Genomic DNA, 57,671 nt, shown 5'->3' with positions numbered 1-57,671 from the left:
GGCATGAAAATAGAAGAAAAATTGGCGCTTGGCTATATTATGGTCAATGTGATTACGAAAGAGCTCGATCTTGATCTTCCGAAGCAGCTTCGGGAAAAAGGCTACGGCGTGACGAATTGGGTGGCCGGCGGTCTTGAAGGCGACCGCACAGCTCTTCAGATTCTGACGCCGAGAAGATATGAACTCCAGTTGTATGATACGATTAAAACATTAGATTCAAAAGCATTTATTATTGCGTATGAACCAAAAACAATCCACGGCGGCTTCTGGGTCAAAGCGGTGAAGAAGAGGAGAATTAAAGAATAATGGCAAAGCCGAAGAAGAAAAAGTTTGAAGTGACAGAGCAGCAAACGATTGATGCGGTCCTTCAGCAAATGAAAGAAGAAGGATATCTGCCTGTACGGCGGATGGAAGAGCCTGTTTTTATGGAAAAGAAGGAAAATGGGTCAATTCAGATCGTTCCGTGCGGGAAAAAAATCGTATTTGAAGGGAAATTGATCTAAAACACGAACATTAGTAGAATGAATTTTTGTATCGTTCGATAATATCGTTGACATTATCCATGTCCGTTGTTAAGATAAACATGAAATCAAAACACGACCTCATATAATCTTGGGAATATGGCCCATAAGTTTCTACCCGGCAACCGTAAATTGCCGGACTATGCAGGAAAGTGATCGATAAAACTGACATGGATATATCGCAGAAGCGAACGACTGACGATACATGTACCATGCCCGGTTTGTATTGCTTCCTCATAAGTGCAATGCAGAGCGGGTATTTTTTATTTTCTGAAAACAAAAGCAGTAGAAGGTGGGGAACAGAATGCAGCCGCTAGTAGGAATCATCATGGGAAGCACTTCCGACTGGGAGACAATGAAAAACGCATGCGACATACTTGACGAACTTAATGTTCCGTACGAAAAAAAGGTCGTTTCCGCTCATCGGACGCCTGATTTGATGTTTGAATACGCTGAAACTGCCAGAGATAGAGGCATCAAGGTGATTATTGCCGGTGCCGGAGGGGCGGCACATCTGCCAGGGATGACGGCGGCGAAAACCACACTGCCGGTCATCGGAGTTCCGGTTCAGTCAAAGGCGCTGAACGGAATGGATTCGCTTCTTTCCATCGTCCAAATGCCTGGGGGCGTGCCTGTTGCGACAACAGCCATCGGCAAAGCGGGCGCTGTGAACGCAGGCCTGTTAGCGGCGCAAATTTTGTCAGCTTTTGACGAAAATCTTGCCCATCAGCTGGAAGAGAGAAGAGAAAATATAAAACAGACGGTGTTAGAAAGCAGTGATCAGCTTGTCTAAACAAATCATCAATCCGGGAGCTGTAATCGGCATTATCGGCGGCGGGCAGCTTGGAAAAATGATGGCTGTGTCCGCCAAACAAATGGGGTATAAAGTCGCAGTCGTTGATCCGGTGAAAGATTCGCCTTGCGGGCAGGTTGCGGATGTCGAAATTACCGCTCATTATAATGACCGTAAAGCGATTCGAAAATTGGCAGAAATCAGCGATATCATCACGTATGAGTTTGAAAACATCGACTATGATGCGCTGCATTGGCTAAAAGATCATGCGTATCTCCCGCAAGGAAGTGAGCTGCTGCTCATTACCCAAAACCGTGAAACAGAGAAAAAAGCAATTCAAGCCGCGGGCTGTGAAGTCGCGCCGTACAGCATCGTCAAAACAAAGGATGAACTGAAACAGGCGGTACAGGAGCTGGGGCTTCCCGCAGTACTGAAAACATGCCGCGGCGGATACGACGGCAAAGGCCAATTTGTGATCAAGGAAGAGCTGCAAATTGAGCAGGCTGCCGCTCTTTTAGAGCACGGCACTTGCATTCTTGAAAGCTGGGTTTCTTTTAAAATGGAACTGTCGGTCATCGTTGTCAGATCGGTAAACGGTGAAATTTCAACATTTCCGGCAGCTGAAAACATTCACCACAACAATATTCTTTTCCAAAGCATCGTGCCTGCACGGGTGGAGGAAGGAATTCAGCAGAAGGCTGCTGAGCTGGCCGTTAAGCTTGCAGCCGAGCTTAACCTTGTCGGACCGCTTGCTGTTGAGATGTTCCTGACAGAGGACGGAGCGCTTTTGGTCAATGAACTGGCGCCAAGACCGCACAATTCAGGCCATTATACGCTGGACCTTTGCGAGACGAGCCAGTTTGAACAGCATATCAGAGCGGTATGCGGCCTTCCGCTCGGGAAGACAGATTTGCTGAAGCCGGGCATGATGGTGAATCTTCTCGGTGATGAAGTGAAGCTTGTTGAGGAAGAACAGGAGCTTTTAAAAGAGGCAAAGCTCTATCTATATGGAAAACATGAGATCAAAAAAGGCCGCAAAATGGGGCATATTACATTTATGAAGCAGCCTGAAGACCAGTGGATTCAGGAGATCACAAATAAATGGATGAATAGAGACGGAGGACAAGCAGAATGATCGAACGTTATTCAAGACCCGAAATGTCCGCGATTTGGACGGATGAAAACAGATTTCAAGCATGGCTAGAGGTGGAGATTCTTGCCTGTGAAGCGTGGGCGGAGCTTGGCGTCATTCCAAAAGAAGACGTAAAGGCCATGCGCGAGAACGCGTCATTTGACATCAACCGCATTTTTGAAATCGAAAAGGACACGCGCCATGACGTTGTCGCTTTTACACGCGCCGTTTCCGAATCATTGGGCGAAGAAAGAAAATGGGTGCACTACGGCTTAACATCAACTGACGTTGTAGATACTGCTCTTTCTTACTTATTAAAACAGGCAAACGATATTCTGCTCAAGGACCTTGAGAGATTTGTTGACATTATAAAAGAAAAAGCGAAAGAACATAAATACACAGTCATGATGGGGCGCACACACGGCGTGCACGCTGAGCCTACAACATTCGGCTTAAAACTTGCACTTTGGCATGAAGAAATGAAACGCAATCTTGAGCGTTTCAAACAAGCGAAGGAAGGCATTGAGGTTGGGAAGATTTCCGGAGCTGTCGGCACATATGCGAACATTGACCCGTTTGTTGAGCAATATGTCTGTGAGAAGCTCGGATTGAAAGCAGCACCGATTTCAACTCAAACCCTTCAGCGTGACCGCCATGCTGACTATATGGCGACACTTGCTTTAATCGCGACAAGCATCGAGAAATTCGCAGTGGAAATCCGCGGACTGCAAAAGAGTGAAACACGCGAAGTAGAAGAATTTTTCGCGAAAGGCCAAAAGGGTTCATCTGCAATGCCGCACAAACGCAACCCGATCGGCTCTGAAAATATGACAGGCATGGCGCGCGTCATCCGCGGATACATGATGACAGCTTACGAAAATGTTCCATTATGGCATGAGCGCGATATTTCCCACTCATCAGCTGAACGGATTATTCTTCCCGATGCGACAATCGCGTTGAACTACATGCTGAACCGCTTCTCTAACATCGTGAAGAACTTAACGGTCTTCCCTGAAAACATGAAGCGCAACATGGACCGCACGCTCGGCCTTATCTACTCTCAGCGCGTGCTGCTTGCTTTGATTGACACAGGCATGACGCGTGAAGAAGCCTACGATACAGTGCAGCCAAAAGCAATGGAAGCGTGGGAAAAACAAGTGCCGTTCCGTGAGCTTGTGGAAGCGGAAGAGAAAATCACTTCCCGTCTTTCTCCTGAAAAAATTGCCGACTGTTTTGACTACAACTACCATCTGAAAAATGTTGATCTGATCTTTGAACGTTTAGGTTTGGCATAGAAGAAGCTGTTAGGCGGCTTCTTCTATGCCGCCATCGTTTGAAAATTCCCAACATTCGGGTTAGGAGGCCTTCCGTGAATATTGTGAAGAATGAACTTTTATATGAAGGAAAAGCAAAAAAGATCTACAAAACCGATGACGAAAGCACGCTGTATGTCGTGTATAAAGACTCCGCCACTGCCTTTAACGGCGAGAAAAAAGCAGAAATCAGAGGAAAAGGGCGCTTAAATAACGAAATTTCAAGCTTAATTTTCAAACACCTTCATGCTAAGGGCATTAACAATCACTTTATTGAGCGCATTTCAGAAACGGAGCAGCTCATTAAAAAGGTAACGATTGTGCCGCTTGAAGTCGTCGTCAGAAATGTGGTGGCAGGAAGCATGTCCAAGCGTCTCGGCATTCCAGAAGGCACAGAGCTTGAACAGCCCATAATCGAGTTTTACTACAAAGATGACGCGCTGGGTGATCCGCTCATCACAGAAGATCATATTTGGCTGTTGAAAGCGGCGACTCCTGAGCAGGTAGAAGCCATTAAGTCTATTACAAAAACAGTAAATGAAGAGCTTCAAAGCATTTTTGACGATTGTCATGTCAAATTAATAGATTTCAAGCTTGAATTCGGTTTAGATGCAGAAGGGCAAGTGCTTTTGGCGGATGAAATTTCTCCTGACACGTGCCGCTTGTGGGATAAAGACACGAACGAAAAGCTGGATAAAGATTTATTCAGGCGCAATCTGGGAAGCTTAACCGACGCATATGAAGAGATTTTCAAAAGACTGGGAGGCATTCATCATGTATAAAGTAAAAGTTTATGTCAGTTTAAAAGAAAGTGTACTAGATCCACAAGGGAGCGCTGTCCAGCATGCCTTGCACAGTATGACTTATAACGAAGTTCAAGATGTGCGCATCGGAAAATACATGGAGCTAACCATTGAAAAATCTGACCGTGATCTGGACGCTCTAGTAAAAGAAATGTGCGAAAAACTTCTTGCAAACACAGTGATTGAAGATTACAGATATGAAGTTGAGGAGGTAGTCGCACAGTGAAATTTGCGGTGATTGTGTTACCCGGCTCCAACTGTGATATCGATATGTATCATGCTGTAAAGGATGAGCTCGGCCATGAAGTCGAATATGTCTGGCATGAGGAAACAAGCCTTGACGGCTTCGACGGCGTGTTAATTCCGGGAGGATTTTCTTACGGCGATTACTTAAGATGCGGCGCTATCGCCCGATTTGCGAATATTATGCCAGCTGTCAAACAGGCGGCGGCCGAAGGAAAACCTGTTCTCGGCGTCTGCAACGGATTCCAGATTTTACAGGAGCTTGGCCTACTGCCAGGCGCAATGAGACGCAACAAAGATTTGAAATTTATTTGCCGTCCGGTTGAATTAATTGTGCAGAACGATGAAACCTTATTCACATCTTCCTACGAAAAGGGCCAATCGATTACCATCCCGGTTGCCCATGGTGAAGGGAATTTCTACTGTGATGAAGAGACGCTTGCTTCATTAAAGGAAAACAATCAAATTGCTTTCACATACGGCTCTAATATTAATGGAAGTGTCAGCGACATTGCCGGTGTCGTGAATGAGAAAGGCAATGTATTAGGCATGATGCCTCACCCTGAGCGCGCGGTCGATGAACTGCTTGGAAGCGCCGACGGTCTTAAATTGTTCCAGTCTATCGTGAAAAATTGGAGGGAAACTCATGTCACTACTGCTTGAACCAAGTAAAGAACAAATAAAAGAAGAGAAACTGTATCAGCAAATGGGTGTCAGTGATGATGAGTTTGCATTGATAGAATCCATTCTTGGAAGATTGCCGAACTACACAGAAATCGGAATTTTTTCTGTCATGTGGTCTGAGCATTGCAGTTATAAAAACTCAAAGCCGATTCTGCGTAAATTCCCGACAAGCGGCGAGCGTGTGCTGCAGGGGCCGGGGGAAGGCGCCGGAATCGTTGATATCGGTGATAACCAAGCGGTTGTGTTCAAAATTGAATCACATAACCACCCATCAGCTCTAGAGCCTTACCAAGGCGCTGCTACTGGCGTAGGCGGCATTATCCGTGATGTATTCTCAATGGGTGCACGCCCAATCGCTGTATTGAACTCTCTTCGATTTGGTGAACTGACTTCACCCCGCGTGAAGTACTTGTTTGAAGAAGTAGTAGCGGGTATCGCCGGATACGGCAACTGTATCGGCATCCCGACAGTCGGCGGAGAAGTGCAGTTTGACAGCAGCTATGAAGGAAATCCGCTCGTCAACGCCATGTGCGTCGGTTTAATCAACCATGAAGACATCAAAAAAGGCCAGGCGAAGGGTGTCGGCAACACAGTGATGTACGTAGGAGCGAAAACAGGGCGTGACGGAATCCACGGCGCTACGTTTGCTTCTGAAGAAATGTCAGACTCGTCTGAAGAAAAGCGTTCTGCTGTCCAAGTCGGCGATCCGTTTATGGAGAAGCTTTTGCTTGAAGCATGTCTGGAAGTCATCCAATGCGACGCCTTAGTCGGCATTCAGGATATGGGAGCTGCCGGTTTAACAAGCTCAAGTGCAGAAATGGCAAGTAAAGCCGGCTCCGGCATTGAAATGAATCTTGACCTGATTCCTCAGCGTGAAACCGGCATGACTGCTTATGAAATGATGCTTTCTGAATCACAGGAACGGATGCTTTTGGTCATCGAGCGCGGACGTGAGCAGGAAATCATCGATATTTTTGACAAGTACGATCTTGAAGCGGTTTCTGTCGGACGTGTGACAGATGATAAAATGCTTCGCCTCACACACAAAGGTGAGATTGTATGTGAGCTGCCTGTTGATGCTTTGGCAGAAGAAGCTCCGGTTTACCACAAGCCATCTCAAGAGCCCGCTTACTACCGTGAGTTTTTAGAAACGGACGTTCCGGCTCCGCAAATTGATGATGCGAATGAAACGCTGAAGGCCCTTCTCCAGCAGCCAACGATCGCAAGCAAAGAATGGGTTTACGATCAGTATGACTACATGGTGCGGACGAATACAGTTGTCGCTCCTGGGTCTGACGCAGGTGTTCTCAGAATCCGCGGAACGAAAAAAGCGCTGGCGATGACAACAGACTGTAACGCCCGTTATCTCTATCTCGATCCTGAAGTCGGCGGGAAAATCGCTGTCGCTGAAGCGGCGCGCAACATCATTTGCTCAGGTGCAGAACCGCTTGCAGTCACGGATAACCTGAACTTCGGAAACCCGGAGAAACCAGAAATCTTCTGGCAGATCGAAAAAGCCGCTGACGGCATCAGCGAGGCGTGCAGTGTTCTCAGCACTCCGGTGATCGGCGGCAACGTATCGCTATATAACGAATCAAACGGCACGGCGATCTACCCGACACCTGTTATCGGCATGGTCGGCTTAATTGAAGATACGGCACACATTACAACACAGTATTTCAAACAAGCGGGAGATCTCGTATACGTGATCGGCGAAACAAAACCAGAGTTTGCTGGTAGCGAGCTGCAAAAAATGACAGAAGGCCGCATCTACGGCAAAGCGCCGCAAATCGATCTTGATGTAGAGCTGTCACGCCAAAAAGCATTGCTTGACGCGATTAAAAAAGGCTTTGTTCAATCTGCGCATGATGTGTCTGAAGGCGGCCTAGGCGTAGCGATTGCGGAAAGTGTCATGACGACGGAAAACCTTGGTGCTAGCGTGACTGTAGAAGGGGAAGCAGCGTTATTATTCTCTGAATCTCAATCCCGCTTCGTCGTATCTGTGAAAAAAGAGCATCAAGCAGCGTTTGAAGCAGCTGTGAAAGATGCGGTTCATATCGGTGAGGTAACGGCTGACGGAATGTTGGCGATTCAAAACCAAGACGGACAACAATTGATTCATGCGCAAACGAAAGAGCTTGAGCGCGCATGGAAAGGAGCTATCCCATGCTTGCTGAAATCAAAGGCTTAAATGAAGAATGCGGCGTTTTTGGGATTTGGGGACATGAAGAAGCCCCGCAAATCACGTATTACGGCCTCCACAGCCTTCAGCACAGAGGACAGGAGGGCGCGGGTATTGTAGCAACTGACGGTGAAAAGCTGACAGCGCACAAAGGCCAAGGGCTGATTACTGAAGTGTTTCAAAATGGCGAGCTCAGCAAAGTAAAGGGGAAAGGCGCAATCGGGCACGTTCGGTACGCAACGGCTGGAGGCGGCGGATACGAAAATGTTCAGCCGCTCCTCTTCCGTTCCCAAAACAACGGCAGCCTGGCGCTTGCTCATAATGGAAATCTTGTCAATGCCACTCAGCTGAAGCAGCAGCTTGAAAACCAAGGAAGCATCTTCCAGACCTCTTCAGATACAGAGGTTTTGGCTCACTTAATCAAAAGAAGCGGCCACTTCACGCTGAAGGATCAAATTAAAAACTCGCTTTCCATGCTGAAAGGCGCCTACGCGTTTCTGATCATGACCGAAACCGAAATGATTGTCGCACTTGACCCGAACGGGCTTAGACCGCTGTCAATCGGCATGATGGGCGACGCTTATGTGGTCGCATCAGAAACATGCGCATTTGATGTTGTCGGTGCAACGTACCTTCGTGAGGTAGAACCGGGCGAAATGCTGATTATCAATGATGAAGGCATGAAATCAGAGCGTTTTTCCATGAATATTAACCGTTCCATCTGCAGCATGGAGTACATTTATTTCTCAAGGCCTGACAGCAACATTGATGGCATTAACGTGCACAGTGCCCGTAAAAACCTTGGGAAAATGCTTGCTCAGGAATCTGCAGTGGAAGCTGACGTTGTAACAGGAGTTCCGGATTCCAGTATTTCTGCGGCAATCGGCTATGCAGAAGCCACAGGCATCCCGTATGAGCTTGGCTTAATCAAAAACCGCTATGTAGGCAGAACGTTTATTCAGCCGTCTCAGGCACTGCGTGAGCAAGGCGTCAGAATGAAGCTGTCTGCTGTGCGCGGGGTTGTGGAAGGCAAACGCGTCGTCATGGTAGATGACTCTATCGTGCGCGGAACAACAAGCCGCCGGATTGTCACTATGCTCAGAGAAGCGGGTGCGACCGAGGTGCATGTGAAAATCAGTTCACCGCCGATCGCCCATCCGTGCTTTTACGGCATTGATACGTCCACACATGAAGAACTGATCGCGTCTTCGCATTCTGTTGAAGAAATCCGTCAGGAAATCGGAGCCGACACTCTCTCATTTTTAAGTGTGGAAGGGCTGTTGAAAGGCATCGGCAGAAAATACGATGACTCGAATTGCGGACAGTGTCTCGCATGCTTTACAGGAAAATATCCGACTGAAATTTACCAGGATACAGTGCTTCCTCATGTGAAAGAAGCAGTGTTAACCAAATAAAACTTGAAAATGACATAAAGGCAGCGCAGTTCGGCTGCCTTTCTCTTTCTGCCCTCGTTTGGGGAGATATTTTGAAAAGCGCCTTAAAGGAGTGAATAGGATGTCTGAAGCATATAAAAACGCAGGAGTTGACATCGAAGCCGGATATGAAGCTGTAAAACGAATGAAAAAACATGTGGAGCGCACAAAACGGCTTGGCGTTATGGGCAGCCTTGGCGGTTTTGGCGGCATGTTTGACCTGTCTGAGCTTTCTTATCAAAAACCTGTTTTAATTTCGGGGACGGACGGTGTCGGCACAAAAATAAAGCTCGCTTTTACTATGGATAAGCATGACACAATTGGCGTTGACGCTGTTGCGATGTGTGTTAATGACGTGCTGGCACAAGGTGCAGAGCCGCTGTTTTTCCTCGATTATTTAGCGGTCGGCAAAGCGGACCCTGTGAAAATTGAGCAGATCGTACAAGGTGTGGCAGACGGCTGTGAGCAGTCAGGTTCAGCCTTAGTCGGCGGCGAGACGGCTGAAATGCCGGGACTATATACAGCTGATGAATACGATATTGCCGGTTTCTCAGTCGGGGTGGCGGAAAAAGACAAAATCGTGACTGGAGAAAACATTGAGGAGGGCCATCTTTTGATCGGCCTGAGCTCCAGCGGCCTTCACAGCAACGGGTTTTCCCTTGTGAGAAAGGTACTTCTGGACGATGCGGAGCTGGATCTTGAAACAACATACGAGCCGTTTGACCGCCCGCTTGGCGAGGAGCTGCTTGAGCCGACAAGAATTTACGTGAAGCCCGTGCTAGCTGCGGTGAAAAGCGGAAAAGTCGACGGCATGGCGCATGTAACAGGCGGAGGATTCATCGAAAATATCCCGCGTATGCTTCCAGAAGGCTTAAGTGCGGAAATCGATAACGGCTCATGGCCGATCCCGCCGATTTTCTCTTTCCTGCAAGAATACGGCAAGCTGAAGGAAGAAGACATGTTCAACGTCTTTAATATGGGCATCGGCTTTGTGTTGGCTGTCAAAGAAGAGCACCTGACAGATGTGATTGGCACGCTTGAAAGCCATGGCGAAAAAGCCTATTTGATCGGGCGTGTGAAACAAGGCGAAGGCGTCACATTCGGCGGTGCGGCACTTTCATGAAAAAATTTGCGGTATTTGCATCAGGAAACGGTTCGAACTTCGAAGCCATTGTCACGCGCTTGAAAGAGGAGAAATGGGATGCGTCCGTATCGCTCCTCGTTTGCGACAAACCGCAGGCGAAAGTCATCGAACGGGCGGAATCATTCCACATTCCATCCTTTGCATTTGAGCCGAAGTCTTATGAAAACAAGGCCGCATTTGAACGGGCGATTATCGAACAGCTTCATCTTCATGATGTTGAATTGATTGTTCTTGCCGGTTATATGAGGCTGATCGGTGATACGCTGCTTCAGGCATACGGAGGAAAAATCATCAATATTCACCCATCACTTCTTCCCGCGTTTCCGGGGATCGACGCAGTCGGACAGGCGTACCGCGCGGGTGTGAAGGTTGCAGGAATCACTGTGCATTATGTTGATGAAGGAATGGATACAGGCCCGATCATTGCTCAAAAGGCAATCGAAATTAACGAACATGATACATTGGAAACAATTGAACAGCGGATTCACGAGCTTGAGCATAAATGGTATCCAAGTGTAATTAAACAGCTATTAGGATTAAATAACAGAGGTGAAAAGGCATGACCATTAAACGTGCATTAATCAGTGTTTCAGATAAAACAAATCTCGTTCCTTTCGTAAAAGAACTAACAGAGCTTGGCGTTGAAGTGATTTCAACAGGCGGAACGAAAAAGCTTCTTCAAGAAAACGGTGTGAATGTCATCGGAATTTCTGAAGTGACAGGCTTTCCTGAGATTATGGACGGACGGCTAAAAACACTTCATCCGAATATTCACGGCGGTCTTCTAGCGGTTCGCGGCAATGAAGAGCATATGGCGCAGATCAATGAACACGGGATTCAGCCGATTGACCTTGTTGTTGTTAACCTTTATCCATTTAAAGAAACGATTTCAAAAGAAGATGTCACATATGAAGAAGCGATTGAAAATATCGACATCGGCGGCCCGGGCATGCTGCGTGCGGCCTCAAAAAACCATCAGGATGTGACGGTTATCGTTGATCCAGCGGATTACAGCCCGGTGCTGAATCAAATCAAAGAAGAAGGCGGCGTATCACTTCAGAAAAAACGCGAGCTGGCGGCAAAAGTATTCCGTCATACTGCGGCATATGATGCTTTGATTGCTGACTATTTGACAAACGTTGCCGGTGAAAAAGAACCAGAACAATTCACTGTTACATTTGAGAAAAAACAATCGCTTCGCTACGGAGAAAACCCACATCAGGAAGCAACATTCTATCAAACTGCAATTCCTGTTAAAGGATCCATTGCGCAAGCAGAACAGCTCCACGGCAAAGAGCTTTCGTACAACAACATTAAGGATGCAGATGCGGCAGTTCAAATCGTCCGTGAATTCACTGAGCCGGCTGCGGTTGCCGTGAAGCATATGAATCCATGCGGCGTCGGAACAGGAGAATCAATTTCAGAAGCCTTCGACAGAGCATTTGAAGCGGATAAAACATCTATTTTCGGCGGCATTATCGCGCTGAATCGTGAAGTGGACAAGGCAACTGCCGAAGTGCTTCACAACATTTTCTTAGAAATCATCATTGCGCCTTCATTCAGCCAAGAAGCGCTTGAGATCCTGACTGCGAAGAAAAACCTTCGTCTGCTGACGCTTGATGTGACAGCTGCCGTTCAAAAAGAAAAACAGCTGACATCCGTTCAAGGCGGGCTGCTGATTCAAGATTTAGATATGCACGGGTTTGATGATGCGGAGATCAGCATTCCGACAGAAAGAGAACCGAACGAGCAAGAGTGGGAAGACTTGAAGCTTGCTTGGAAAGTCGTGAAGCATGTGAAATCAAATGCGATCGTTCTCGCGAAAGACAACATGACAGTCGGTGTGGGAGCGGGTCAAATGAACCGCGTCGGATCAGCGAAAATTGCCATTGAACAAGCAGGAGAAAAAGCGAAAGGCAGCGCACTTGGATCTGATGCATTTTTCCCAATGCCGGACACTGTTGAAGAAGCGGCAAAAGCGGGCGTTACGGCTATCATTCAGCCGGGGGGATCTGTACGTGATGAGGATTCCATCAAAAAAGCGGATGAGTACGGCATTGCCATGGTGTTCACCGGCATCAGACACTTCAAACATTAAGGGGATGAAAACGACGTGAATGTATTAATTATCGGTAAAGGCGGAAGAGAGCATACGCTGGCATGGAAGGTGGCGCAAAGCAGCCTCGTTGAAACGGTATTTGCGGCTCCGGGAAATGACGGCATGTCAGCTTCCGCACAGCTTGTAAACATTGAGGAAAGCGACCACGCCGGGCTTGTCTCGTTTGCAAAAGAAAATCAGGTCGGCCTGACCATTGTCGGCCCCGAGGTTCCTTTAATTGAAGGTCTGGTGGATGAATTTGAAAAAGCGGGTCTGCGCGTGTTCGGCCCGTCAAAAGCCGCGGCGATCATCGAAGGAAGCAAACAGTTCGCTAAGGATTTAATGAAGAAATACGACATTCCGACTGCAGAATACGATACGTTTACATCTTTTGAAAAGGCAAAGGCATATGTGCAGGAAAAAGGCGCTCCAATTGTGATAAAGGCAGATGGGCTTGCAGCTGGAAAAGGCGTAACGGTTGCCATGACTGAGGAAGAAGCGATCGCATGTCTGCATGACTTTCTTGAGGATGAAAAGTTCGGTGATGCGAGTGCGTCCGTTGTCATTGAAGAATACCTTTCTGGTGAAGAATTTTCTTTGATGGCCTTCGTCAAAGGAGAAAAAGTGTATCCAATGGTGATTGCCCAGGATCATAAACGGGCGTTTGACGGAGACAAAGGCCCGAATACAGGCGGAATGGGCGCTTACTCGCCAGTTCCGCAAATTTCGGAAGAAACGGTCCGCCATGCTGTAGAAACCATCGTCAAGCCCGCCGCAAAAGCAATGGTACAAGAAGGCCGTTCCTTCACTGGTGTTTTGTACGCTGGATTGATGCTTACTGAAAACGGCTCGAAGGTCATCGAATTTAATGCCCGCTTCGGCGATCCGGAAACACAGGTCGTGCTTCCGCGCATGGAATCTGATCTGGTACAGGTGCTTCTTGATCTTTTAGATGATAAAGAAGTCGGCTTAAAATGGAAGGATACCGCTGCAGTAAGTGTGGTGCTTGCTTCAGAAGGATATCCGGAAAGCTATGCAAAAGGCACGCTGATCGGCAGCCTTGCAGCGGAAACTGACCAAGTTGTGGTCTTCCATGCCGGAACGAAAGCAGAAGGCGGAGAGTTTGTTACAAATGGCGGCCGCGTCGCCAACGTGACGGCTTTTGATGAAACGTTTGAAGCAGCGAGAGACCGAGTGTACAAGGCCGTTGATGAGATCATCAAGCCGGGACTCTTTTTCAGAACAGACATTGGGGCACGCGCTTTAAAGGCTGCCCAAAAATAAGTGAAGAAAACCCGCAGATTGAGCTGCGGGTTTTTTTGTTATACAAAAGCGGGATGCTGGGCAGAAGAAGAAAGCACAACGAGCGTGGTCGGTTTTCCATGGGCCATCGAAGCGTCAATAAAATCCTCAAGCGTATGGACTGATTCTGTCACTACTTTTGTCACATAGCTGTACATCCCTGTGATGCGGTGGTTTTCTGCCACATCCGGGTGCGCTATGGCAAAGGCGGCATAGTGTTTACAGCTTTTCGGCTCCATCAGGATAAAAGCCGTGACGTGCTTATTTAGTTTTTCGTAACAGATATTCGCGCTGTAGCCGGTAATCACTCCTTTGTCTTCCAGCTTCCTGACACGTTCCGCCGCGCTTGGCGAGCTGAGTCCAACAAGCTTTCCCAGCTCAACCATCGTTAATCTGCCATTTCTCTGCAAATGCGATAGATTCTGAAGGTCTGTATCGTCCATTTGTCTGCCTCCTTTGCATGTTTAGGTAAATGAATGAAAATTCCTTTGATCATAAGGTGATGCTGTTGATTTAGCTTCATTGTAGCGTATGGATGCACACTTATTTTTTCTATAATAAAGCCATCAATCAGAGAGGGGGCATCATATTGCCAGAATTACAGCGTTCTATCACTTGGATACAAGGGACGGCATTAACGGTTGGGGCCGTTTTAGGCTGCGGGATATTAATCCTGCCGTCTGTCACCGCTGACGCAGCTGGTCCGGGTTCTTTATTCGTCTGGGTATTCATGTCTTTTTTATCTTTTCTTCTTGTCGGCACACTGGCCCGGCTTGTGAAAATAGCGCCCAGCGCGGGAGGAATCACGGCTTACGTGCAGCTGGCTTTTCAGAAAAAAGCCGGAGCGGTTTTGGGCTGGATTATGTTAGGCTCCGTTCCGATTGGCGTCCCTATTATTGCTTTGACTGGCGCGCATTACGTTAGTTACGTCACAGAGGCTTCGGATTGGCAGATTACATGGATTGCAGGGTGTATGCTGGTTGTTTCTATTTTGCTGCATATGAGAGGCATTCAACTTTCCGCAAACATCAGTACACTCGTTATTTGTATCATCGTATTTCTGCTTGTTACTTCTATTGCCGTGTCATTGCCTCACGTTAAGATAACGGAATTCAAGCTGTTTCTCCCGCATGGCTGGTCTGCCGCGGGATCTGTTTCTGTTATGATTTTTTTCTCCTTTGTAGGCTGGGAAATGATTACCCCATTGGCTGAGGAGTTTCATCGGCCTGAAAAAGACGTCCCAATCAGCTTGTTTTTGGGGGCGGCTTGTGTGGCAGGGCTGTATATCATGCTGTCATTTGTGACGATAGGGACTCATTCCTACGGAGAGAATGGAGAAATCGCATCGCTTGCGATACTCATCTCAAAAGGAGCCGGGGAGAGCGGAGTATATGTAACGGTTTGTTTAGCACTGTTTATCACATTCGCCACTGTTCATGCCAATATTGCGGGTTTTTCCAGAATGGTGTACGCATTAGCGAGGGAGGGGCACATTCCTGTATATTTCGGGAAACTCAGTGAGACAAAACATACGCCAATCCGTGTATTATCAGCGCTGGCTGCAGTGTTTGGCTTAGTGCTTGCGGTGCATGGCCTGTTTCAAATCGATTTGACGACACTGTTAAAAGGGCCGAGTGCGGCATTCATCGCATCTTACCTATGTACAATGGCAGCAGCTTTGAAGATGCTGAGCTGGAGAGATTCAGGGTGGTGGATGGCGCTCGGAGCGTTTGCGGCGTGCGCAGTGATTTACTCGTTCAGCGGCTGGGCACTTCTTTATCCGACAGCACTCGCAGCCGCAGGGTATCTCTATATGAAGACAAAGGGATGTCATGAGAAAAAGCTTGATCACGTTTCGTGATCAAGCTTTTTTGTTTACCTGTCTTGGTGGTCCTGTTGGCTATTTTCGAAAGCGCCGTTTTGAAACATGTAGGTTACAGGACAGAAGCGCAAGATCCCCGAACCTGCTTTCAAGGCTCCCATAAAGATGTAAAAGAGGTTCATTCTGCACCAGGGCTTTTTCGTAAACTTTGCGCTGGCTGCTGACATAATCGTCAGTCCGCAGGCGATTCTGAAGACGGCATTGATGAGACTGATGTTTGGCTTCATGAAAATTTGCTCCTTTTATTAAAAAAGTTTTTTAATTGAACCTTCAAAAATTTGTAACGTTTTTATCGTGCGTGATGAGGAAGGATGTGATAACATGAGTCTAATACATGTAAAGGAGAGTATGTGAATGTCCGAACGCACCTTTAACTGGAAAAACAAAGACATCAGGGCACAGGTTGATGTTGTAGACTCAAAGCTGCTTCCAACGCTCCTTTTACGGAATGCTCTCGTCTTAAATCCATATGTAAAACAATGGCTGAAAAAAAACATTTGGATTTATCAGGACCGCATTGTTTATGTGGGTCATGAACTTCCGAATAGAGCCGAAGAAATTTATACGATTGATTGTGAAGGAAAATACATTGTGCCAGGGTATATTGAACCGCACGCACATCCTTTTCAAATATATAATCCCCAAACACTGGCTGAATATGTGTCTCAATACGGAACAACGACATTTGTGAACGATAACTTATTTTTGCTTTTACAAAGCGGAAAAAAGAAAGCGCTTACGATTTTGAACGAACTCAAAAAGCAGCCTGTTCAATATTTTTGGTGGTCACGCTATGACCTCCAGACTGAGGTTCTGAACGAGGATCACGTCCTTCCGTTTGACGTCAGAAAACAGTGGATTGAACATCCGGATGTCATCCAAGGCGGAGAAATGACAGGATGGCCTCGTCTGGTAGATGGTGATGATTTAATGCTTCACTGCATGCAAGCTACAAAGAAACAGCGAAAACGCATTGAAGGGCATTTTCCCGGTGCATCAGATAAAACGCTTACAAAAATGAAGCTCTTCGGAGCGGACTGTGATCATGAAGCGATGACAGGTGAGGAAGTGATGAGAAGGCTGGAACTTGGATACTATGTTTCCCTTCGGAACTCTTCCATTCGTCCTGATGTCAGAAACATATTGCAGGAGCTACATGAGAAAGGCTTCCGCTATTATGACCACTTCTTTTATACAACAGACGGCGCGACGCCGAATTTCTATAAAGGAGGCATGACAAACGAGCTGATCCGCATCGCGTTAGAAGAAGGCGTACCGGCAATCGACGCCTACAATATGGCATCATTTAATATCGCAAAGTATTATCAAATGGATGATTATTTAGGAGTTGTCGGTCCGGGAAGACTGGCGTCGCTGAACATACTTGAAGATCCGTTAAATCCAAATCCCGTGACCGTTCTGTCAAAAGGGATCATCCTTCGTGAAGAAGGCTGTGATATGAAGGCGTTTACAAAGACGGACTGGAACAAAGGCGGTCTTGTCCCGCTTGAGCTTTCATATGATATGACGATGGATGATTTGCAGTTTTCCATGCCGATGGGCGTAAAAATGCGAAATGCGGTGATTATGGAGCCGTATATGATTGAGATCGACAATTCGCTGGAACAGCTTTCGTTTGACCATGATGAAAGTTACTTGACGATGCTTGACAAACACGGGAATTGGCGTGTTAATACAATGATAAAAGGGTTTGCCTCAAGCGTGCAGGGATTTGTAAGCTCCTTTACGACGACGGGCGATATTGTCGCGATTGGAAAAAATAAAGCGGATATGCTACTCGCTTTCGCTCGTATGAAAGAAATTGGAGGAGGAATTGTTCTTGCGGAAAACGGGAACATACTGCATGAAATTCCGCTAGCACTGTGCGGGTGCGCCTCTTCGGAAGCGTATGAAGATGTGCTAGAGAAGGAACAAAAACTGAGAGATCTTTTGACTGAAAGAGGCTATGAGTTTTGCGATCCGATCTATACGCTGCTCTTTTTGCAAAGTACGCATCTTCCGTATATACGCATTACGCCGAGAGGAATCTTCGACGTCATGAAAAAAACTGTACTCTTTCCATCGATAATGCGTTAAAATATAAAAGAGCGGGGAGCCGACATATGAAAAAATGGATGACAGTTTGCGTGCTGTGTTTCGTGTTTTTTCTGCTGGTATCCTGCCAGCAGAAGGATGCTGTCCCGATTTCTGCAAAGAAGCCGAAAGCTCCTTTGACGGGACTTGCGACTGAACAGAAGGTGACTGAACGCCGGCCTGTTGCTGTAGTGGTGAACAATCACCCGAAGGCGAGGCCGCAGTCAGGACTGTCTAAAGCCGACATTGTCATAGAGGCGCTTGCCGAAGGACAAATTACAAGATTTCTGGCTATTTTTCAAAGCCAGATGCCTGAAACTGTCGGCCCTGTGCGGAGCGCGCGGGAATATTTCGTCACTCTCAGCAATGGCTTTGACAGCATATTTGTCCATCATGGATGGAGTCCCGGCGCTAAAGAGCAGCTGGAATCCGGAGCTGCCGATTATATGAACGGATTGGATTTTGACGGAAGCTTATTTTGGAGAGCTGATTTCAGCAAACCGCCCCACAATTCCTACACGTCCTATGATTACATAAAACAGGCGGCGGAACAAAAGGGATATAAGCTAAAGCAAAAAACAGATCCGCTGCTGTTTCAAACATCAGAAGCAAAACCTGCAAATGAATCCTACAATGTTCGGGTAGATTATGGAACAAAGAACGTTACAAATCTTGTCGAATACAACTATGATAAAAAAGCTGAAGCTTATACAAGAAGCTCTGATGGTGTCATAACGACAGACCGGGAAACCGGAAAGCCGGTTGCAATGCAAAATATTTTCATTGTTGAAGCCAGCCATCAAACTATTGATCAAGATGGAAGGCGGGACATCGACCTGGAATCAGGGGGAAAAGGTCTGTTGTTTCAGCACGGAAACGTCATTGAAACAGACTGGAAACAAGTAAACGGAAGAATTGTGCCGGTGAAAGACGGCAAATGGCTGCCGTTTGTGCCAGGAAAGACTTGGATGAATATCGTGCCTGATCTCGATGCGGCTTCCATTAGTAAAGGAGAAGGTGTGTAACGATGCAAATCGATAAATTACGCGGCAAAGAACTGGACCAGTTATTCAACTCGATCTTATCGCTGAAAGACCTGGAGGAATGTTACCGGTTCTTCGATGATCTTTGCACAATTAACGAAATTCAATCGCTGGCTCAGCGCCTTGAAGTGGCGCGCATGCTTCGCGAAGGAAACACATACCATAAGATTGAAACAGAAACAGGCGCTTCCACGGCTACGATTTCCCGTGTGAAACGCTGCTTAAATTACGGAAATGACGCTTATGAAATGGCGCTTGACCGTGTGAAGGAGACGGAAACCGAGTCTTCTTCAAAATAACAGAGACCGCCCTGCCGTTCGGCAAGGGCGGTTTCTTTATGAAACAAATTGGTGAATCAGGTGGTCGATGTCGACGATGCTGCCGTCTTCTTTTCGATAGACAACGTGCTCCTTGGAAAAGCGGACCGGCGAATTGATCCCGGCTGCAGCAGCGAGGTTAAACAGCCCCTCGCGCAGCGAAATAACGTAGTTGCAGACACGATGCTGTTTTTCCTCAACGCTCAGTGCTTTTTGCAATTTTGGATCTGTTGTCGCCACGCCTGCCGGGCATGTGTTCGTGTGGCAGACGAGAGCACGGATGCAGCCGACCGAAAACATCATCCCGCGTGCAATGTTGACAAAGTCAGCGCCGAGGGCTAAGGCGACCGCAATTTTGTCAGGAGTCAGGAGCTTTCCGGAAGCAAAGATTTTCAGCTGGCTGCGCAAGCCATATTGTCTAAGCAGCGTATCAACGATAGGCAGCGCTGTCATAATCGGAAGGCCGACTGTGTCAGCAAGCTCGTAAAAGGAAGCGCCGGTACCGCCTTCGCTCCCATCGATCGTGATAAAATCCGGATGCTTTCCGCTTTTCTGCATATAAGAGAAAAGCTCGTGCAATTCATCAGGGTGCCCTGCGACAAGTTTGATCCCGACTGGCTTTTGGCCGACATCTCTAAGTGCTTCAATAAAGTCGAGCATCTCAGGGGCGCTTGAAAATTCATGAAAGCGGTTCGGGCTGTCAATCGATTTTCCGGGTTCGACATTCCGGATGTCTGCCACTTCTTCAGATACTTTGGCGCCATCCACATGGCCGCCGCGTGTTTTCGCGCCTTGCGCCAGCTTCAGCTCAAACGCTTTAATTTGGTCGAGCCTGCTTTTGCGTTTAAACTCCTCCAACGAAAATTCCCCGTTTCTTTTGCGCACGCCAAAAAGACCAGGCCCGATTTGGCAAATGATATCAGCACCGCCTTTTAAGTGATACTCAGATAATCCCCCTTCACCGGTATTCATCCAAGTGCCGCCTGCCTGATGAAGCCCTTTTGATAGCGCCGTAATCGCCCGTTCTCCAAGAGAACCGTAGCTCATGGCAGACTGGCCGACTAATCCTTTCACATAAAAAGGCTTCTCGCATGTATGCTCACCGATTACCTGTACATCATCAGGATGGAGAAAAAATGGATCTGCCTTGATGCGTTCGGCGTGCTCCTTGCGTTTGAACAGATTGTCAGCATCTAGTTTATAGATTTTGGTTTCAATTTTAGGCGTTTGATTGACGTGCATTTCTTCTTTTAGTTTTGGAAACATAGCGTTACGGATATAGTAGCCCGGTTTATCAAAATCTTTTACAGAACCAAAGCCTATCATTCTGCTTTTGTATTTGCCCGAGATAACCGTTTGCTCATATTCCTTTCGTGAAAAAGGCTGCTCTTCATTATCATTGCTGTATAAATACTGCCTGAGCTCCGGCCCGATTTTTTCCAGGATATATCGAAACCTTCCGATGACGGGATAGTTGCGGAGAATCGAATGCTCCTGCTGTTTTTCATCCTTAATGTAGATCCAGACAAACAAAATGATGGGAATGGCAATGATCCCAATGATAATTGCGATGAGTGCGATGATGATGGTTTCCATCTGTCAGCCTCCCTTTTTTATGTAACCATTTCCACACTTGAACGCTTTCCAAACAATAACAGTTTGTGCGGGAGGAAATATGACGAAAATTGGGTTTTTTTGAAGAACTTAATGTGCGAGTGCATCAGCATGTTAGACCTAACGCTTTCTTTTTTATGAAAAAAGAATCAAAACACCTTTTTCAGTGAATAACGAGATTAACGGCTTTTTCCGTTTTTCCGTGCTATGTGAATTTGTTATAATGTTTAAATGGTAACAAACGAATGGAGGAACGTATGACGTGTACGATGTAACAGAGTGGAAGCATGTCTTTAAACTCGATCCAAATAAAGATTTGCCTGATGAACAGCTGGAGATTCTTTGCGAATCAGGAACGGATGCGGTCATTATCGGAGGAAGCGATGGTGTGACAGAGGACAATGTCCTGCGGATGATGTCTAAGGTGAGACGGTTTTTGGTGCCGTGTGTCCTTGAGGTGTCAGCAATTGAAGCAATCGTTCCCGGCTTTGACTTATATTTTATTCCAAGTGTATTAAACAGCAAAAACGCGGACTGGATTGTTGGCATGCACCAGAAAGCCATGAAGGAATACGGAGAACTGATGTCTGTGGAAGAAATCGTGGCGGAAGGCTACTGCATCGCTAATCCTGATTGCAAAGCGGCGGCACTGACTGAAGCGGATGCCGATCTGAGTATTGACGATATTGTCGCCTATGCGCGTGTGTCTGAGCTGCTTCATCTTCCCATTTTTTATTTGGAATACAGCGGCATGCTTGGAGACATAGAAGCCGTGAAGAAAACGAAGGCTGTATTGGAAACGTCCACCTTGTTTTACGGCGGCGGCATCAAGGATGCGGAAACGGCCAAACAGTATGCAGAGCATGCGGACGTGATCGTTGTAGGCAATGCGGTATATGAAGATTTTGACCGTGCTTTGAAAACAGTAGCGGCTGTGAAAGGCGAGTAGTAAATTGTACGGATTTGGTTTATGATAGAACATATGTTTTGTATAGGCGGGTGAACAAATTTTGAATTATATTAGCAATCAATTACTAAGCGGTTTAAATCCCGTTCAGCAGGAAGCTGTCAAAACAACGGACGGGCCTCTTTTGCTGATGGCGGGAGCGGGAAGCGGAAAGACGCGTGTCCTGACACACAGGATCGCTTATTTAATGGCAGAAAAGCATGTGGCGCCGTGGAACATTTTGGCGATCACATTTACAAATAAAGCGGCACGGGAAATGAAAGAACGTGTAGAAAGCATTCTCGGACCGGGCGCGGACGATATCTGGATTTCCACATTCCACAGCATGTGCGTGCGGATTTTGCGCAGAGATATCGACCGGATCGGGATCAACCGCAATTTCTCCATCCTTGATACAGCGGACCAGCTTTCGGTCATCAAAGGGATTTTGAAGGAACGCAATCTTGATCCGAAAAAATTTGATCCGAGAAGCATCCTCGGCACGATCAGCAGTGCGAAAAACGAATTGACCGAACCGGAGGAATTCTCTAAAGTTGCGGGCGGCTACTACGATCAAGTGGTCAGCGATGTATATGCTGATTATCAGAAGAAGCTATTGAAAAACCAATCGCTCGATTTCGACGATTTAATTATGACGACGATTAAACTTTTTGAACGTGTGCCGGAAGTGCTCGAATTTTATCAGCGCAAATTCCAGTACATCCACGTCGATGAGTATCAGGATACAAACAGGGCACAATACATGCTCGTTAAGCAGCTTGCAGAGCGTTTCCAGAACCTTTGCGTTGTCGGGGACTCTGACCAGTCGATCTACAGATGGCGCGGGGCGGATATCACCAACATCCTTTCTTTCGAAAAAGATTATCCGAATGCTAGTGTCATTTTGCTGGAACAAAACTACCGTTCAACTAAACGGATTTTGCGCGCGGCTAACGAGGTCATCAAAAACAACTCTAACCGCAAACCGAAAAATTTATGGACGGAAAACGACGAAGGCATCAAGATTTCCTATTACCGCGGAGATAATGAGTTCGGCGAAGGGCAGTTTGTGGCCGGTAAAATCCATCAACTTTACAGCTCAGGCAAGCGGAAGCTGTCGGATATCGCCATTTTGTACCGGACAAATGCACAGTCCCGTGTGATTGAGGAAACGCTTCTCAAAGCGGGCTTGAACTATAACATTGTCGGCGGCACAAAGTTCTATGACAGAAAAGAAATTAAAGACATTCTCGCCTATCTTCGACTCGTATCCAATCCGGATGACGATATCAGTTTCACGCGCATTGTCAATGTGCCGAAACGCGGAGTCGGCGCGACATCACTTGAAAAAATCGCTTCATATGCGGCGATGAACGGCCTGTCATTTTTCCAAGCGATTCAACAGGTTGATTTTATCGGCGTCAGCGCCAAGGCAGCCAATGCGCTTGACAGCTTCAGGCAGATGATTGAGAACCTGACCAATATGCAGGATTACTTATCCATTACAGAGCTGACGGAAGAAATTCTGGATAAGACGGAATACAGGGAAATGCTGAAGGCTGAGAAATCAATCGAGGCCCAAAGCCGTTTAGAAAACATCGACGAGTTTCTGTCTGTCACGAAAAACTTTGAACAGAAAAGCGAAGATAAGACACTCGTTGCGTTCCTGACAGACTTGGCACTGATTGCAGATATCGATCAGCTTGACCAGCAGGAGGAAGAGTCCGGCGGCAAGGATGCAATCACCCTGATGACACTGCACGCCGCAAAAGGACTGGAGTTCCCGGTTGTTTTCTTGATGGGGCTTGAAGAAGGCGTCTTCCCGCATAGCCGTTCTCTCATGGAGGAAGCGGAAATGGAAGAAGAACGCCGCCTTGCGTACGTTGGGATTACAAGGGCAGAGCAGGAACTTTATCTGACAAACGCTAAAATGCGCACTTTGTTTGGCCGAACGAATATGAACCCGGAATCTCGCTTTATAGCTGAAATACCGAATGATTTATTGGAAAACCTAAATGAGAAAAAAGAAACGAGAGCGCCGTCTGCGAGAAAAATGCAGCCGAGACGCGGCCCTGTTTCACGTCCGGTATCCTACGCCAGCAAAACAGGCGGCGACACTTTAAATTGGGCAGTCGGAGATAAGGCTGGCCATAAAAAATGGGGAACAGGAACTGTCGTCAGTGTGAAAGGCGAAGGAGAAGGGACAGAGCTCGATATTGCCTTCCCGAGCCCTATCGGCGTGAAACGCCTGTTAGCGGCCTTCGCTCCTATTGAAAAGCAGTAATTGAAGAGGAAAGGAAGAAGCAGATGGACAAAGAAACAGCGAAGCAGCGGGCAGAAGAACTGCGCCGCACCATCAATAAGTATAGCTATGAATATTACACCTTAGATGAACCGAGCGTCCCTGATGCCGAATACGACAGATTGATGCAGGAGCTGATTGCGATTGAGGAGGAGCATCCAGACCTCAGAACGCCTGACTCTCCTACGCAGCGTGTCGGCGGAGCCGTGCTTGAAGCGTTTCAGAAAGTCACCCACGGCACGCCGATGCTCAGTCTGGGCAACGCCTTTAATGCTGATGATCTCCGTGATTTCGACCGCCGGGTGCGTCAGGCCGTCGGCGACGATGTGGCGTATAATGTGGAGCTGAAAATAGACGGTCTTGCTGTTTCTCTCCGTTATGAAGACGGCTATTTTGTCAGAGGAGCCACAAGAGGTGACGGAACGACGGGAGAGGATATTACGGAGAATCTGAAGACGATCCGCAATATCCCGCTGAAAATGAAACGTGATTTGTCGATCGAAGTGCGCGGCGAGGCGTATATGCCAAAGCGTTCGTTTGAAAAGCTCAATGAGGAACGGATCAAAAACGAGGAAGAACCGTTCGCCAATCCGCGAAATGCCGCCGCGGGATCACTCAGACAGCTCGATCCGAAAATTGCTGCGAAACGAAATCTTGATATCTTCGTCTACAGTATAGCGGAGCTTGACGAGATGGGTGTGGAGACGCAAAGCCAAGGGCTTGATTTTCTCGACGAAATCGGATTTAAAACGAACCAGGAACGAAAAAAATGCGGCAGCATAGAAGAAGTCATAGAGCTGATTGACGAGTTTCAGTCAAAGCGCGCTGACCTTCCGTATGAAATTGACGGCATCGTGATTAAAGTTGATTCTCTTGATCAGCAGGAGGAGCTTGGTTTTACGGCGAAAAGCCCGCGCTGGGCCATCGCATATAAATTTCCTGCTGAAGAGGTTGTCACGAAGCTTCTCGATATCGAATTAAATGTCGGCAGAACGGGTGTGATTACGCCGACCGCGATTCTTGAGCCGGTAAAAGTTGCCGGCACAACGGTCTCAAGAGCATCCCTTCATAACGAAGATTTAATTAGAGAGAAGGACATTCGGATCTTGGATAAAGTTGTCGTCAAAAAAGCGGGCGATATCATTCCGGAAGTCGTGAACGTCCTCGTTGAACAGCGCACAGGGGAAGAAAAGGAATTCAGTATGCCGACGGAATGTCCTGAATGCGGCAGTGAACTCGTCCGTATTGAAGGAGAAGTGGCGCTGCGCTGCATTAACCCTGAATGCCCGGCGCAAATCCGGGAAGGGCTGATCCATTTTGTTTCCCGCAATGCCATGAACATTGACGGGCTTGGTGAACGAGTCATCACACAGCTGTTCGAGGAGAATCTTGTCCGCAATGTGGCAGATTTATATAAACTGACAAAGGAACAGGTCATCCAGCTTGAACGCATGGGCGAAAAGTCCACTGAAAACCTGATCAGCTCCATCCAAAAATCAAAAGAAAATTCGTTAGAGCGCCTGCTGTTCGGACTCGGCATTCGCTTTATCGGATCAAAGGCTGCAAAGACGCTTGCCATGCATTTTGAAAGCCTGGAGAACCTGAAAAAAGCCTCTAAAGAGGAGCTTCTCGCGGTAGATGAAATCGGTGAAAAAATGGCTGACGCGGTCATTACTTATTTTCATAAAGAAGAAATGCTGGAACTCCTGGATGAACTGCAGGAGCTGGGCGTAAACACACTCTACAAGGGCCCGAAAAAAGTAAAAGCAGAGGACAGCGATTCTTACTTTGCCGGTAAAACAATTGTTCTGACAGGAAAGCTGGAAGAACTGTCAAGAAACGAAGCCAAAGCGCAGATCGAAGCGCTCGGCGGAAAGCTGACTGGAAGCGTCAGCAAAAACACAGACTTGGTCATCGCCGGAGAAGCGGCGGGAAGCAAGCTGGCAAAAGCACAAGAGCTGAACATTGAAGTGTGGAATGAAGAACAGTTAATGGGAGAGCTAAAGAAATAAGAGGAGTGTTTTCTATTGAAAAAGACGTTGGCATTGGCGGCAACGGCGGCAGTGTTAATGCTGTCTGCCTGCTCGTCAGGTTTTGGGGGGGAGAAGGAGGAAGAGATTACGCAAAAGACGGCGAAATCGTCAGAAAAAGCGATTGTCCCGAAATATAATATCTCTGATTCCTATTATAAAATGGTGCTGCCGTTTAAGGCGGGAAAAGCGCGCGGCTTGACAACGGAACAGCTGAATACAAGATTGGACATTGATGAGTTCGAAACAGGGCTGATGCGTCTTGCCCAGGACTCCTTCTCGACTGACGATTATCTGTTCCAAGAAGGGCAATATTTAGATGAAGATACAGTATTAAGCTGGCTGGCACGGAAAAAAACAGGCTCTGATCTGAAAAAAGCCGAAAAAGAAGATAAAAACTTCAAAAATGAAGGCTTGAACCCGGCGCTCCCGAGCTCCGGCTCAACAGAAGAAAAGAACGAAAGCAGCCCGGTTTATTTAGCTTCCATGCTGGAGCACGATTATTTAGTCAGAAAAGACAAGAATTCCATCCAGCTTGGCGGCGTGATGATCGGATTGGCGTTAAACTCCGTGTATTACTATCGTGAAAAAACAGGCGACCCTCAAAAAGAAGTGGAGATTAAGGACAGCACGCTCCGCCAGCAGGGAGAAAAAATCGCACAGGAGGTCATTAACCGTCTCCGTAAAAAAGACAACCTGAAGAATGTGCCAATTACGGTCGCACTCTACAAGCAGGCGTCAAAAACTTCGATTGTGCCTGGGAACTTCATCGCCAAAACAGAAGTCAAGGCTGGTTCCACGGATATCTCAAACTGGGATGACATAAATGAAAAGTATGTATTCTACCCGGCGGATACAGCCACAGCGGAAAAATACCCGGATGACACCGAGGTCTTTAAGCGGTTTAAAAACTCAATTGAAGAGTATTTCCCGAACTATACAGGTGTTGTAGGTACAGCGCTATATGAAAATAATGAAATGACGAAAATGAAGATTGACATTCCAATGCAATTCTACGGAAAAAGTGAAGTCGTCGCGTTTACCCAGTTCTTAACGGGTGAAGTGATGGACTACTACTCCAAGAGCTCAGTTGATGTTGAAGTCAATATCACGTCCTCAGACGGGCAGGAAGCGGTCATTATCCGCAATGCCGGAGATAAAGAACCGACTGTCCACATTTATGACTGATAAACAAAGCAGAACCCTTGTGCCATATTGGCACAAGGGTTTTTTATGTTACAATTAACAGGAAAAGGAAAAACAATTTCGCTTCTGCCGAAACACAAAACAAAGGGAGGTATGTTGATGCTGGCACTCGTGTGAAAATAATCCATTTCAAATCGATAGCAAAGAAAGGGAGTTTGTTATGCATAAAGAAATCAAAGGCATATTTCGTGAAAACCAGGTTTTGGCAGAGGCTGCAGTGAGATATGGTTTTGCAAAAAATCAGGTTCGTTTTCTGGCTGATGCGGAAAACTATGTATATGAATGTATGAAAGACAATTACTCTTACATTTTAAAGATCACCCATACGATTCGGAGATCTTCTGATTACATTATGGGAGAGATGGATTGGCTCCGTCACCTGGCAGAAGGCGGAATGTCAGTTGCCAAACCGCTCCTGTCGCTGAGCGGGAAAGAGGTTGAAGAGGTGCCCGACGGAAACGGCGGGGCATTTTTATTGAGAGTGTATGAGAAAGCACCGGGACAAAAAGTGAATGAATCGGACTGGAATGAAACACTATTTTATGAGCTTGGCAGGTACACAGGCAGCATGCACAGCCTCACAAAAAGCTATACACTAAGCAATCCCGCTTTTAAAAGACAGGAATGGGATGAAGAGGAGCAATTAAAGCTGAGAAAGTATGTTCCTGAAGATCAGGAAAAGGTGTTTCAGCAAGTTGATTTGCTGATGAATAAATTGCAGCGGCTGCCGAAGAACCCGGACAGCTACGGCTTGGTGCACGCGGATCTGCATCATGGCAATTTTCATTGGGACCATGGCAAAATTACAGCATTTGATTTTGATGATATCGGCTACAATTGGTTCATTAACGATATCAGCATTCTTCTTTACAATGTGCTGTGGTATCCGGTTGTTCCATATGAAGATAAAGCTGCGTTTACAAAAGAATTTATGACGCACTTTATGAAAGGGTACCGGGAGGAAAATGATCTTGATCCTGAGTGGCTGTTGTGGATACCTGATTTTCTCCGCCTTCGCCACATGCTGATTTACGGGTTGCTGCATCAGATGTTTGATCTTAACACAATAGGAGAAGAGGAAAAAGAAATGCTGGCCGGTTTCAGAAGAGATATAGAACATGGCGCACCGATTACAGCATTTGATTTTTCTTCACTGGTTAGATAGAAAAAAGCCAATGGGGTTCAATCCCATTGGCTTTTATAATGTATCACACTTCACGCCGACTACGCCTTCAATGTCTTTAATGTCATAGTAGACATCGGTTGTATATCTGTTTTTATGGACGCGGACCTTCACTTCCATAATTGGAAAATCCTTTTCGCCCAGATCATCGATTCGGACGGAGTGTGCTTTGATATCTCTTCTTTTCATTTCTTTTAAAATCTCTGTCATTTTGTCTTTATCAGAAAGCGACATTCTGATGCGGATGTCTTTTTCCTGCAGGCGGTCAGGGCCGATCTTTCTGACTACCCATGGCAGAAATTCCACGCTGATCAGGATGAACAGAAGACTGGCAAATGCTTCCTTATAAAATCCGGCTCCTGTTGCCAGCCCGAGCCCCGCAGCCCCCCAGATCATCGCCGAAGTCGTCAGGCCGGAAATGACATCGTTGCTTTTCCGCAGGATGACACCAGCTCCGATAAATCCGACGCCGGAAATGATTTGTGCCGGCAGACGCAGCGGGTCCATCATGATGCGGTAGTATTTAGGGAAATGATATGCCGCATTAATGCTGACGATCGTCAGCATGCATGAGCTGACGGCGATAACGATGCAGGTTTTTAATCCGAGCGGCTTATTTTTCAGCTCGCGCTCCAGCCCAATGACCATGCCAATCAACGTGGCAATGCCCAATTTTAATAAAATATCAGGATCAATATACCAGCTCAACAGCAAATTCCCCCTTCTCTAAGGTGTTTTTAAATAAATATGATTTTCTCACAGTATTTATAGCAAAACAAGGGCACAAAAGCCACCAAGCGGTGCTTGATGGCTTATTAATTACTTTTTGCGCTTTAACAGCTTCTCCATAACACCGAATAATCGGTAAGAGGCTTTTGCAGGACGTTTAGTGATCATGCTGACAATGATGCCGGCAATCATACTGAGAATAAACCCAGGGATGATTTCGTACACGCCGGTTGATTTTGCCAGGCCGGTTGTAATCCAGATCAACACGGTCGCAGCCCCGACAATCATCGCAGCAAGCGCGCCCCATTCGTTCATCCGCTTCCAATAGAGGCTGAGCAGAATCGCAGGACCGAAAGCTGAACCGAAGCCGGCCCAAGCATATCCGACTAAATCAAGAATGGTGCTGCTCGGATTCAATGATAAGAGAACCGCGATAACGGCAATCACTAATACAGACAGACGCCCGATCATGACCAATTCTTTATCGGAAGCCTTTCGTCTGAAATACGTCCGGTATAAATCCTCTGTCACAGCACTTGCTGTTACCAAGAGCTGTGAGGAGATGGAACTCATGATCGCAGCTAAAATAGCTGACAATAGGAATCCTGTAATTAAAGGGTGAAACAAGATTTTAGAGAAGATAATGAATATCATCTCCGGATCTTTTACAGCAACTCCGAATTTATGGGCATAAGCAACACCGATCAAACCTGTCAGCACGGAACCGAGAACTGAAATGATCATCCAGCTCATGCCGATTCTGCGTGCAGGCTTTAAATCTTTAATGTTTTTAATCGCCATAAATCGGACGATAATATGAGGCTGGCCGTAGTAGCCCAAGCCCCAGGCTAAATAGGAAATAATGCTAATGACGCTCGCGCCTTTAAAGATATCCAATAAGTGTGGGTTAACAGCGCTGATTTCATGGAAAGTCGGAGCAACGCCGCCCACGTGGGTAAAAGCAACGATCGGCACAAGCACTAGTGCTGCAAACATGATCGCACCCTGCACAAAGTCAGTCAGACTGACAGCAAGGAAACCGCCAAACAGTGTATATAACACGACTACTGCGGTAGTCAGAAACAAGCCTAATTTGTAATCCGCGCCAAAAGCAGATTCAAACAGCCGTCCGCCAGATACCATACCCGAAGAGGTATATAATGTGAAAAAGATCATGATAACCAAAGCAGATACGATTTTCAGCAGTGATGAAGAATGCTGGAATCGTTTATCAAAGAAATCAGGAATTGTAATCGCATCATCCGCCGCTTCCGTATAAGCTCGCAGTCTTGGAGCCAGCAGCAAGTAGTTTGAGTACGCCCCGATTGTAAGCCCTAAAGCAAGCCATAAGGTGGACAGCCCTGTCGCAAACATCGCGCCGGGAACACCCATCAGCATCCATCCGCTCATATCCGCCGCGCCGGCAGACAAAGCAGTGACAAACGGTCCGAGACCTCTTCCGCCAAGCATGTAATCGTTGATGTCAGTGGTTTTCTTAAATGCATACCAGCCGATTAACAGCATGGCAATAAAGTAAATTCCTAACGATATAATAATTTCAATACTCACGTTTTACCCTCTCTTCATTTCTAATAATGTTGCATCACCTCTCAAATTGATGGTGCCAGTTAAGCAGCCTGGCGCAAGTGCAAACCGAGAGAAATTTTTCTGCGGGTGCACTTGGTAACTTAACCTAACAAAGTATTCCCAGCCATTCAAGCGATGAAACATGGATCATTAGCGGGAAATACCGCTGCTAACCTAGAAGGGAATAAGAAGTAAAACGCTTTCAAAAAATAATTAAAGTAAAAATTTTCAGAAAAATATTTCGTTTCTCCTTTGCCTCTTTTTAGTATAAAATATATAGGGTATTGTCTCGAAAACACAGGCCTGTCCTAAGGCGATTTGTTGCTTTAAAGGGCTTGTTTTTGATATGATCAGTATTATATGACTTAACGGAGAAATATGTGGAGGTGGATCATATGTCACGAATTTCAATAGAAGAAGTAAAGCACGTTGCGCACCTTGCAAGACTTGCAATTACGGAAGAAGAAGCAAAAATGTTCACTGAACAGCTCGACAGCATCATTTCATTTGCCGAGGAGCTTAATGAGGTTAACACAGACAATGTGGAGCCTACAACTCACGTGCTGAAAATGAAAAATGTCATGAGAGAAGATGAAGCGGGTAAAGGCCTTCCGGTTGAGGATGTCATGAAAAATGCGCCTGACCATAAAGACGGCTATATTCGTGTGCCATCAATTCTGGACTAAAGGAGGGACACAAGAATGTCATTATTTGATCACAAAATCACAGAATTAAAACAGCTCATACATAAAAAAGAGATTAAGATTTCTGATCTGGTTGACGAATCTTATAAACGCATTCAAGCGGTTGATGATAAGGTACAAGCCTTTTTGGCATTAGATGAAGAAAGAGCGCGCGCGTACGCGAAGGAGCTTGATGAGGCGGTTGACGGCCGCTCTGAGCACGGCCTTCTCTTCGGTATGCCGATCGGCGTAAAAGATAATATCGTAACAAAAGGGCTGCGCACGACATGCTCCAGCAAAATTCTCGAAAACTTTGATCCGATTTACGACGCTACTGTGGTTCAGCGCCTTCAAGATGCTGAAGCAGTTACAATCGGAAAACTGAACATGGACGAATTCGCCATGGGATCATCTACGGAAAACTCAGCCTACAAGCTGACGAAAAACCCTTGGAACTTGGATACAGTTCCCGGCGGTTCAAGCGGCGGATCAGCGGCTGCGGTTGCTGCGGGAGAAGTTCCGTTTTCTCTTGGATCTGACACAGGCGGTTCCATCCGTCAGCCTGCATCCTTCTGCGGCGTTGTCGGATTGAAACCTACATACGGACGCGTATCCCGTTACGGGCTGGTCGCATTTGCGTCTTCATTAGACCAAATCGGGCCAATTACACGTACAGTTGAGGACAACGCATTCTTGCTACAAGCGATTTCCGGCGTAGACAAAATGGACTCTACAAGCGCAAATGTGGACGTGCCTGATTATCTTTCTTCATTAACTGGCGATATCAAAGGACTGAAAATCGCAGTTCCGAAAGAATACCTTGGTGAAGGTGTCGGCAAAGAAGCAAGAGAATCTGTTCTTGCCGCGCTGAAAGTTCTTGAAGGCCTCGGCGCTACATGGGAAGAAGTATCTCTTCCGCACAGCAAATATGCGCTTGCAACATATTACCTGCTGTCATCTTCTGAAGCGTCAGCCAACCTTGCACGCTTTGACGGCATCCGCTACGGTTACCGCACGGACAACGCGGACAACCTGATCGATCTTTATAAGCAAACGCGCGCTGAAGGTTTCGGAAATGAAGTGAAACGCCGCATTATGCTCGGAACATTCGCTTTAAGCTCAGGCTACTACGATGCATACTACAAAAAAGCGCAAAAAGTGCGTACGTTGATTAAGAAGGACTTTGAAGACGTATTTGAGAAGTATGATGTCATTGTCGGACCGACTACACCGACACCTGCATTTAAAATCGGTGAAAACACGAAAGATCCGCTCACGATGTATGCGAACGATATCTTGACGATTCCGGTCAACCTTGCCGGCGTACCGGGAATCAGCGTGCCATGCGGATTTGCTGACGGACTTCCGCTCGGCCTGCAAATCATCGGAAAACACTTTGATGAAAGCACTGTATACCGTGTTGCTCATGCATTTGAACAAGCGACAGACCATCATAAAGCAAAACCTGAACTGTAAGGGGTGAAAAGAATTGAACTTTGAAACGGTAATCGGACTTGAAGTCCACGTTGAGTTAAAAACAAAATCTAAAATTTTCTCAAGCTCTCCAACGCCATTCGGCGCGGAGGCGAACACGCAGACTAGCGTCATTGACCTCGGATATCCGGGCGTCCTGCCTGTTCTGAATAAAGAAGCTGTTGAATTCGCAATGAAAGCGGCTATGGCGCTCAACTGTGAAATCGCAACAGATACGAAGTTTGACCGCAAAAACTATTTCTATCCGGACAACCCGAAAGCGTATCAGATTTCTCAATTTGATAAGCCAATCGGCGAAAACGGCTGGATCGAAATTGAAGTCGGCGGAAAAACAAAACGCATCGGCATCACACGCCTTCACCTTGAAGAAGATGCCGGAAAACTGACACACACAGGCGACGGCTATTCTCTTGTTGACTTCAACCGCCAAGGAACGCCGCTTGTTGAGATCGTATCAGAGCCGGATATCCGCACGCCGGAAGAAGCGTATGCGTATCTTGAAAAGCTGAAATCCATCATCCAATATACAGGCGTTTCTGACTGTAAAATGGAAGAAGGCTCACTTCGCTGTGACGCCAATATTTCTCTTCGTCCGATCGGCCAAGAGGAATTCGGCACAAAAACAGAATTGAAAAACTTGAACTCCTTTGCGTTTGTTCAAAAAGGCCTTGAGCATGAAGAAAAACGCCAGGAGCAGATTCTTCTCTCCGGCGGCGTTATCCAGCAGGAAACGCGCCGTTATGATGAAGCAACGAAGAAAACCATTCTCATGCGTGTCAAAGAGGGATCTGACGACTACCGTTACTTCCCTGAGCCAGACCTCGTCGAGCTTTACATTGACGACGAATGGAAGGAACGCGTAAGAGCAAGCATTCCTGAGCTTCCGGATGAGCGCCGCAAGCGCTATATCGAAGAGCTCGGCTTGCCTGCATATGATGCGATGGTTCTGACGCTGACAAAAGAAATGGCTGATTTCTTCGAAGAAACCGTTCAAAAAGGCGCTGAAGCCAAACAAGCATCTAACTGGCTAATGGGTGAAGTGTCAGCTTACTTAAATGCAGAACAAAAAGAGCTTGCTGATGTTGCGCTGACACCTGAAGGCCTTGCCGGCATGATCAAATTGATAGAAAAAGGAACCATTTCTTCTAAGATCGCGAAGAAAGTGTTCAAGGAATTGATTGAAAAAGGCGGCGACGCTGAGAAGATTGTGAAAGAAAAAGGCCTCGTTCAGATTTCTGATGAAGGCGTGCTTCTGAAGCTTGTCACAGAGGCGCTTGACAACAATCCACAATCCATCGAAGACTTTAAAAACGGGAAAGACCGTGCGATCGGCTTCCTTGTCGGACAAATTATGAAAGCGTCCAAAGGACAAGCCAACCCGCCGATGGTCAACAAAATCCTGCTTGAAGAAATTAAAAAACGATAAGAAAAAAGCAGCCCGCAGCGGCTGCTTTTTTTGGTTAAATTGAGATAAAGACAGAAATCAGAGCCCGAAGCTTTTCAATTTTTTCGTCATTGGTTCCGGTTAAATTCGAGAGCATGCCTTTAATAATCGGCTTGCGCGGTTTATCCTGAGTCAGTTCTTCCTCAATGACATCCAGCGACACGATGATATCCTCAGTAAGCGTGCTGTTTTCTTTCACTTTCTGAATGTCCTTAAGCAGCTGGTCTTTCCCCGCAGGCATCGGGCTGAAAATGTCTTTAGGCACAATCGGATTGAGGGATGAACGGCTCAGCCCCTGTACAAGATCATCCAGTCTCTCAATGATAAAGGCCGAGATCTCTTCTGCATCGATGTTGAGCTCTCCGTTAAAAACCATCACATTCATATAGGAATGCACAATGCCTCTTGCCATGATGGAGAGGTCTGCGACGTACCGCTCGATTCCTTCGCCATAGGACGCCAGCAAGGCGTTCCGGTACAGTTTATCCGTCTCCATGGTTACTTTGTAAAAGTATTGCTTGATTTCTTGATTTTCCGGAATGATATTTTCGGTAAGCAAAAGAACGATAAAATCTTTATGATCACGGAAATCATTAAATTGAGCGCCAATTTGCTTTTTCAATACTTCCTTAGGCGGTTTTCCGGCGAGATCTTCTTCTATCTTCTTCATTTTTGTCATAGACATGCCAATGTAATATTCACAAGCAGATAACAGCAGCGCTTCCTTCGATTTAAAGTGCAAATAAAAAGCGCCCTTGGAGATGCCGCATTCACTGGCGATTTCCTGGATCGTCGTAGCAGCGAATCCTTTTTTCGCAAATAAATGAATGCTGGTTTTTATGATTCTCTCTTTTTTTTCATTCATGACGTGCTTCCCCTTAATCCTTGAAAAATTTAGTAAAATTTTCTGGTATATGAGTTGACGTTGTTGCGTTATAACGTTTAGTATTATATAGAATGACCAGTCAGTCAATAAAAATTGTAATGGAGGATATGATGAATCACGTTATTAATTTCGTTCTGAAAAACAAATTCGCCGTATGGCTGATGACGATTATTGTAACGGCAGCCGGCTTGTATGCGGGTATGAATATGAAGCAAGAATCCATTCCTGATGTGAATATGCCTTACTTGACGATCAGCACGACATATCCGGGCGCGACGCCAAGCCAAGTGGCTGATGAGGTGACCAAACCGGTTGAACAAGCGGTGCAGAATTTGGACGGAGTCAGCGTTGTGACGTCGACGTCCTATGAAAATGCATCGTCGGTCATGATTGAATATGACTATGAGAAAGATATGGACAAAGCGAAAACAGAAGCGGCTGAAGCATTAGAAAACGTCAGCCTGCCTGAGGACGCGAAGGATCCGGAGATTTCACGCTACAGCTTGAATTCCTTCCCGATTCTGACGCTTAGCGTGTCCAGTGATAAAGAGAATCTGCAAGAGCTGACAAAACAAGTGGAAGACAGCCTCGTTTCTAAGCTTGAAGGCATAGAAGGCGTTGCTTCAGTCCAAGTTTCAGGCCAGCAGGTGGAAGAGGTTGAATTCTCTTTCAAAGAAGACAAACTGAAAGAATACGGCCTTGATGAAGATACAGTCAAGCAAGTGATTCAAGGTTCAGATGTGACAACTCCGCTTGGATTGTACACATTCGGAAATGAAGAAAAATCTGTCGTCGTCAGCGGCGATATTGAAACAATTAAAGATTTGAAGAATATGAGAATCCCGACGGCATCTGCTTCAAGTGCAGGCAGCGGTGCGGCATCTCAAGCGGCGGCGCAGAGTGCACAAGCAGCCCAAAGCGCGCAAGCGGCAGCACAGGCGCAGCAAAGTGCAAGCACAGGTGTGCCGACGGTTAAGCTTTCTGATATTGCCACAATAAAAGATGTGAAAAAAGCTGAATCTGTTTCACGCACAAATGGCAAAGACAGCATCGGCATTAACATCGTCAAAGCAAACGATGCGAATACGGTAGAGGTGGCTGACGATGTCAAATCTGAACTGAAGAAGTTTAAAGAAGACCATAAAGGCTTCGACTACAGTGCAACTCTCGATATGGCAGAGCCGATCACACAGTCAGTTGAAACGATGTTAAGCAAAGCCATTTTCGGCGCGATTTTTGCGATTGTGATTATTCTCTTATTCTTAAGAGATATCAAATCAACATTAATTTCGGTAGTTTCAATCCCATTATCATTGCTGATCGCACTCCTTGTGCTGCAGCAGCTTGATATCACATTGAATATCATGACGCTCGGGGCAATGACCGTGGCCATCGGACGTGTGGTCGATGATTCCATCGTTGTGATCGAGAACATTTACCGCCGCATGAGACTTAAAGATGAGCCGCTTCGCGGAAAAGCATTGGTTCGTGAAGCGACGAAGGAAATGTTTAAACCGATCATGTCATCAACGATTGTGACAATTGCGGTATTCCTGCCGCTCGCACTTGTAGGCGGACAAATCGGTGAATTATTTATTCCATTTGCCTTAACGATCGTATTTGCGCTTGCCGCATCCCTGTTGATTTCGATCACGCTTGTGCCGATGCTCGCACACAGCCTGTTCAAAAAATCATTATCGGGCGCGCCGGTCAAAGCGAAAGAACATAAACCTGGCAGACTTGCAAATACCTATAAAAAAGTATTGAACTGGGCGCTGAGCCACAAGTGGATCACGTCTATCGTCGCTGTTCTGATGCTCCTTGGAAGCTTGTTCCTCGTACCGTTAATCGGTGCCAGCTACCTGCCGTCCGAGGAAGAGAAAACGATGCAGCTCACATACAGCCCAGAACCGGGTGAAACGAAAAAAGAAGCCGAAGATGAAGCTGAAAAAGCAGAAAAAATCCTGCTTGACCGCAAGCATGTCGATACAGTTCAGTATTCCTTAGGCTCTGGCAGCCCGCTTGCCGGGGGAGATTCAAACGGTGCGTTATTCTATATCAAATATGAAAGCGACACGCCTGATTTTGATAAAGAAAAAGACAACGTGCTGAAGGAAATCCAAAAGCAATCTGACCGCGGAGAATGGAAGTCACAGGACTTCAGCTCTTCAGGCAATAACAACGAATTAACATACTATGTGTATGGCGATTCTGAAAACGACATTAAAGACACGGTCAAAGACATTGAAAAAATCATGAAAGATGAAAAGGATCTGAAAAATGTAAACTCAGGCCTTTCCAGCACATATGATGAGTACACATTTGTCGCTGACCAAGAGAAGTTAAGCAAGCTCGGTTTAACTGCGTCTCAAATTTCTCAGGCCTTAATGTCACAAACATCACAAGAACCGCTCACAACCGTGAAAAAAGACGGCAAAGAGCTTGATGTGAACATTAAGACAGAAAAAGACGAGTATAAGAGTGTAAAAGATTTAGAGAACAAAAAGATCACTTCTGCGACTGGCCAGGAAGTCAAAATCGGAGATGTGGCCAAAGTAAAAGAAGGATCAACATCTGATACTGTGTCAAAACGTGACGGAAAAGTCTATGCGGATGTCACTGGTGAAGTGACATCTGACAACGTGACAGCTGTATCAGTTGATGTTCAGAAGAAAATCGATAAGCTTGACCTGCCTGATAACGTATCGATTGACACAGGCGGCGTATCGGCAGATATCGCTGATTCCTTCACGAAGCTTGGTTTAGCGATGCTGGCAGCAATAGCGATCGTTTACCTCGTGCTCGTCATTACATTCGGCGGGGCACTAGCGCCATTTGCGATCCTGTTCTCATTGCCGTTCACGGTCATCGGTGCCCTGGTCGGACTTTATGTATCAGGTGAAACGATCAGTCTGAACGCAATGATCGGTATGCTCATGCTGATCGGTATCGTTGTCACGAATGCGATTGTCTTAATTGACCGCGTCATCCATAAGGAAGCGGAAGGACTGTCTACGAGAGAAGCGCTCCTGGAAGCCGGCTCTACACGTCTCCGTCCGATCCTGATGACAGCCATTGCGACAATCGGCGCCTTGATTCCATTAGCACTCGGCTTCGAAGGCGGAAGCCAGGTCATTTCAAAAGGACTCGGCGTCACGGTTATCGGCGGTTTAATCAGTTCAACGCTTCTGACGCTCCTGATCGTGCCAATCGTATATGAAGTATTGGCGAAGTTCCGCAAGAAAAAACCGGGAACAGAAGAAGAGTAAAAAACAAAAAGCCTCAGCTCTGCTGAGGCTTTCAGCTTGTTGAAAAACCCTCGCATTCGTTGTCAGGTCTGCGCGTCGGTGCTCACGAATTCTACATTCGCTCCGCTCCAATGCTCCCCCTTCCTAGACTACAAAGGTTTTCAATCAAGCTGAAAGAATGTTAAGGATGACAAAAGCTCAAAACAAGAATCAGTTTTGAGCTTTTGTACGTTTTCACCTGTAAGATTATGTACATTTTGTTGCGATTTTTTTAACTCATAGTATAATTAAAGGTTGTTAGTGTAAAAATGGATCGGATACTCTTAAGTAGGATGATGAGATAATGAAACGTGCACGCATAATATACAATCCGACTTCAGGACGGGAGATCTTTAAAAAGCATCTTGCCCAGGTCCTGCAAAAATTTGAACAAGCCGGCTATGAAACCTCCACCCATGCCACGACATGCGCAGGAGACGCAACGCACGCCGCCAAGGAAGCGGCATTGCGTGAGTTTGACTTGATCGTTGCAGCGGGCGGAGACGGAACGATCAACGAGGTCGTCAACGGGCTTGCGCCTTTAGACAACCGTCCGACACTCGGTGTGATTCCTGTCGGCACAACGAACGACTTCGCCAGAGCGCTCAATATTCCGCGCGAGGATATTTTAAAAGCGGCAGATACGGTCATTAACGGCGTTGCCCGCCCGATTGATATCGGACAGGTGAACGGCCAGTATTTTATCAATATCGCCGGCGGAGGCCGTCTGACGGAGCTGACGTACGATGTGCCAAGCAAACTCAAAACGATGCTCGGCCAGCTTGCTTATTATTTAAAGGGAATGGAAATGCTGCCTTCACTTCGTCCGACAGAAGTCGAGATTGAATATGACGGCAAGCTGTTTCAAGGTGAAATCATGCTGTTTTTGGTCACGCTGACAAATTCCGTCGGCGGGTTCGAAAAACTCGCGCCGGATTCCAGCCTGAATGACGGCATGTTTGATTTGATGATACTAAAGAAAGCAAACCTTGCTGAATTTATCAGGGTCGCAACGATGGCGCTCCGCGGCGAACACATCAACGACCAGCACATTATTTATACAAAAGCGAACCGCGTGAAAGTCAATGTATCAGAAAAGATGCAGCTGAACCTGGACGGCGAGTACGGCGGCATGCTGCCGGGCGAATTCGTGAATCTGTATCGACACATTCACGTCGTCATGCCGAAGGAGAAAGCGGAACAGCTGGATGACTAAAAACTTGGCTTGTACAGGCCAAGTTTTTCTTTCGCTTAAAACTAGAGGTGATTATAGATGAAAATGAAACCCCCAGTAGAAAAAAACGAATACTACGATGTGACATTTGAGGATTTGACACATGAAGGAGCGGGCGTCGCAAAGGTCCAAGGCTTCCCGATCTTCGTGCCGAACGCCCTGCCGGAGGAAAAAGCCCAAATCAAAGTCACACGTGTCAAAAAAGGCTTCGCCTTCGGCCGCCTGATTGAGCTGAAGGAAGAGAGCCCGCACAGAACCAACGCCCCGTGTCCGATTTACAAACAATGCGGAGGCTGCCAGCTTCAGCACATGACCTACGAAGGCCAGCTCTTGTTTAAACAGAAACAAGTCAAAGACGTCTTAGAACGCATCGGCAAGCTGGACCTGTCAAACGTCACCGTGCACCCGACTCTCGGCATGGAAGACCCGTGGAATTACAGAAACAAAGCGCAGGTGCCGGTAGGAGAACGGGAAGGCGGACTCGTCGCCGGATTCTATCAGCAAAGAAGCCATGACATCATCGACATGAGCGCCTGCCTGATCCAGCAATCCAAAAACGACGAAGCCGTTCAAGCCGTCAAAGACATATGCGCCAAATACGGTGTCAAAGCGTACAACGAAGAACGCCACAAAGGCTGGCTCCGCCATATCATGGTCAGATACGGCGTGGTTACAGGTGAAATGATGATCGTCTTTATCACAAGAACAATCGACTTCCCGCACAAAGCGAAGATCATCGAAGACATCACAGCGCAATTCCCGCACGTCAAATCCATCGTGCAAAACATCAACCCGAACAAAACAAACGTCATCTTCGGGAACGAAACAAACGTCATCTGGGGCGAAGAATACATCTACGACCTCATCGGAGACGTCAAATTCGCCATCTCCGCCAGATCGTTTTATCAGGTCAACCCGGAGCAAACCAAAGTGCTCTACGACAAAGCGCTGGAGTACGCAGAGCTTCAAGGGGAAGAAACCGTCATCGACGCCTACTGCGGCATCGGAACGATTTCTCTCTTCCTGGCAAAGCAAGCGAAAAAAGTGTACGGAGTAGAAATTGTACCGGAGGCAATTGAGGATGCGAAACGCAACGCCGAGCTCAACGGCATCACAAACGCAGAGTTCGCGGTCGGTGAAGCGGAAACCGTGATTCCAAAATGGTATGAAGAAGGCATCACGGCCGATACGCTAGTTGTAGACCCGCCAAGAAAAGGCTGCGACGAAGCCCTCCTGCGGACGATTGTGGAGATGAAACCGAAGCGGGTGGTGTACGTGTCCTGTAATCCTGGGACGCTTGCGAGAGACCTGCGGGTGCTTGAGGATGGCGGGTATCAGACGCTCGAAGTGCAGCCTGTGGATATGTTTCCGCATACGAATCATGTGGAGTGTTGTTCACTACTCGAGCTGAAAAATTAATAAGGATGTAACAGTGAGTAAAGAGCCTTTTCGTTTAAAAGGGCTCAGGCTGTCTAGAAAGTTTCGAGAGCCTTTTAATTTTTTAAAAACCAGGGTTTACCCTGGTTTTTTTCTTGATTATATTAAACCTTTTGAATCAATAGATTATCCTGGATAAGGAAGTCGTCCCTTAATCTCCTGTGTAAAAGTACGTAGTTTTTTGATACTTTCATAGAATTCAGTCCAATTCCCAATTTCTCGATGTTTATAGGCATGGATAGCATTACGACGTTGTTGCACCAATGAAATAAAAGGGAACCATTTTTTTTCGAAGATATTTTCTTTCTGTAAAAATACTTTTAACTTTTCTAGTGGTAAGACATCAGGTTCAATTAGATTGCCTTTTTGGTCCTGTAAGCGGTGTTGGCTATTTTGGTATTGATTAACATGAACCGATAAGAACAGCTTAATCCCACCTTCTAACAGAGCTCCTAGGTTCGCCCAAGCAAGGATTAGTTTGCCTTCATTGTCTGTAGAGGTTCTATAGACTTCAGTCCATGTGAATAAGGATTCTGATAATGCGTGCAACCAATCTAATCTGGACCGGGTTAGAATCTTTTCGGCCTCTTCTGGAGCCCATCCCGCCGTATTTCCCCAAAAATACTGATGGTCTCTGTAGATTTCTACGATTTCGTTTATAGCTCGTCTTACTTCTTCTAATACTTCTTTTTCAAAAACTTCTACATGGCTCATTTCTCTTTTCCCCATTCTACTTTGTCTTTTATGGATGATTATCCTCTATCCATATAGAAAACCTCTAAATTTATATTTCTATTTTTTAGATTGTTTTATAAAAAATAGCTCAGCAGAGTAGGGCTGAGCCATTTTTAAATTATAGACCGAGGTAGTTAATTACAAATTCTTTATCATCCTCATCTTCAGGCAAAATACCAAGGTTTTTATATTCCCATATTGCGATTCTCTCATATCCATCTAATTCTGATGCTAAAATATCATCATAATTATAATCTAATTGGAATTCTCCACTACGATCCAATGTTAGTGTAAGGTTAGTCCAAACATCATCGTTATTATTTCTGTGTTCAGTTCTTAATTCTTCAAAAAGTTCTCTTAGTTCTCTTAACAACGTCTTGAAAATATCCTTGCTTACGTTGTAATGGCTAGGTATATCTTGTGAATAAATAATTTGATTATTTTCTGGTGTCTTGAAGTGAAAGAGAACCATGGTAGAGTCATTTAGTACTTCTGCATAAAGATAAATTTTTGTCCATTCACAAGGTATGATGTTATTTAATTTCTGACTAATAAGCTGATACAAATCTTGCATTTTTTTTGTTTCCAATCTTTTCACCTTCAATCGTCGAGAAATCTTAATTATCAAAAATAGCTCAGCAGAGAAGGGCTGAGCCATTTTTGATTTATAGACCGAAGTAGTTTATTACAAATTCTTTGTCGTCCTCATCTTTAGGCAATATCCCTAAATTTTGATATTTCCAAACATCTCGTCTTTGAAGGTCATCAAGTTCAGACGATAAAACATCGTCATAATTATAATCAATTGAAAACTTTCCGGTGTTTTCTAATTTTAAAGTGAGATTTGTCCAAATATCTTGATTGCCTAGCTTAAATTCTTCTTTTAGTTCTTCAAATAGCTCTTGAAGTTCAATTAGCAGTTGATCGTAAATCTCTTCGCTCACATCAAAGTGTTCAGGTATATAATGAGAAAATAAATAATCGCTGTTATTTGGTGTTGTAAAATAAAAGTATATATCTGCTGAGTCATCAAGTATTTCAGCATATAAAACGATCTTTTCCCATTGAGATGGAATCATTTCATTTAGATGTTCAGCAATCTTTTGATATAGTTCACCCATTTTTTGAGTTTCCATTAGATTAACCCCCAGCTTTATTCTTAATGATTGTTCTAACAGGTTCTTTGTCCCCAACTTTATATACAACAATAAATTTAGAAGGTCTTAAAGAATCACCCTCATAAATGTTGTTAATTTTAACTGTCACCTGCTTCGGTGGTTTTTGACTTAAAGCTTTAGACCAAACTTGCTCCATGTTGTACCATTTCCCACCGCTCCTATTAATCTGAGAATTCATCGGCACGATATTGTCGAACTGGCCTGAGCCTTTGAATTGGGTGGCGATTAAATGGCCTCCGTCATCGTCAGGCTTTCGGTCTTGGGGCTTTCCAGCATTCGTCTGTGCATATTGGTTTCGTTTTGCTTCTCCCAGCTGCAAGTCTGCTTTGACACTTGTAATTCTACCATAGTTGTCAGTCGTGTACGTGTAGCCTTCTTTTGTTTTGTAGATGATATTAGGCTTCAGCACTTTCTTTCTGCTCCATTTTGCGTAGTGCTCGCCGTATTTGACGGTTACCGGCGGTACATGTGGCGCTGGAGTTCGTCTTCCGCTTGATGACGTTCCGTACGGTTTCGGCAGGATGACCTTGGCGAATTTCTGAAGTCCCTCTTTAAGTGTGACCCCATTGACTGCGTTGTAAGGAACGCCTGCCGGCACTAAATCATGACGGGGATGGTAAGGGAGAATATCCGCAAGTGTGAGATCTCCGATTTGATTTAACTTGGTTTTGACGTGTTTTTTTGCTACTTCAATGCCTGTGTTTACTTTTTGTTTGATGTGATCAACGGTTTGTTTTGAGACTGTTATGGCTTTTTGGGCTGTTGCAGATTTGTTTGCTGTTGTTTTGACTTTGGCCGTCACTTTGGCGGCTGTGCCTGTTTTAGAGACGGCGCCAACACCTTTTGTGCCGACAATTGATGTGACAACAGTGCCAACCGCGTATGACACCCATCTTGCTCGTGAGTAGGTGTCACCATTCACCATGTCTTTTTGGTACGATTCTTCGATTGCCGCTGAAATGGCTTCATACGTTTTGATCGGGTGAGCCACAGCTCCTGTAATGGCTTCAACGGTTCCGCCCGGATCTGTGACCATATCCCACAGGCCTACGACCGCGTCTTTTCCTGAATCGTAAAGGCCGACGGCAACCCCTTTGAAGCCTGCTTCAAGCTCACGCGTGTTTTCAATTTGGGTGAAGTATCTTTGCTGTTCTGCTGTCAGATCTTCATAGCCGATCGTTTTTGCCATTGTGTAAAATTCATCGGCATCCGCATAATCGTAGTTTTTCAGTCTTTCTTTTAATTTTTCAATCTCGCGTTTCTTCGCTTCCTCTTTCTTAATCTTCAAGTAAGCATCCGTCCGCGTTTCAATGTCGCCTTTTTTCTTATGTATGTCACTCTTACGATACGCTTTGGCGTTGTAGTGGATGGGTGTGGCATTTTTGCCTTTGCCCGTTGCTTCTTGGAGCTTTTGGAAGTCGGACTTAATGAATTGTTCGTTTGGTTCTGACAGGGCGTATTCTGTCTTCAGGTCTTCGTCCAAGACGTCCAATTTTTCCAGTGTTTTTTTTCGTTTGTCGTTGGCATCTGCCAGCTCGTCTTTGAAGGTTTCTGTTGAAAACAGGTCGAGCGGGAGGATGTCGTCGATATCGTTTAGGATGTCTTTCATCGCTTTTTTCTGTTCGGACATGATGTATTTTGATTTTTTATGGGCATTTGCCAGTTCGTGCTCCAGGAAGGATTCTTCGATGTATGCGTCAGAGAGGCCTTTGTCCTCGGCGGCTCCGGCGATGCTGTTGAAAAATGCGATTTTCATATCGATGTAGTCGATCCATTGGTCGGTGACGCCGACGTGGTCGTGATAGAAGGCTTTGATGTTGCTGGCGCCTTTTCCTGAGAATTCGCTGTCACTGAGATCAGCGACGCTTTTTAACGCTTTTCTCAAGTTGACCATTTGCGTTCTTAGTTCTTTGTACTCTTTTGCACGGTCTGTCGCTTCCGAAAGCAGTGTTTTCGCTTCAAATACTTTCATGACCATTTCCCTTCTTTTGTTCGCTCAATATCAAAATTTTACCACGGGGCGGGATGGGGGTGGGGGTGAGAACGTGTTTTGGTAGAAAAATGAGCTATTAGGCATGTGCCTATATACACAGATTTGATATGATGATGATAAATCAATAAAAAGGGGAAGAGCTCATTTGGGTAAAGATTTCTTAATCATAAAGATCAAGGATAATCAAAAAGGCGACACGCTAACGAACCGCGCCTGCGGGAACTGGGATATGAAATTGTCCAGAGCAAAGGAATGTAAACGGGCAATTGTTGTTCGGAGCAGTGTGATTTTAAATGTTTACAAGATCGTTGACGCTTGGGAATCTGATGAACCTGCCAAAATCACTAAAACGAATAATAGAGTCCGTTTTCAATTGGCAAAGTGCCGTGACTATTCTTATTTGATTGGCGGTACGCTGAAAACGAAAACGCAAAATCCGGTTTCGAGTCTATCCTTAGAAACTTTAATGGAATTAGTAAAATAAAAGGAGCCCAACATGTATCTCTATAAAGTAAACAGCCAAAACCAAATCGAAGGTATTCGCGAGAAACCGTTTAAAAAAGAAAAAGAGATTCAGGATTTATGTGAGACAAATCTTCAGCAGATGTTAGGTCTCAGGTTTGTAAAATCCGAATTCAGGATTAACAATTTCCGCATTGATACGTTAGCGTTTGATGATGAGACAAATGCTTTCGTGATTATCGAGTATAAAAATACGAAAAACTTCAGTGTTGTTGATCAGGGCTACGCCTATTTAGCGGCTATGCTCAATCATAAAGCTGATTTCATTCTTGAGTACAATGAAAATCATGATCGTCAGTTAAAGCGGGATGACGTGGACTGGTCGCAGTCGAAGGTTATTTTTATTTCACCTGTTTTTACGGTGTATCAAAAGCAATCCATCCATTTTAAAGATCTGCCAATTGAATTATGGGAGATGAAAAGATACGAAAATGATCTGATCCAGTTGAATCAAATGAAGGCTGATGGCGTCTCTGAGTCGATAAAGACCATTTCACGGCAAAGTGAGACCATTCAAGAGGTCAGCAAAGAAATTAAAGTGTTTTCTGAAGAGGATCATCTTGCAGATAAGCCGTTTGACATCATAGAGCTTTATCAGCAGCTAAAGGAATTCATTTTTAATTTGGACGATCATATTTCAATCAAACCGACAAAGCTTTATATTGCGTTTACATCAAATAAGCGAAATTTCACTGACATTCTTCTTTTAAAAAGCGGACTTAAGGTGTGGGTGAATATGAAAAAGGGAGAATTGCTTGATCCCGAAGATAGAATGCGAGATGTCTCTGAGACCGGCCACTGGGGGAATGGCGACTATGAGATTTTCATAAAAGATGATGAACACATTGAATATATTATGGGGTTGATCAAACAATCCTATGAGAAAAATAAGTGAGAACTTCCATTGAGAAGTTCTTTTTTTATTGGATTACAAGGGATATGTACAGGGCATGTTGAAAACGATATAGAGTTTTTAACCATTTACTGGGGGTTGTTTGTGTGAAAAAGCGTTTTATACTATTGGGTTTGTTCGCAAGTGTTTTTATGTTGGCTGTATATATTTCCTTTCAAAATAAAAATACGCATCCTGTCCAATCTTCCGCTATCCACCCCGAAGAAGACCGCATCTTCTTTATTTACTCCAATCCTCTCATAAAAGAAAGCACGTTGCTCTCAACCTCAACAGGCGAACGGTTTAACAGGCGTACATTCAAGGTGGCGGATGTTCCTTATATTCAAATGAAGTCATACAAATCCACAGACCTTGTCTTATTAGCGGAACACGAGCCTTTTTACTACACGCTGGAGAAGGATGCGATCAGAGAGCATCCGCTGTCAGATCCATTTGCGTTTTGGTATGAGGGGAAGGATGTGTCTGTTAAGGCCTATAATGTTGATACGACGGGAAATGAGATCCACATAAACGACAGAAAAACGAAAAAGGAATATAGCCTTGCCTTGCCTTGCCTTCGCTTGTCACGATGGGGGCCAGTGATGAGAACTATATTTATATCATTCAAGGCATGGCTATTTACGTGATTGACAGAAAAACAGAGGAAATCATTAAGACCCTGAGTTTAGCCTCATACGCTGATCAATTCGCAGAATCGGAGGAATTTATTGTCGCGAGCTCGGATCATAAATTGACTGTGATTGAAAAAGGGACATGGAAAACGACATATATTCCGTATCCTGATGATCTTGAATACGCTGATACCGTATACTATGACAGAGAAAGCGGCAGTTTTTACGTGACGTACGAAGACAAAGAGGGGGAGGCGAACTTGCTGGAGTATGGGAAGGAATTTTCTTTTCATTCATATCATTTGAATTTCCCTTATATGGAAGCGGAGTTTAAGGGGAATCTATTGTATATTGTCGCCCAGGAAGAGCATAAAAAGGGCATCGGCGGGTATGTAGGTGTGTTTGATATCCATTCTAAGAAGATGCTTTATCAGTTTGATTTGCCTGAGGAACGGGTGAAGGTTCAGGATTTTGTTGTGGTTGACAATAAGTGAATACTATATGAAATAAGATTGACATGGACCCTTGCGTAAAGGGTCTTTTTTGCGAAAAAAAACAAATTGACAGGATGAAAAAACAATTTCTTCCTTCCGTATTGTTTTCAAAATTTGGGATTGATAGAATATGACATATCTCATAGAGAAGGAGGGAAGCCGTTGAGTCAAGCCATACCGTCTTCGCGTGTAGGTGTTAAGATTAATGAATGGTATAAAATGATTCGCCAGTTCAGTGTTCCGGATGCTGAGGTTCTGAAAGCGGAGGTGGAGCAGGACATTCAGCAGATGGAAGAGGACCAGGATTTGCTGATCTATTATTCTCTGATGTGTTTTCGGCACCAGCTGATGCTTGATTATTTGGAGCCGGGACAAACATACGGGAATCGCCCTACAGTGACAGAGCTTCTTGAAACGATTGAGACCCCTCAGAAAAAACTCACAGGCCTTTTGAAATACTACTCTTTGTTTTTCCGCGGCATGTATGAATTTGATCAGAAAGAATATGTGGAAGCGATCGGGTATTATCGCGAGGCGGAGAAAGAGCTGCCGTTTGTGTCAGATGAAATTGAGATAGCGGAATTCCATTTTAAAGTGGCCGAAGCGTATTATCACATGAAGCAAACCCATGTGTCGATGCATCATATTCTTCAAGCCTTAGACATTTATCAAAACTATCCCCTATACAGCATTAGAACCATACAAAGCTTGTTTGTGATCGCCGGCAACTATGATGATTTCAAACATTATGATAAAGCGCTCCCGCATTTAGAAAAGGCGCTGGAATTGGCCATGGACATTCAAAACGACCGATTTATCGCCATTTCTCTGTTGAACATCGCGAACAGCTATGACAGATCAGGAGACGATCATAAGGCTGTAGAACATTTCCAAAAAGCGGCGAAGGTAAGCAGAGAGAAAGTTCCTGATTTGCTTCCGAACGTCTTGTTTGGATTAAGCTGGACATTATGTAAAGCGGACCAAACAGAGAAGGCGTTTCAGTTCATAGAGGAAGGATTAGAACATATGGGAACATATCCAAATGCGGGTTCTCACAAACTTTATAAAGAATTGTATCTGTTCTTGCAGGCCGTCTACAAAGAGAGAGCTGATGAAACCAAAATCCTTGAAATGCTAGCCTATTTCGAAAAAAAGAATCTGTACGCTTACATTGAGGCATGTGCCCGCAGCGCTGCCGCAGTTTTTGAAAGCCGCTGTCGTTTTGAGCACGCTGCTGCGTTTTATCGGAAAGTGTTGAAAGCCCAGGAAGATATGTTAAAAGGAGAGTGTTTATATGCTTATTAAGAAAAAAGTGATGATGTGCCTTGCTGTTACGTTAGTTTTCGGAAGCATGTCGTTTCCATTCCTGACAAAGTCCGGCGGATTTAAGGAATCAACAGATCGAAACACGACGTATCTCGATCATTCCTCTCATCATCTCATGAGTGATCAGGAGAAAAAAGCCCTTAGCTAGGGCTTTTTTTCTTGCTTTACGGAAGCTGGATGGCCTTTAACTCTGCGGCATTCCTTCTATTTCTAACGCAAGACACTCGAAACAACCAAACCATTTGAGGTATAATGGATAAAGTGAATAACAATATACAGATTGATATATATGAAAGAGAGTGGAGCATCATGGGCCGTAAGTGGAACAATATTAAAGAGAAGAAGGCGTCTAAGGACGCGAATACGAGTCGGATTTATGCGAAGTTTGGCCGTGAGATTTATGTGGCGGCGAAGCAGGGCGAGCCTGATCCGGAATCCAACCAGGCGCTGAAGGTTGTGCTTGAGCGCGCGAAGACTTACAGCGTGCCGAAAAATATCATTGAACGTGCGATCGAGAAGGCGAAGGGCGGAGCGGAAGAGAATTACGATGAGCTTCGTTATGAGGGCTTCGGGCCGAACGGATCAATGATTATCGTTGATGCGCTGACGAATAATGTAAACCGCACGGCGCCGGAAGTGCGGGCGGCGTTCGGGAAAAACGGCGGAAACATGGGTGTGAGCGGATCTGTTGCTTACATGTTTGACGCAACGGCTGTAATCGGTGTAGAAGGCAAAACAGCTGATGAAGCGCTTGAAATCCTGATGGAAGCGGATGTCGACGTCCGTGACATTTTAGAGGAGGATGACAGCGTGATCGTATATGCTGAGCCTGATCAATTCCATGCGGTGCAGGAGGCGTTTAAAAACGCGGGCGTTGAGGAATTTACTGTAGCGGAGCTGACCATGCTTGCGCAAAGCGAAGTAACGCTTCCGGATGATGCGAAGGAACAGTTTGAAAAATTGATTGATGCATTAGAGGATTTGGAAGATGTTCAGCAGGTGTATCATAACGTTGATTTAGGTGAATAAGAAGTGAGCAGACTGTCATGGTCTGCTTTTTTCTTTTTAGCTGGTTTAGGCGGCCGCCCATACGATCTATAAGATCCTCTCATACTCTGGACTGTAACCTATGCGAAGGAGAGAGTGGATGAATATGACTGATATTAGACATATGTATGGCGGACCCGGTTTTGGTTATCCGGGCTGTGGTATTGGCCATCAGGGATATGGCATGCAAGGTGCAGGCTATCCGGGATACGGTATGCCAGATGCAGGCTACCCGGGACACGGCATGTATGGAGGAGCCAGCGGGTTTCCGGGCTATGGCGCACACGGGGGCTATGGCGGTTATCCGAGCGGCGGATATGCTGGGTATCCGGGAACTGGAGGTGATCCGAGCTACGGCATGCATCATGAGAATGTTGGGCATCATCACTATTATCACCATCATCATGATGGAAAAGATCATCATCATCACGACGGTAATTATGGCCACCATCACCACCATATGGGCCATTGGGGACAAGACGGCTATAAATAAAGAGATTATAAAAAGAGGCACTCTTGCAGCTCAAGAGTGTTTTTTTATCTTCTTTCTTGACTGATCAGTCTGGAAACTGGTAACATTTGTTTCAGGAGGTGATCGTCTTTTGGGGAGGAATAAAGAATTTGATACGGCCCTTGTTCTTCACAGAGCGATAGAGGTTTTTGGAGAGTATGGCTACGAAGGAACGTCTCTTCAGGATCTGCTCTCTCATTTAGGCATTGCGCGCCAGAGTTTGTATGATACGTATGGCACGAAGCGTGATTTGTTTTTGTCCGCTGTGAAATCGTATCTTGACGGGAAAAACACTGCTGTTATGGAAAGGCTTGAAGCGCCAGGATCTGTAAAGGAAGCCATTCGTGATATTTTTCAGGAGGGTGTCAATGCCCTGAGAGATCCGGAACGTGCGAAGGCGTGCTACATCATAAACAGCGCGATTGAACAAATCCCGCATGACCCTGAGCTTGCCCGGTATTTTGAGGGACAGTCGAAGCAGCTTGAGGACGCTTTTTATCAAGCACTTTTAAGAGCGAGGGAACAAGGAGAATTGACTGGCGAAGACAATGATATATTGGCGCTTGCCCGGTATTTGAATCAGAGCAGGCTGTCTCTGACGTTTGTCGCCAAAGTGACGGCTGATATGGACCGGCTTCAGGACCATGTTGACGTAAGTTTATCAGTGCTTGATTAACATGTGGTAAAGGATTCTTTGCCCATGTATGCATTTTTCGGACTGAACGGTCTAAAAACAAATCATGAGGTGATGATAAATGCTGACGACTGAATTTGAAAAGGCATGTGGCACATTGAAAAAGTTCATGGCGTATATGCTTGAGAAGGACATGAAGAGCTGGATGGAGCTTTGGGATGAGAATGCTGTATTTGAGTTTCCTTATGCGCCGGAGGGATCACCAAAAAGAATAGAAGGAAAAGCGGCCATTTACAACTATATTAAGGATTATCCTAAGCAGATCCATCTTTCTTCATTTACCACTCCGACAGTGTACCGTTCAGCAGACTCGAATACGGTGATTGCGGAGTTTCAATGTGACGGCCATGTGATTAAGACCGGGCTGCCTTATCGCCAAAGCTATATCAGTGTCATCGAAACAAATGATGGCCGCATAATGCGTTACAAGGATTATTGGAATCCGCTTGTTGTACAAGAGGCGTTTGGGGGATCATTTTTGCAAACAGGGGAGAGTGGAAAATGATGAAACAGCAGCCAATTTTAATCACTGGCGGGACCGGCACAGTCGGAAGCCGAATCGCCAGCCGTTTAATAGATCTCGGGTACAGGGTGCGGATTGCAAGCCGGAAAAAGGGTGAGCTTGCTGATGCTGAATATGTGTATTTTGATTGGAAAGACGTCTCCAGTTTCACGCCAGCTTTGGAACAGATAAAACAGATCTATCTTGTTGCCCCGGTTGGTGAGCTTGACCCGGCCCCTTATGTGCTTCCCTTTTTAAAGGAGGCAAAGCGTCTCGGTGCAAAGCGTGTCGTGATGCAAAGTGCGTCTGTTGTCCCTGAGGATGGCCATGTGTTTGGTGAGCTTCATCAGGCAGTACGCGATTTTCCTGAATGGACGGTGCTCCGCCCTTCTTACTTTATGCAAAACTTCATCAATGTCCAGCATCGCATGTCTATTCAAACCGAGGGGCGCATCATAACGGCTTCGGGTGAAGGAAAACTTGGGTTTATTGATGCTGATGACATCGCAGAAACAGCCGTCAGGGCTTTGATTGATGATGTTCCTCATCAAACACATCATATTCTGACAGGTCCCGAGGCGCTGAGCTATGCCGAAGCGGCGGAGATCATCGGAGCTGCGGCGGGACGCCGGGTGGAGCACGTCAGCATTTCTCGTTCCGAGCTGCAGCATAAAATGGAGGCAGGAGGTTTGCCTGCGGATTATGCCCATTTTATGGCGGAGCTTGATGAAGCAATCAGCCATGGTGCGGAACATCGGGTAACAGATACAGTGAAGCGTGTGACGGGAAAAGAACCCCGTTCGCTGACTGAGTTTGCGGCCGCTCATGCTGCATACTGGAAACGCTGACCTTATTTTGGACTGATTGATCTAGAAAGACCTTCGGCGATGCCGAAGGTCTTCTTTTTATTTATTGAATTGAAAAAGCTTAGCCGCATTTTCAGTGCCGATTTTGTATCGGTCTGTTTCACTGATTGGACATTGGTCAAACCAAGAAGAGATTTCTTCCATCGTTTCGTACGGATAGTCGACAGAGAATAGGATGCGGTCTGAGCCGACCTCCAGCAATGTATCAATTAAAGCCTGGGTTCTGAACACGCCGCTTGTTGTGAGATAAAAGTTTTTGCGGAGGTATTCAGTTGGCGCTTTCTTATGGCTGCCGTGGGTTTCAGGACGCTGATGGCGGAGCCTGTGTTCAACCCGCGGCAATGTAAACGGCAGGCCCTCCCCTAAGTGGCCGAGGATGACAGTCAAATCAGGGTATTCGTCGAAAAGGCCGCTGAGCATCAGGCGGATGGCATGTGTTGCTGTTTCAAAACCAAAGCCCCACGCTGAACCGAGGAGGCCCTCGTAGCCTTCATAGATGCGCTGCTGATGCGGCAGCGGGATACGCGGATGCAGATAGACGGGAACCTGCAGCTGTGCGGCTTTTTCCCAGAAAGGGCGCACCTGGGGCTCGTCCAAATATTGAGCGGTGTTTTCGTCCCCGATGTTGCTGTAGCCGTTGACCAAGGCACCTACAAAGCCGAGCTCGTTTACGGCCCGTTCAAGTTCCTTCGCGGCTTCTTCAGGATCTTGAAGCGGAACTGCCGCAAATGCTTTAAAGCGGTCAGGATGCTTAGAAACGAAGAATTCCGCAGCGTGATCGTTCATTTGCCTTGCGAGTTTCACAGCTCTGTCAGGATCTGTGATACCTTCAATACCAGGCTGTGTCAATGAGAGAATTGAGGTTTGAATGCCGCTTCGATCCATGTCTTCAATCCGTTTCTCGAATTCCTGCAATCGTTTTTGGACAGCGCTGAAATATTCATCGTCAGTAAAATTGTGGCTTCCTGTAGCCGAAAAATCAGGAGATTCCCAATGCTCTTCTAATGCGATTTTTCCATTCATGCCAAAGACTCCTCTCTATATGCTGATGAGTTCAGATGGAGTGCACTCAATATACGCGACGAAGCTTCGTTTAATTAATTATTGAACATAATGTTCATTACTTTACATCATGTACAAGATGTACGTTCATGGTACAGTAGATTTTGGAAAAAGGTCAATAAACAGAGAACGCTCAAATGTGCAGAAGTAGACATCTGAGGATGATTTGTCCAGAAGAAAATGGAAGTTAGACAAGGAGGAGAAAAATGTCTAAAAAGCATAGAGTAGATCCGAGAATCAGACGAACAAACAAATATTTAAGAGACGCTTTAATTGCCCTTTTGAAAGTAAAAGATGCCAATTCGATTACGATTCAAGAGATTACCGAAAAAGCGGATCTGACCCGGGGCACCTTTTATCTGCATTATCAGGATAAACAGGATTTTCTGTTTCAAAGCATGACGGAGGTTCTCGATGATTTAATCCAGCAGGTAAAGCCGGAAGCGCCGGTCGTCGAACCGGTCAGTATTGATGAAGATCATCCGCCTGTATCTTTTGTAAAGCTGTTTGAGTACATCCATGAACATGCCGAATACTTCCAAGTGATGCTGAGCGACAGAGGTCTGCCGCAATTCAGAAGTCTTATGGCGGAGTTCGTTCAGAAACGGATTTACGAGGAATTGCTTTCTTCGATTGAGGAATCAGAGAACACGCTGCAGGTGCCGAAAGAGATACTCGTCAGCTATATCACGTCCGCCCATATCGGGGTGATTTGTTCCTGGCTTGAGAACGGCATGAAGTACAGCCCGTTGTTTATGGCGAATCAATTAACACGTTTAACGCTGCTGGGTCCGCTCCGTATCGCAGGGATCGAGGAACAGGTCAAGCTCCCTTATTAAAGCTTCCAGTCATAATCATGCCCCCTGCCTCATACCTATTAGGGTCATTGTTTCTGAGAAAGGAGGAGCCGGAATGAAGGATATGCAGCCGTTTACGCCTGTCAAATCATACACGCCCTTTCACAGCCGTTTTGATCCCTGTCCGCCCATAGGGAAGAAATATTACCGAACGCCGCCTAACCTCTATATGACCTTTCAGCCTGAGCATATGGAGCAGTTTTCGCCAATGGAGGCTTTAAGGAAAGGCACCCTTTGGAAGGATCTCTATGATTTTTATGAAAACCCTTATCGAGGGGGAGACGTACATGGCAAAAAAGATTGATGCCGAATACTACCGTCAGCTTGAGCAAATACAAGCAGCTGATTTTGTGCTTGTTGAGCTGAGCCTTTATTTAAATACACATCCTCATGATGAAGACGCGCTCAAGCAATTCAATCAATACTCCGGCTATTCGAGGCACCTTAAACGGCAATTTGAATCCTCTTACGGACCGCTTCTGCAGTTCGGCAACAGCCCCGCGGGCGAGGATTGGGATTGGGGTAAAGGGCCTTGGCCGTGGCAAGTATAAGGAGGAATGCCTGAATGTGGGTGTATGAAAAGAAGCTGCAGTACCCTGTCAAGGTCAGTACGTGCAATCCGACACTGGCGAAATATTTGATTGAGCAGTATGGCGGAGCGGACGGCGAGCTGGCCGCGGCTCTCCGGTATTTGAACCAGCGGTATACGATTCCTGATAAGGTCATCGGCCTTTTAACGGATATCGGCACGGAGGAATTTGCCCATCTGGAAATGATTGCGACCATGGTCTATAAGCTGACGAAAGATGCCACGCCGGAGCAACTGCGTGAAGCGGGGCTCGGGGATCACTACGCTAATCATGACAGTGCGCTTTTCTATCACAATGCGGCGGGCGTGCCGTTTACGGCAAGCTATATCCAGGCGAAGGGCGACCCGATTGCCGATTTATACGAAGACATTGCGGCAGAGGAAAAAGCGCGGGCGACGTATCAATGGCTGATCGATATATCGGATGATCCTGATTTGAACGATTCCCTGCGTTTTTTGCGTGAACGTGAAATCGTGCATTCTATGCGCTTCAGAGAAGCAGTTGAGATTTTAAAAGAAGAACGGGATAAAAAGAAGTTTTTCTAATGGGCAGATCGGCCTCTCTTTCATGCACCCCTTTTACATACAGAGAAAATGTCTGTTTTTGCTGTTGGGTCTGCATTATAATCAAGGTGTGAGCAAGCTTACTTTTTGATTGGGAGGCCTTTATGTCATCTTTTAAGATTCAGAGTGAAACGATTGCTGATGGATTTTACGCGTGTCCGGCCGTATATGAGGATGCAGAATCAATTACCGGGCTGCTCGTCCGAACAGCTGAATGGCTCCGGGATCGGGGCTCTACTCAATGGAGCGGGCTGCTGGAAGGGCAAGATACACATGATATCACGGGTTCCATTGAAAATGGACATGTGTTTGTGTTTAAAAAAGACGAAGAGCTTGCGGCTGTCGTAATGCTGCTGCCGGAACCAAGCGAGTGGGACCGGACGCTTTGGGGTGATGATGGGCATGAGGAGTCCATTTATTTGCACCGCCTCGCAGTAAGCCGCCGATTTGCAGGGCAGGGACTTGGCGCGCGAGTTCTTCATTGGGCAGAAACAGGTGTTGACTTTCCGGGAAAAACACGGATCCGGCTTGACTGCGTCGCTGATAATGATGCCTTGCACTCCTTTTATCGGCGTATGGGGTATGAATTCATGGGTGCTGATCCATCCGGATATCATTTATTTGAGAAAGAGATTACGGCAGAATAAGCGTCCTTTGCAGGAGGCTTTTTTGTCTTTTTCTAAAAGGGAGGGCAGGCGATGTGGCCAATTTTTTTGTAATAGGGATTGTGACGGCTTGTCTGTTCGCTGGCGTATCCGTTTTGATGCGGAGGAAGTTTCCTGACAGAAGACGGCCTGAATGGATATTGGCCGGGCTGATCGTCCTTGGTGTGTTTGCGATCTGGTACAGCCTCGTGTATGTACGCGGCTGGGAAGGGGCTGCCCTCGGAATGGTTGGATTCAATGTCATTTTCGGAGCCATTGCCGGATATTTGATCGAAAAGGTTATCTGGCGATACAGGAACAGATAACGGGCTGCTGTCTCTGGATCATGTCGAATTGTTCACAGGCAGCAGGAATTTTCTTTCGGAAGGAGAAATACATATTACTTTAAATTGAAAGCGTTTTCCATGACAGGAAGGTGATGTTGATGCTACACAGTGTGACGAATGGGCTGAATCGTTTTTGTACATGGGTGATGAGATTAGCCTATTTGAATGTGCTTTGGATTTTGTTTTCCCTTGCAGGTCTGCTTGTATTTGGGCTGATGCCCGCTACTGCGGCGATGTTTTCGGTGGCGAGAGAATGGGCGAAGGGAAACACGGATGCCCCGGTGTTTTCTGTCTTTTTTCGAGCGTTTCAAAAGGAGTGGAAGGCAGCACAGCTCCTCGGGCTTATCCTTGTATCGGCGGGCCTGTTTCTGTTTGCGGATATGCGGATTGTGGCTCAGATGAATCAGCCTGTGCTTGTCAATGTGTTCCTGAGCATCAGCTTGATTTTTGCATTTGTTGTGCTGTATGTGTTCCCGGTGTTTTCTCATTTTGATGTAAAAATCAGAGAGGTATTGAGCATCAGCTTTTTGATTGCTTTCAGCCGTCCGGCGGTGACGCTTCTCATGGCGGCAGGCGCTGTCGGTGTATTGTTTCTCGTGCTGCTTCATGTCACGTTTCTGCTGTTCTTCAGCGGAAGTTTACTTAGCCTGATCTTAATGAAACTATCCTTTAAAGCGTTTCGGTCAATGGATCAGCGCCAGGAGAAAGAAAAGGCGGCATGATAAAAAGAATTGCTGGCTGGTACAGGCGGATGAAGATTAAGGATAAGCTGTTTGTGTTCCTTTCACTGATTATGGCCGTGTCCTTTCTGTTTGTATACAGCGGGGTGCAATACGCCTTTCATGTGTATGATGAGCAGATTTACCGCAAGTCGTCGGAAGTGCTGCGGATGTCTTCTGAAAGGATCGAAGACGAGCTGAAGAAAATAGAGGATGTGTCATATGAAATCATTACGGACGAACAGATTCAGCGCATCCTGAGCATGCAAAATCGCGATGATACGTACGATCAGTATCAAATGAAGCAGGAGCTCTGGGATCAGCTGGCTGGATATGCCAGTGATGAAAAGTACATCGATTCCATTCATTTGATCGATGCCCGCGGCTCAGAGTATTCAGCCGGAAGCAGTTCTTCAGATCTTTTGGAGCAGGAGCAGGAAGAGGTGTTTAA

At 46.0% G+C, this 57,671-nt stretch carries 55 protein-coding genes, 3 pseudogenes and 1 riboswitch (2 of these 59 cut by a window edge); of the genes and pseudogenes, 47 read left to right on the top strand and 11 right to left on the bottom strand.

All coding sequences use genetic code 11. The annotated features are described in order from the left end of the window. The 14 genes from MOB98_RS16770 to purD form a co-directional block, all read left to right on the top strand. Positions 1–306: the 3' portion of a DUF2179 domain-containing protein gene (locus MOB98_RS16770; RefSeq protein WP_009966729.1), read on the top strand. The gene continues 249 nt to the left of window position 1, outside the view; the window shows 306 of its 555 coding nt (coding positions 250–555); the start codon falls outside the window, past its left edge; the stop codon is at positions 304–306. Next, the gene (locus MOB98_RS16765) at positions 306–503 is read left to right on the top strand and encodes an NETI motif-containing protein (RefSeq protein WP_148963482.1); all 198 of its coding nucleotides are present in this window, start codon (positions 306–308) and stop codon (positions 501–503) included. Before MOB98_RS16770 ends, MOB98_RS16765 begins: the two co-directional genes overlap by 1 nt. Positions 504–582: 79 nt before the next feature. Next, positions 583–684: riboswitch (purine riboswitch) on the top strand. A gap of 141 nt (positions 685–825) precedes the next feature. Beyond that, positions 826–1,314, top strand: coding sequence for a 5-(carboxyamino)imidazole ribonucleotide mutase (gene purE, locus MOB98_RS16760; protein ID WP_268358753.1), 489 nt, complete (start codon positions 826–828; stop codon positions 1,312–1,314). After that, positions 1,307–2,449 carry a 5-(carboxyamino)imidazole ribonucleotide synthase gene (gene purK, locus MOB98_RS16755; RefSeq protein ID WP_268358755.1) on the top strand — a complete coding sequence of 381 codons (1,143 nt, stop codon included), beginning with the start codon at positions 1,307–1,309 and terminating at the stop codon, positions 2,447–2,449. Before purE ends, purK begins: the two co-directional genes overlap by 8 nt. Next, positions 2,446–3,741: an adenylosuccinate lyase gene (gene purB / locus MOB98_RS16750; RefSeq protein ID WP_268358758.1), complete on the top strand. Its 1,296-nt coding sequence runs from the start codon at positions 2,446–2,448 to the stop codon at positions 3,739–3,741. Before purK ends, purB begins: the two co-directional genes overlap by 4 nt. 74 nt (positions 3,742–3,815) lie before the next feature. Next, a complete protein-coding gene (gene purC / locus MOB98_RS16745) occupies positions 3,816–4,541 on the top strand; it encodes a phosphoribosylaminoimidazolesuccinocarboxamide synthase (protein ID WP_268358760.1) in 726 nt (241 codons plus the stop codon). Beyond that, positions 4,534–4,788, top strand: a complete 255-nt coding sequence (purS, locus tag MOB98_RS16740; RefSeq protein WP_003155758.1) for a phosphoribosylformylglycinamidine synthase subunit PurS — start codon at positions 4,534–4,536, stop codon at positions 4,786–4,788. Before purC ends, purS begins: the two co-directional genes overlap by 8 nt. Next, positions 4,785–5,468, top strand: a complete 684-nt coding sequence (gene purQ, locus MOB98_RS16735) for a phosphoribosylformylglycinamidine synthase subunit PurQ (RefSeq protein WP_268358763.1) — start codon at positions 4,785–4,787, stop codon at positions 5,466–5,468. The genes purS and purQ overlap by 4 nt, the downstream gene beginning before the upstream one ends. Next, positions 5,452–7,680, top strand: a complete 2,229-nt coding sequence (gene purL / locus MOB98_RS16730) for a phosphoribosylformylglycinamidine synthase subunit PurL (RefSeq protein WP_268367206.1) — start codon at positions 5,452–5,454, stop codon at positions 7,678–7,680. The genes purQ and purL overlap by 17 nt, the downstream gene beginning before the upstream one ends. Continuing rightward, positions 7,656–9,086: an amidophosphoribosyltransferase gene (purF, locus tag MOB98_RS16725; protein ID WP_003233947.1), complete on the top strand. Its 1,431-nt coding sequence runs from the start codon at positions 7,656–7,658 to the stop codon at positions 9,084–9,086. Before purL ends, purF begins: the two co-directional genes overlap by 25 nt. A 100-nt stretch (positions 9,087–9,186) precedes the next feature. Next, the gene (gene purM, locus MOB98_RS16720; RefSeq protein ID WP_268361792.1) at positions 9,187–10,227 is read left to right on the top strand and encodes a phosphoribosylformylglycinamidine cyclo-ligase; all 1,041 of its coding nucleotides are present in this window, start codon (positions 9,187–9,189) and stop codon (positions 10,225–10,227) included. Then, positions 10,224–10,811, top strand: coding sequence for a phosphoribosylglycinamide formyltransferase (gene purN / locus MOB98_RS16715; RefSeq protein WP_268361794.1), 588 nt, complete (start codon positions 10,224–10,226; stop codon positions 10,809–10,811). The genes purM and purN overlap by 4 nt, the downstream gene beginning before the upstream one ends. Next, a complete protein-coding gene (gene purH / locus MOB98_RS16710; RefSeq protein ID WP_268361796.1) occupies positions 10,808–12,346 on the top strand; it encodes a bifunctional phosphoribosylaminoimidazolecarboxamide formyltransferase/IMP cyclohydrolase in 1,539 nt (512 codons plus the stop codon). The genes purN and purH overlap by 4 nt, the downstream gene beginning before the upstream one ends. Positions 12,347–12,361: 15 nt before the next feature. Next, positions 12,362–13,630, top strand: a complete 1,269-nt coding sequence (gene purD / locus MOB98_RS16705; RefSeq protein ID WP_268361798.1) for a phosphoribosylamine--glycine ligase — start codon at positions 12,362–12,364, stop codon at positions 13,628–13,630. A gap of 38 nt (positions 13,631–13,668) precedes the next feature. Here purD and MOB98_RS16700 read toward each other — a convergent pair whose 3' ends face one another. Beyond that, positions 13,669–14,091 carry an Lrp/AsnC family transcriptional regulator gene (locus tag MOB98_RS16700; protein ID WP_268361800.1) on the bottom strand — a complete coding sequence of 141 codons (423 nt, stop codon included), beginning with the start codon at positions 14,089–14,091 and terminating at the stop codon, positions 13,669–13,671. A 143-nt stretch (positions 14,092–14,234) separates the two neighbouring features. On the opposite strand from MOB98_RS16700, the gene MOB98_RS16695 reads away from it, so the two are divergent. Next, complete coding sequence (locus MOB98_RS16695) at positions 14,235–15,509, top strand: amino acid permease (RefSeq protein ID WP_268361826.1); 1,275 nt, start codon at positions 14,235–14,237, stop codon at positions 15,507–15,509. A 14-nt stretch (positions 15,510–15,523) separates the two neighbouring features. Here the strand turns inward: MOB98_RS16695 and MOB98_RS16690 are convergent, their stop codons facing one another. Further along, a complete protein-coding gene (locus tag MOB98_RS16690) occupies positions 15,524–15,757 on the bottom strand; it encodes a YgaP family membrane protein (protein ID WP_268361801.1) in 234 nt (77 codons plus the stop codon). Positions 15,758–15,884: 127 nt separating this feature from the next. On the opposite strand from MOB98_RS16690, the gene MOB98_RS16685 reads away from it, so the two are divergent. Genes MOB98_RS16685 through MOB98_RS16675 form a run of 3 tightly spaced genes read left to right on the top strand, consistent with a single transcriptional unit; the run spans position 15,885 to position 18,966 of the window. Further along, positions 15,885–17,627, top strand: a complete 1,743-nt coding sequence (locus MOB98_RS16685) for an adenine deaminase (protein WP_268361803.1) — start codon at positions 15,885–15,887, stop codon at positions 17,625–17,627. Positions 17,628–17,653: 26 nt separating this feature from the next. Then, positions 17,654–18,649, top strand: coding sequence for a DUF3048 domain-containing protein (locus tag MOB98_RS16680; RefSeq protein WP_268361805.1), 996 nt, complete (start codon positions 17,654–17,656; stop codon positions 18,647–18,649). A gap of 2 nt (positions 18,650–18,651) precedes the next feature. Continuing rightward, positions 18,652–18,966, top strand: coding sequence for a YerC/YecD family TrpR-related protein (locus MOB98_RS16675; RefSeq protein ID WP_003219429.1), 315 nt, complete (start codon positions 18,652–18,654; stop codon positions 18,964–18,966). Between the two features lie 36 nt (positions 18,967–19,002). Here the strand turns inward: MOB98_RS16675 and MOB98_RS16670 are convergent, their stop codons facing one another. Next, complete coding sequence (locus MOB98_RS16670; protein WP_268361808.1) at positions 19,003–20,580, bottom strand: FMN-binding glutamate synthase family protein; 1,578 nt, start codon at positions 20,578–20,580, stop codon at positions 19,003–19,005. A 280-nt stretch (positions 20,581–20,860) separates the two neighbouring features. Here MOB98_RS16670 and MOB98_RS16665 point away from each other — a divergent pair, with 280 nt between their 5' ends. From MOB98_RS16665 to MOB98_RS16645, 5 genes are all read left to right on the top strand, one after another. Beyond that, entirely contained in the window at positions 20,861–21,547 is a 687-nt protein-coding gene (locus MOB98_RS16665) for a heptaprenylglyceryl phosphate synthase (protein ID WP_268361810.1), read from the top strand. 61 nt (positions 21,548–21,608) lie between these two features. Then, on the top strand, positions 21,609–23,828 hold the full coding sequence (gene pcrA / locus MOB98_RS16660; protein WP_268361812.1) for a DNA helicase PcrA: 2,220 nt from the start codon (positions 21,609–21,611) through the stop codon (positions 23,826–23,828). Between the two features lie 23 nt (positions 23,829–23,851). Next, positions 23,852–25,858 carry an NAD-dependent DNA ligase LigA gene (ligA, locus tag MOB98_RS16655; RefSeq protein WP_268361814.1) on the top strand — a complete coding sequence of 669 codons (2,007 nt, stop codon included), beginning with the start codon at positions 23,852–23,854 and terminating at the stop codon, positions 25,856–25,858. 15 nt (positions 25,859–25,873) lie between these two features. Beyond that, entirely contained in the window at positions 25,874–27,064 is a 1,191-nt protein-coding gene (locus tag MOB98_RS16650; RefSeq protein ID WP_268361816.1) for a CamS family sex pheromone protein, read from the top strand. A 178-nt stretch (positions 27,065–27,242) separates the two neighbouring features. Beyond that, entirely contained in the window at positions 27,243–28,247 is a 1,005-nt protein-coding gene (locus MOB98_RS16645; protein WP_268361818.1) for a phosphotransferase enzyme family protein, read from the top strand. Between the two features lie 33 nt (positions 28,248–28,280). On the opposite strand, the gene MOB98_RS16640 is transcribed toward MOB98_RS16645, so the two are convergent. Both MOB98_RS16640 and opuE read right to left on the bottom strand, forming a co-directional pair. Further along, entirely contained in the window at positions 28,281–28,979 is a 699-nt protein-coding gene (locus tag MOB98_RS16640) for an MgtC/SapB family protein (RefSeq protein WP_268361819.1), read from the bottom strand. A 105-nt stretch (positions 28,980–29,084) separates the two neighbouring features. Next, positions 29,085–30,563: a proline transporter OpuE gene (gene opuE / locus MOB98_RS16635; RefSeq protein WP_268361821.1), complete on the bottom strand. Its 1,479-nt coding sequence runs from the start codon at positions 30,561–30,563 to the stop codon at positions 29,085–29,087. 413 nt (positions 30,564–30,976) lie between these two features. On the opposite strand from opuE, the gene gatC reads away from it, so the two are divergent. Genes gatC through gatB form a run of 3 tightly spaced genes read left to right on the top strand, consistent with a single transcriptional unit; the run spans position 30,977 to position 34,184 of the window. Beyond that, positions 30,977–31,267: an Asp-tRNA(Asn)/Glu-tRNA(Gln) amidotransferase subunit GatC gene (gene gatC / locus MOB98_RS16630; RefSeq protein ID WP_003219442.1), complete on the top strand. Its 291-nt coding sequence runs from the start codon at positions 30,977–30,979 to the stop codon at positions 31,265–31,267. 15 nt (positions 31,268–31,282) lie between these two features. Then, positions 31,283–32,740, top strand: coding sequence for an Asp-tRNA(Asn)/Glu-tRNA(Gln) amidotransferase subunit GatA (gatA, locus tag MOB98_RS16625; protein ID WP_268361822.1), 1,458 nt, complete (start codon positions 31,283–31,285; stop codon positions 32,738–32,740). A 13-nt stretch (positions 32,741–32,753) separates the two neighbouring features. Beyond that, on the top strand, positions 32,754–34,184 hold the full coding sequence (gene gatB / locus MOB98_RS16620) for an Asp-tRNA(Asn)/Glu-tRNA(Gln) amidotransferase subunit GatB (RefSeq protein WP_268367207.1): 1,431 nt from the start codon (positions 32,754–32,756) through the stop codon (positions 34,182–34,184). Positions 34,185–34,199: 15 nt separating this feature from the next. Here gatB and MOB98_RS16615 read toward each other — a convergent pair. Further along, positions 34,200–35,067 (bottom strand): annotated as a pseudogene (locus tag MOB98_RS16615) (TetR/AcrR family transcriptional regulator); the annotation flags it as partial. Between the two features lie 131 nt (positions 35,068–35,198). On the opposite strand from MOB98_RS16615, the gene srfP reads away from it, so the two are divergent. The 3 genes from srfP (at position 35,199) to rlmD (ending at position 41,028) form a co-directional block, all read left to right on the top strand. Further along, positions 35,199–38,357, top strand: coding sequence for a surfactin resistance protein SrfP (srfP, locus tag MOB98_RS16610; protein WP_268367208.1), 3,159 nt, complete (start codon positions 35,199–35,201; stop codon positions 38,355–38,357). A 322-nt stretch (positions 38,358–38,679) separates the two neighbouring features. Next, a complete protein-coding gene (locus MOB98_RS16605) occupies positions 38,680–39,591 on the top strand; it encodes a diacylglycerol kinase (protein ID WP_003219448.1) in 912 nt (303 codons plus the stop codon). A gap of 57 nt (positions 39,592–39,648) precedes the next feature. Continuing rightward, on the top strand, positions 39,649–41,028 hold the full coding sequence (gene rlmD / locus MOB98_RS16600; protein ID WP_268359802.1) for a 23S rRNA (uracil(1939)-C(5))-methyltransferase RlmD: 1,380 nt from the start codon (positions 39,649–39,651) through the stop codon (positions 41,026–41,028). A 144-nt stretch (positions 41,029–41,172) separates the two neighbouring features. Here the strand turns inward: rlmD and MOB98_RS16595 are convergent, their stop codons facing one another. From MOB98_RS16595 to MOB98_RS16580, 4 genes are all read right to left on the bottom strand, one after another. After that, complete coding sequence (locus tag MOB98_RS16595; protein WP_268367209.1) at positions 41,173–41,760, bottom strand: hypothetical protein; 588 nt, start codon at positions 41,758–41,760, stop codon at positions 41,173–41,175. Between the two features lie 139 nt (positions 41,761–41,899). After that, positions 41,900–42,370 (bottom strand): TIGR01741 family protein, encoded by a 471-nt coding sequence (locus MOB98_RS16590; protein ID WP_268359805.1) that lies wholly within the window; start codon positions 42,368–42,370, stop codon positions 41,900–41,902. A 76-nt stretch (positions 42,371–42,446) separates the two neighbouring features. After that, the gene (locus MOB98_RS16585; RefSeq protein ID WP_268359806.1) at positions 42,447–42,917 is read right to left on the bottom strand and encodes an immunity protein YezG family protein; all 471 of its coding nucleotides are present in this window, start codon (positions 42,915–42,917) and stop codon (positions 42,447–42,449) included. 4 nt (positions 42,918–42,921) lie between these two features. Then, positions 42,922–44,931, bottom strand: a complete 2,010-nt coding sequence (locus MOB98_RS16580) for a ribonuclease YeeF family protein (RefSeq protein ID WP_268359807.1) — start codon at positions 44,929–44,931, stop codon at positions 42,922–42,924. 166 nt (positions 44,932–45,097) lie between these two features. Between MOB98_RS16580 and MOB98_RS16575 the strand changes: the two genes are divergently transcribed. The 10 genes and pseudogenes from MOB98_RS16575 to MOB98_RS16530 all read left to right on the top strand — a co-directional run bounded on the left by MOB98_RS16575 (position 45,098) and on the right by MOB98_RS16530 (position 52,420). Further along, entirely contained in the window at positions 45,098–45,436 is a 339-nt protein-coding gene (locus MOB98_RS16575) for a hypothetical protein (RefSeq protein ID WP_268359808.1), read from the top strand. 12 nt (positions 45,437–45,448) lie between these two features. Next, positions 45,449–46,369, top strand: a complete 921-nt coding sequence (locus MOB98_RS16570) for a DUF5655 domain-containing protein (protein WP_268367210.1) — start codon at positions 45,449–45,451, stop codon at positions 46,367–46,369. 149 nt (positions 46,370–46,518) lie between these two features. Then, positions 46,519–47,492, top strand: a pseudogene (locus tag MOB98_RS16565) (hypothetical protein). A 162-nt stretch (positions 47,493–47,654) separates the two neighbouring features. After that, entirely contained in the window at positions 47,655–48,797 is a 1,143-nt protein-coding gene (locus MOB98_RS16560; protein WP_268361471.1) for a Rap family tetratricopeptide repeat protein, read from the top strand. Then, complete coding sequence (locus MOB98_RS16555) at positions 48,787–48,966, top strand: phosphatase RapH inhibitor (RefSeq protein WP_268361470.1); 180 nt, start codon at positions 48,787–48,789, stop codon at positions 48,964–48,966. Before MOB98_RS16560 ends, MOB98_RS16555 begins: the two co-directional genes overlap by 11 nt. Before the next feature lie 161 nt (positions 48,967–49,127). Continuing rightward, a complete protein-coding gene (locus MOB98_RS16550; RefSeq protein WP_003233863.1) occupies positions 49,128–49,847 on the top strand; it encodes a YebC/PmpR family DNA-binding transcriptional regulator in 720 nt (239 codons plus the stop codon). Between the two features lie 124 nt (positions 49,848–49,971). Continuing rightward, positions 49,972–50,358 carry a spore coat protein gene (locus MOB98_RS16545; protein ID WP_268361479.1) on the top strand — a complete coding sequence of 129 codons (387 nt, stop codon included), beginning with the start codon at positions 49,972–49,974 and terminating at the stop codon, positions 50,356–50,358. Between the two features lie 109 nt (positions 50,359–50,467). After that, positions 50,468–51,052, top strand: a complete 585-nt coding sequence (locus MOB98_RS16540) for a TetR/AcrR family transcriptional regulator (RefSeq protein WP_268361468.1) — start codon at positions 50,468–50,470, stop codon at positions 51,050–51,052. A 79-nt stretch (positions 51,053–51,131) separates the two neighbouring features. Continuing rightward, positions 51,132–51,575 carry a nuclear transport factor 2 family protein gene (locus tag MOB98_RS16535; RefSeq protein ID WP_268361467.1) on the top strand — a complete coding sequence of 148 codons (444 nt, stop codon included), beginning with the start codon at positions 51,132–51,134 and terminating at the stop codon, positions 51,573–51,575. Continuing rightward, the gene (locus MOB98_RS16530; protein ID WP_419901009.1) at positions 51,572–52,420 is read left to right on the top strand and encodes an NmrA family NAD(P)-binding protein; all 849 of its coding nucleotides are present in this window, start codon (positions 51,572–51,574) and stop codon (positions 52,418–52,420) included. Before MOB98_RS16535 ends, MOB98_RS16530 begins: the two co-directional genes overlap by 4 nt. Before the next feature lie 57 nt (positions 52,421–52,477). Here the strand turns inward: MOB98_RS16530 and MOB98_RS16525 are convergent, their stop codons facing one another. Continuing rightward, positions 52,478–53,461, bottom strand: coding sequence for an amidohydrolase family protein (locus tag MOB98_RS16525; RefSeq protein ID WP_268361466.1), 984 nt, complete (start codon positions 53,459–53,461; stop codon positions 52,478–52,480). A 245-nt stretch (positions 53,462–53,706) separates the two neighbouring features. On the opposite strand from MOB98_RS16525, the gene MOB98_RS16520 reads away from it, so the two are divergent. From MOB98_RS16520 to MOB98_RS16485, 8 genes and pseudogenes are all read left to right on the top strand, one after another. Then, on the top strand, positions 53,707–54,339 hold the full coding sequence (locus MOB98_RS16520; RefSeq protein WP_268361464.1) for a TetR/AcrR family transcriptional regulator: 633 nt from the start codon (positions 53,707–53,709) through the stop codon (positions 54,337–54,339). Between the two features lie 73 nt (positions 54,340–54,412). After that, entirely contained in the window at positions 54,413–54,661 is a 249-nt protein-coding gene (gene cotJA / locus MOB98_RS16515; protein WP_014112953.1) for a spore coat-associated protein CotJA, read from the top strand. After that, positions 54,645–54,908: a spore coat protein CotJB gene (cotJB, locus tag MOB98_RS16510; protein WP_003240040.1), complete on the top strand. Its 264-nt coding sequence runs from the start codon at positions 54,645–54,647 to the stop codon at positions 54,906–54,908. Before cotJA ends, cotJB begins: the two co-directional genes overlap by 17 nt. 14 nt (positions 54,909–54,922) lie before the next feature. After that, positions 54,923–55,492 carry a spore coat protein CotJC gene (cotJC, locus tag MOB98_RS16505; RefSeq protein WP_268361462.1) on the top strand — a complete coding sequence of 190 codons (570 nt, stop codon included), beginning with the start codon at positions 54,923–54,925 and terminating at the stop codon, positions 55,490–55,492. 122 nt (positions 55,493–55,614) lie between these two features. Continuing rightward, positions 55,615–56,157 carry a GNAT family N-acetyltransferase gene (locus MOB98_RS16500; protein ID WP_268361459.1) on the top strand — a complete coding sequence of 181 codons (543 nt, stop codon included), beginning with the start codon at positions 55,615–55,617 and terminating at the stop codon, positions 56,155–56,157. Positions 56,158–56,179: 22 nt separating this feature from the next. Further along, positions 56,180–56,480, top strand: a pseudogene (locus MOB98_RS16495) (YesK-like family protein). 113 nt (positions 56,481–56,593) lie between these two features. Then, complete coding sequence (locus tag MOB98_RS16490) at positions 56,594–57,223, top strand: YesL family protein (protein ID WP_268361457.1); 630 nt, start codon at positions 56,594–56,596, stop codon at positions 57,221–57,223. Next, positions 57,220–57,671: the beginning of a sensor histidine kinase gene (locus MOB98_RS16485; protein ID WP_268361455.1), read on the top strand. Its footprint extends 1,282 nt past the window's final position; 452 of the gene's 1,734 nt are visible here — the first part of the coding sequence; the start codon lies at positions 57,220–57,222; its stop codon lies beyond the right edge, outside the window. The genes MOB98_RS16490 and MOB98_RS16485 overlap by 4 nt, the downstream gene beginning before the upstream one ends.

Origin of the sequence: Bacillus sp. N13C7, assembly GCF_026790065.1 — a bacterium.
Lineage (GTDB): Bacteria > Bacillota > Bacilli > Bacillales > Bacillaceae > Bacillus.
The sequence above is the reverse complement of the archived record's forward strand: the minus strand, read 5'-3'. Positions and strand labels throughout refer to the sequence as shown.

Excerpts from the sequence above, each read along its gene's own strand:
- cotJC (WP_268361462.1), top strand. The coding sequence starts at position 54,923 with ATGTGGGTGTATGAAAAGAAGCTGCAGTACCCTGTCAAGGTCAGTACG.
- purB (WP_268358758.1), top strand. The coding sequence starts at position 2,446 with ATGATCGAACGTTATTCAAGACCCGAAATGTCCGCGATTTGGACGGAT.
- MOB98_RS16605 (WP_003219448.1), top strand. The coding sequence starts at position 38,680 with ATGAAACGTGCACGCATAATATACAATCCGACTTCAGGACGGGAGATC.
- MOB98_RS16525 (WP_268361466.1), bottom strand. The coding sequence starts at position 53,461 with ATGAATGGAAAAATCGCATTAGAAGAGCATTGGGAATCTCCTGATTTT.
- MOB98_RS16645 (WP_268361818.1), top strand. The coding sequence starts at position 27,243 with ATGCATAAAGAAATCAAAGGCATATTTCGTGAAAACCAGGTTTTGGCA.
- MOB98_RS16535 (WP_268361467.1), top strand. The coding sequence starts at position 51,132 with ATGCTGACGACTGAATTTGAAAAGGCATGTGGCACATTGAAAAAGTTC.
- purS (WP_003155758.1), top strand. The coding sequence starts at position 4,534 with ATGTATAAAGTAAAAGTTTATGTCAGTTTAAAAGAAAGTGTACTAGAT.
- MOB98_RS16530 (WP_419901009.1), top strand. The coding sequence starts at position 51,572 with ATGATGAAACAGCAGCCAATTTTAATCACTGGCGGGACCGGCACAGTC.
- rlmD (WP_268359802.1), top strand. The coding sequence starts at position 39,649 with ATGAAAATGAAACCCCCAGTAGAAAAAAACGAATACTACGATGTGACA.
- MOB98_RS16680 (WP_268361805.1), top strand. The coding sequence starts at position 17,654 with ATGAAAAAATGGATGACAGTTTGCGTGCTGTGTTTCGTGTTTTTTCTG.
- MOB98_RS16580 (WP_268359807.1), bottom strand. The coding sequence starts at position 44,931 with ATGAAAGTATTTGAAGCGAAAACACTGCTTTCGGAAGCGACAGACCGT.
- MOB98_RS16520 (WP_268361464.1), top strand. The coding sequence starts at position 53,707 with ATGTCTAAAAAGCATAGAGTAGATCCGAGAATCAGACGAACAAACAAA.
- MOB98_RS16585 (WP_268359806.1), bottom strand. The coding sequence starts at position 42,917 with ATGGAAACTCAAAAAATGGGTGAACTATATCAAAAGATTGCTGAACAT.
- ligA (WP_268361814.1), top strand. The coding sequence starts at position 23,852 with ATGGACAAAGAAACAGCGAAGCAGCGGGCAGAAGAACTGCGCCGCACC.
- cotJA (WP_014112953.1), top strand. The coding sequence starts at position 54,413 with ATGAAGGATATGCAGCCGTTTACGCCTGTCAAATCATACACGCCCTTT.
- MOB98_RS16675 (WP_003219429.1), top strand. The coding sequence starts at position 18,652 with ATGCAAATCGATAAATTACGCGGCAAAGAACTGGACCAGTTATTCAAC.
- purE (WP_268358753.1), top strand. The coding sequence starts at position 826 with ATGCAGCCGCTAGTAGGAATCATCATGGGAAGCACTTCCGACTGGGAG.
- srfP (WP_268367208.1), top strand. The coding sequence starts at position 35,199 with ATGAATCACGTTATTAATTTCGTTCTGAAAAACAAATTCGCCGTATGG.
- MOB98_RS16670 (WP_268361808.1), bottom strand. The coding sequence starts at position 20,580 with ATGGAAACCATCATCATCGCACTCATCGCAATTATCATTGGGATCATT.
- MOB98_RS16545 (WP_268361479.1), top strand. The coding sequence starts at position 49,972 with ATGACTGATATTAGACATATGTATGGCGGACCCGGTTTTGGTTATCCG.
- MOB98_RS16555 (WP_268361470.1), top strand. The coding sequence starts at position 48,787 with ATGCTTATTAAGAAAAAAGTGATGATGTGCCTTGCTGTTACGTTAGTT.
- cotJB (WP_003240040.1), top strand. The coding sequence starts at position 54,645 with ATGGCAAAAAAGATTGATGCCGAATACTACCGTCAGCTTGAGCAAATA.
- purN (WP_268361794.1), top strand. The coding sequence starts at position 10,224 with ATGAAAAAATTTGCGGTATTTGCATCAGGAAACGGTTCGAACTTCGAA.
- MOB98_RS16690 (WP_268361801.1), bottom strand. The coding sequence starts at position 15,757 with ATGAAGCCAAACATCAGTCTCATCAATGCCGTCTTCAGAATCGCCTGC.
- MOB98_RS16500 (WP_268361459.1), top strand. The coding sequence starts at position 55,615 with ATGTCATCTTTTAAGATTCAGAGTGAAACGATTGCTGATGGATTTTAC.
- purM (WP_268361792.1), top strand. The coding sequence starts at position 9,187 with ATGTCTGAAGCATATAAAAACGCAGGAGTTGACATCGAAGCCGGATAT.
- purH (WP_268361796.1), top strand. The coding sequence starts at position 10,808 with ATGACCATTAAACGTGCATTAATCAGTGTTTCAGATAAAACAAATCTC.
- gatA (WP_268361822.1), top strand. The coding sequence starts at position 31,283 with ATGTCATTATTTGATCACAAAATCACAGAATTAAAACAGCTCATACAT.
- gatC (WP_003219442.1), top strand. The coding sequence starts at position 30,977 with ATGTCACGAATTTCAATAGAAGAAGTAAAGCACGTTGCGCACCTTGCA.
- MOB98_RS16595 (WP_268367209.1), bottom strand. The coding sequence starts at position 41,760 with ATGAGCCATGTAGAAGTTTTTGAAAAAGAAGTATTAGAAGAAGTAAGA.
- MOB98_RS16685 (WP_268361803.1), top strand. The coding sequence starts at position 15,885 with ATGTCCGAACGCACCTTTAACTGGAAAAACAAAGACATCAGGGCACAG.
- MOB98_RS16490 (WP_268361457.1), top strand. The coding sequence starts at position 56,594 with ATGTTGATGCTACACAGTGTGACGAATGGGCTGAATCGTTTTTGTACA.
- MOB98_RS16570 (WP_268367210.1), top strand. The coding sequence starts at position 45,449 with ATGTATCTCTATAAAGTAAACAGCCAAAACCAAATCGAAGGTATTCGC.
- MOB98_RS16700 (WP_268361800.1), bottom strand. The coding sequence starts at position 14,091 with ATGGACGATACAGACCTTCAGAATCTATCGCATTTGCAGAGAAATGGC.
- MOB98_RS16550 (WP_003233863.1), top strand. The coding sequence starts at position 49,128 with ATGGGCCGTAAGTGGAACAATATTAAAGAGAAGAAGGCGTCTAAGGAC.
- MOB98_RS16765 (WP_148963482.1), top strand. The coding sequence starts at position 306 with ATGGCAAAGCCGAAGAAGAAAAAGTTTGAAGTGACAGAGCAGCAAACG.
- purF (WP_003233947.1), top strand. The coding sequence starts at position 7,656 with ATGCTTGCTGAAATCAAAGGCTTAAATGAAGAATGCGGCGTTTTTGGG.
- purL (WP_268367206.1), top strand. The coding sequence starts at position 5,452 with ATGTCACTACTGCTTGAACCAAGTAAAGAACAAATAAAAGAAGAGAAA.